Source organism: Levilactobacillus fuyuanensis, assembly GCF_003946395.1.
GTDB classification, from domain to species: domain Bacteria; phylum Bacillota; class Bacilli; order Lactobacillales; family Lactobacillaceae; genus Levilactobacillus; species Levilactobacillus fuyuanensis.
The window spans coordinates 1-43,999 of sequence record NZ_RHNZ01000021.1; the positions used below are offsets into that span (position 1 = coordinate 1).

Annotated in this window: 39 protein-coding genes, 1 other RNA gene and 1 pseudogene; 11 read left to right on the forward strand and 30 right to left on the reverse strand. The window is 51.4% G+C overall.

Features of this window, described 5'->3' with window-relative positions:
• Nucleotides 1-129 precede the first annotated feature (129 nt).
• The 3 genes from hpf to EKM73_RS10660 form a co-directional block, all read right to left on the reverse strand.
• Nucleotides 130-684 carry a ribosome hibernation-promoting factor, HPF/YfiA family gene (gene hpf, locus EKM73_RS10650; RefSeq protein ID WP_020088190.1) on the reverse strand — a complete coding sequence of 185 codons (555 nt, stop codon included), beginning with the start codon at nucleotides 682-684 and terminating at the stop codon, nucleotides 130-132.
• Between the two features lie 138 nt (nucleotides 685-822).
• The gene (locus tag EKM73_RS10655; protein WP_125701862.1) at nucleotides 823-1,500 is read right to left on the reverse strand and encodes a ComF family protein; all 678 of its coding nucleotides are present in this window, start codon (nucleotides 1,498-1,500) and stop codon (nucleotides 823-825) included.
• Nucleotides 1,497-2,813 (reverse strand): DEAD/DEAH box helicase, encoded by a 1,317-nt coding sequence (locus EKM73_RS10660; RefSeq protein WP_125701863.1) that lies wholly within the window; start codon nucleotides 2,811-2,813, stop codon nucleotides 1,497-1,499. The genes EKM73_RS10655 and EKM73_RS10660 overlap by 4 nt, the downstream gene beginning before the upstream one ends.
• A gap of 78 nt (nucleotides 2,814-2,891) precedes the next feature.
• Between EKM73_RS10660 and EKM73_RS10665 the strand changes: the two genes are divergently transcribed.
• On the forward strand, nucleotides 2,892-3,554 hold the full coding sequence (locus EKM73_RS10665; protein ID WP_125701864.1) for a YigZ family protein: 663 nt from the start codon (nucleotides 2,892-2,894) through the stop codon (nucleotides 3,552-3,554).
• 418 nt (nucleotides 3,555-3,972) lie between these two features.
• On the opposite strand, the gene EKM73_RS10675 is transcribed toward EKM73_RS10665, so the two are convergent.
• Nucleotides 3,973-5,067, reverse strand: coding sequence for a glycosyltransferase family 4 protein (locus EKM73_RS10675; protein WP_125701866.1), 1,095 nt, complete (start codon nucleotides 5,065-5,067; stop codon nucleotides 3,973-3,975).
• A 401-nt stretch (nucleotides 5,068-5,468) separates the two neighbouring features.
• Here EKM73_RS10675 and EKM73_RS10680 point away from each other — a divergent pair, with 401 nt between their 5' ends.
• From EKM73_RS10680 to lrgB, 4 genes and pseudogenes are all read left to right on the forward strand, one after another.
• Nucleotides 5,469-5,906, forward strand: a complete 438-nt coding sequence (locus EKM73_RS10680; RefSeq protein WP_125701867.1) for a CidA/LrgA family protein — start codon at nucleotides 5,469-5,471, stop codon at nucleotides 5,904-5,906.
• Nucleotides 5,907-6,190: 284 nt separating this feature from the next.
• Entirely contained in the window at nucleotides 6,191-6,997 is an 807-nt protein-coding gene (locus tag EKM73_RS10685; protein WP_125701868.1) for an LrgB family protein, read from the forward strand.
• Between the two features lie 326 nt (nucleotides 6,998-7,323).
• Nucleotides 7,324-7,706, forward strand: a pseudogene (locus tag EKM73_RS10690) (CidA/LrgA family protein).
• 81 nt (nucleotides 7,707-7,787) lie between these two features.
• On the forward strand, nucleotides 7,788-8,594 hold the full coding sequence (gene lrgB, locus EKM73_RS10695) for an antiholin-like protein LrgB (protein WP_125701869.1): 807 nt from the start codon (nucleotides 7,788-7,790) through the stop codon (nucleotides 8,592-8,594).
• Nucleotides 8,595-8,742: 148 nt separating this feature from the next.
• Here lrgB and EKM73_RS10700 read toward each other — a convergent pair whose 3' ends face one another.
• The gene (locus EKM73_RS10700; protein WP_125701870.1) at nucleotides 8,743-10,578 is read right to left on the reverse strand and encodes an APC family permease; all 1,836 of its coding nucleotides are present in this window, start codon (nucleotides 10,576-10,578) and stop codon (nucleotides 8,743-8,745) included.
• A gap of 599 nt (nucleotides 10,579-11,177) precedes the next feature.
• Here EKM73_RS10700 and EKM73_RS13010 point away from each other — a divergent pair.
• The gene (locus EKM73_RS13010; protein WP_125701871.1) at nucleotides 11,178-12,020 is read left to right on the forward strand and encodes a CatB-related O-acetyltransferase; all 843 of its coding nucleotides are present in this window, start codon (nucleotides 11,178-11,180) and stop codon (nucleotides 12,018-12,020) included.
• 206 nt (nucleotides 12,021-12,226) lie between these two features.
• Here EKM73_RS13010 and groL read toward each other — a convergent pair whose 3' ends face one another.
• From groL to EKM73_RS10725, 3 genes are all read right to left on the reverse strand, one after another.
• Entirely contained in the window at nucleotides 12,227-13,849 is a 1,623-nt protein-coding gene (gene groL, locus EKM73_RS10710) for a chaperonin GroEL (protein WP_125701872.1), read from the reverse strand.
• 68 nt (nucleotides 13,850-13,917) lie between these two features.
• On the reverse strand, nucleotides 13,918-14,202 hold the full coding sequence (gene groES / locus EKM73_RS10715) for a co-chaperone GroES (protein ID WP_125701873.1): 285 nt from the start codon (nucleotides 14,200-14,202) through the stop codon (nucleotides 13,918-13,920).
• A gap of 629 nt (nucleotides 14,203-14,831) precedes the next feature.
• Nucleotides 14,832-15,470 carry a redox-sensing transcriptional repressor Rex gene (locus tag EKM73_RS10725; protein WP_020088177.1) on the reverse strand — a complete coding sequence of 213 codons (639 nt, stop codon included), beginning with the start codon at nucleotides 15,468-15,470 and terminating at the stop codon, nucleotides 14,832-14,834.
• A gap of 372 nt (nucleotides 15,471-15,842) precedes the next feature.
• Between EKM73_RS10725 and EKM73_RS10730 the strand changes: the two genes are divergently transcribed.
• Complete coding sequence (locus EKM73_RS10730) at nucleotides 15,843-17,795, forward strand: ABC-F family ATP-binding cassette domain-containing protein (RefSeq protein ID WP_125701874.1); 1,953 nt, start codon at nucleotides 15,843-15,845, stop codon at nucleotides 17,793-17,795.
• 86 nt (nucleotides 17,796-17,881) lie between these two features.
• Here the strand turns inward: EKM73_RS10730 and EKM73_RS10735 are convergent, their stop codons facing one another.
• The 17 genes from EKM73_RS10735 to EKM73_RS10815 all read right to left on the reverse strand — a co-directional run bounded on the left by EKM73_RS10735 (nucleotide 17,882) and on the right by EKM73_RS10815 (nucleotide 31,080).
• Nucleotides 17,882-18,955: a winged helix DNA-binding domain-containing protein gene (locus EKM73_RS10735; RefSeq protein WP_164508919.1), complete on the reverse strand. Its 1,074-nt coding sequence runs from the start codon at nucleotides 18,953-18,955 to the stop codon at nucleotides 17,882-17,884.
• A 26-nt stretch (nucleotides 18,956-18,981) separates the two neighbouring features.
• Complete coding sequence (gene tsaD, locus EKM73_RS10740) at nucleotides 18,982-20,025, reverse strand: tRNA (adenosine(37)-N6)-threonylcarbamoyltransferase complex transferase subunit TsaD (protein WP_125701876.1); 1,044 nt, start codon at nucleotides 20,023-20,025, stop codon at nucleotides 18,982-18,984.
• Between the two features lie 586 nt (nucleotides 20,026-20,611).
• Entirely contained in the window at nucleotides 20,612-21,256 is a 645-nt protein-coding gene (rimI, locus tag EKM73_RS10745) for a ribosomal protein S18-alanine N-acetyltransferase (protein WP_125701877.1), read from the reverse strand.
• Complete coding sequence (gene tsaB, locus EKM73_RS10750) at nucleotides 21,240-21,962, reverse strand: tRNA (adenosine(37)-N6)-threonylcarbamoyltransferase complex dimerization subunit type 1 TsaB (protein ID WP_125701878.1); 723 nt, start codon at nucleotides 21,960-21,962, stop codon at nucleotides 21,240-21,242. The genes rimI and tsaB overlap by 17 nt, the downstream gene beginning before the upstream one ends.
• Before the next feature lie 268 nt (nucleotides 21,963-22,230).
• Complete coding sequence (locus EKM73_RS10755) at nucleotides 22,231-22,974, reverse strand: acyl-[acyl-carrier-protein] thioesterase (protein ID WP_125701879.1); 744 nt, start codon at nucleotides 22,972-22,974, stop codon at nucleotides 22,231-22,233.
• 5 nt (nucleotides 22,975-22,979) lie between these two features.
• A complete protein-coding gene (gene rsmI / locus EKM73_RS10760; protein WP_125701880.1) occupies nucleotides 22,980-23,861 on the reverse strand; it encodes a 16S rRNA (cytidine(1402)-2'-O)-methyltransferase in 882 nt (293 codons plus the stop codon).
• Nucleotides 23,862-23,877: 16 nt separating this feature from the next.
• A complete protein-coding gene (locus tag EKM73_RS10765; RefSeq protein WP_020088169.1) occupies nucleotides 23,878-24,216 on the reverse strand; it encodes a DNA replication initiation control protein YabA in 339 nt (112 codons plus the stop codon).
• A 26-nt stretch (nucleotides 24,217-24,242) separates the two neighbouring features.
• A complete protein-coding gene (gene holB / locus EKM73_RS10770; protein ID WP_125701881.1) occupies nucleotides 24,243-25,259 on the reverse strand; it encodes a DNA polymerase III subunit delta' in 1,017 nt (338 codons plus the stop codon).
• 9 nt (nucleotides 25,260-25,268) lie between these two features.
• A complete protein-coding gene (locus tag EKM73_RS10775; RefSeq protein WP_125701882.1) occupies nucleotides 25,269-25,598 on the reverse strand; it encodes a cyclic-di-AMP receptor in 330 nt (109 codons plus the stop codon).
• 25 nt (nucleotides 25,599-25,623) lie between these two features.
• The gene (gene tmk / locus EKM73_RS10780) at nucleotides 25,624-26,268 is read right to left on the reverse strand and encodes a dTMP kinase (RefSeq protein ID WP_125701883.1); all 645 of its coding nucleotides are present in this window, start codon (nucleotides 26,266-26,268) and stop codon (nucleotides 25,624-25,626) included.
• 246 nt (nucleotides 26,269-26,514) lie between these two features.
• Complete coding sequence (locus EKM73_RS10785; RefSeq protein ID WP_125701884.1) at nucleotides 26,515-26,766, reverse strand: YaaL family protein; 252 nt, start codon at nucleotides 26,764-26,766, stop codon at nucleotides 26,515-26,517.
• Nucleotides 26,767-26,777: 11 nt separating this feature from the next.
• Nucleotides 26,778-27,377 carry a recombination mediator RecR gene (gene recR / locus EKM73_RS10790; protein WP_057732958.1) on the reverse strand — a complete coding sequence of 200 codons (600 nt, stop codon included), beginning with the start codon at nucleotides 27,375-27,377 and terminating at the stop codon, nucleotides 26,778-26,780.
• A 20-nt stretch (nucleotides 27,378-27,397) separates the two neighbouring features.
• A complete protein-coding gene (locus EKM73_RS10795; protein WP_020088157.1) occupies nucleotides 27,398-27,715 on the reverse strand; it encodes a YbaB/EbfC family nucleoid-associated protein in 318 nt (105 codons plus the stop codon).
• A gap of 20 nt (nucleotides 27,716-27,735) precedes the next feature.
• Nucleotides 27,736-29,496: a DNA polymerase III subunit gamma/tau gene (gene dnaX / locus EKM73_RS10800; protein WP_125701885.1), complete on the reverse strand. Its 1,761-nt coding sequence runs from the start codon at nucleotides 29,494-29,496 to the stop codon at nucleotides 27,736-27,738.
• A 223-nt stretch (nucleotides 29,497-29,719) separates the two neighbouring features.
• Nucleotides 29,720-29,806: signal recognition particle sRNA small type (gene ffs, locus EKM73_RS10805), an RNA gene on the reverse strand.
• 113 nt (nucleotides 29,807-29,919) lie between these two features.
• Nucleotides 29,920-30,450 carry a nucleoside deaminase gene (locus tag EKM73_RS10810; protein ID WP_125701886.1) on the reverse strand — a complete coding sequence of 177 codons (531 nt, stop codon included), beginning with the start codon at nucleotides 30,448-30,450 and terminating at the stop codon, nucleotides 29,920-29,922.
• Between the two features lie 27 nt (nucleotides 30,451-30,477).
• A complete protein-coding gene (locus EKM73_RS10815; RefSeq protein ID WP_020088154.1) occupies nucleotides 30,478-31,080 on the reverse strand; it encodes a class I SAM-dependent methyltransferase in 603 nt (200 codons plus the stop codon).
• A gap of 199 nt (nucleotides 31,081-31,279) precedes the next feature.
• Between EKM73_RS10815 and nrdH the strand changes: the two genes are divergently transcribed.
• The 3 genes from nrdH (at nucleotide 31,280) to nrdF (ending at nucleotide 35,431) form a co-directional block, all read left to right on the forward strand.
• Entirely contained in the window at nucleotides 31,280-31,507 is a 228-nt protein-coding gene (gene nrdH / locus EKM73_RS10820) for a glutaredoxin-like protein NrdH (protein ID WP_020088153.1), read from the forward strand.
• 580 nt (nucleotides 31,508-32,087) lie between these two features.
• A complete protein-coding gene (nrdE, locus tag EKM73_RS10825; RefSeq protein ID WP_125701887.1) occupies nucleotides 32,088-34,253 on the forward strand; it encodes a class 1b ribonucleoside-diphosphate reductase subunit alpha in 2,166 nt (721 codons plus the stop codon).
• A 182-nt stretch (nucleotides 34,254-34,435) separates the two neighbouring features.
• Nucleotides 34,436-35,431: a class 1b ribonucleoside-diphosphate reductase subunit beta gene (gene nrdF, locus EKM73_RS10830; RefSeq protein WP_125701888.1), complete on the forward strand. Its 996-nt coding sequence runs from the start codon at nucleotides 34,436-34,438 to the stop codon at nucleotides 35,429-35,431.
• Nucleotides 35,432-35,808: 377 nt separating this feature from the next.
• Here the strand turns inward: nrdF and EKM73_RS10835 are convergent, their stop codons facing one another.
• Together EKM73_RS10835 and EKM73_RS10840 are read right to left on the reverse strand one after the other, a co-directional pair.
• Nucleotides 35,809-36,447 (reverse strand): Vat family streptogramin A O-acetyltransferase, encoded by a 639-nt coding sequence (locus EKM73_RS10835; protein WP_125701889.1) that lies wholly within the window; start codon nucleotides 36,445-36,447, stop codon nucleotides 35,809-35,811.
• Between the two features lie 106 nt (nucleotides 36,448-36,553).
• Nucleotides 36,554-37,456, reverse strand: coding sequence for a 3-hydroxyacyl-CoA dehydrogenase (locus tag EKM73_RS10840; RefSeq protein WP_125701890.1), 903 nt, complete (start codon nucleotides 37,454-37,456; stop codon nucleotides 36,554-36,556).
• 179 nt (nucleotides 37,457-37,635) lie between these two features.
• Between EKM73_RS10840 and EKM73_RS10845 the strand changes: the two genes are divergently transcribed.
• Nucleotides 37,636-38,214 (forward strand): LOG family protein, encoded by a 579-nt coding sequence (locus EKM73_RS10845; RefSeq protein WP_125701891.1) that lies wholly within the window; start codon nucleotides 37,636-37,638, stop codon nucleotides 38,212-38,214.
• Nucleotides 38,215-38,871: 657 nt separating this feature from the next.
• Here the strand turns inward: EKM73_RS10845 and mprF are convergent.
• From mprF to EKM73_RS10860, 3 genes are all read right to left on the reverse strand, one after another.
• Nucleotides 38,872-41,481, reverse strand: coding sequence for a bifunctional lysylphosphatidylglycerol flippase/synthetase MprF (gene mprF, locus EKM73_RS10850; protein WP_125701892.1), 2,610 nt, complete (start codon nucleotides 41,479-41,481; stop codon nucleotides 38,872-38,874).
• A 478-nt stretch (nucleotides 41,482-41,959) separates the two neighbouring features.
• Entirely contained in the window at nucleotides 41,960-43,339 is a 1,380-nt protein-coding gene (locus EKM73_RS10855) for a sensor histidine kinase (protein ID WP_164508920.1), read from the reverse strand.
• Nucleotides 43,340-43,346: 7 nt separating this feature from the next.
• A partial coding sequence (locus EKM73_RS10860; protein WP_225421387.1) for a response regulator transcription factor occupies nucleotides 43,347-43,999 on the reverse strand: 653 nt, incomplete at its 5' end.

Genomic DNA, 43,999 nt, shown 5'->3' on the forward strand with positions numbered 1-43,999 from the left:
TTTTGCTATCCGCCCGCATAGCGGGTGGGTTTTTGTTTCGCACGCTTTAGCGTGCTCAACTGGGCCTAAAGGCAATACTAAAAAGCACCGCACAAGGCGGTGCTTCATTAGTTTAGTTAACATTATTGGTTATTGGTCGTCGGCTTCGATCAAACCATAGCGGCCGTCGTTACGACGGTACACAATGCTAATGCCGTTCGTTTCAGCATCTTCGTAGATAAAGAAGTCGTGGCCTAACATGTCCATTTGCAGGACAGCCTCTTCATTATCCATTGGCTTCAACGAAACGCGCTTGGTCCGAACAACCTCTAACTCCTTACCTTCAGCTGGTTCTGGCTCCGCAGCTTCGGGTGCGAAATCAAGGTTCTTGTAACCTTTTTCCCGGGACTTACGGTTAACTTTGGTCTTGTACTTGCGAATTTGCCGTTCCAGCTTATCGGTAACCAAATCAACACTTGCATATAAGTCCGGAGAAGTTTCCTCTGCCCGTAATGTCAAGTATGGGAGTGGGATTGTTACTTCAACCTTCGCTGTCTTGTTTTGGTAGACCTTCAGGTTGACATGCGCAATTGCCTCAACTTTGTTGTCGAAATATTTCTCCAACTTGCTGATACGCTTTTCAACGTAATCCCGTATTGCGTCAGTAACTTCGATGTTTTCACCACGAATATTAAATGTGAGCATAAAACTTCTCTCCCTTCAACCAAGAAATACTTGGCTTGCTCAGCATTAGAAGGACCACTCTTCTAATATGCTTTGCTTACTATTATTATAATAGAAAGCCCTATCAGAAACAATTATTCTCACGAAATTTAATGGTGTTCAACGCGCTAAAGTCAAGCTAGTAACCGCTTTCGCGCCTCCTAAATAAATTTGGTTTGCTGCGTGCCGCAATGTTCTTCCTGTCGTATAGACGTCATCCAGTAGTAAAACCCGCCGATTTGCGATAATTTTGGCCGCAGCTGCGTCCAGCATAAACGGTTGTGGCGTGACCAATCGTTCCGCTCGGGTCTTAGCCGATTGTGGCTGAGATTTGTGATCTGCCTTAACCCGGAGCACCTGTTGGAAAGGCTGATCGCGTAGCCACCCCGTGACTTGATTAAAGCCTCGGGTCAACCACGTATGCTGATCCACCGGAATCGGCACTAGAACATCATAAGTCTGCCGCGCTAGTGCCCGATATAAGGGTGCCTGCAGCGCCTTCCGTAAGGCGTAATCCCCTTGAAATTTATACTGTTGCATGTAGGCCTTCATCCCCGCATCATACTGAAATAACGCATGGTTCGTCAGCGTTTCCGTCCCCCACCGTTCGCAGTCGTGACACCGAATGGTTGTAGCTTGCTGACGGCCACAAGCCGGGCAGTGGGCTCCGGTGATTGGTGTAAACCGTTCCTGACAGCTTGAGCAGAGCGCTGGTACCGGTAGCGGTCGCCAGCGCAACAAGTCCTGCAGGGTCACCGGCGGCTCAAATGTTCGGGTACACCAGACACATCTCGTCATGGTCGCCGTCCTCCCCGCTGCTTTCCCTGTCGATTGAGTCGCGTGATCATGGCCTGTGCCCGCCGAACGACTCGCGTCTGCGTTTGGACGTAGCAGGTCACCTCTCCGTCCGGGAAGTCTGCGCTCCGCCCCGCTCGACCGGCAATCTGAACCAATGCCGCCGTTGAGAAGACAGCATCGTCGCCGCCTAGAATCACCACAGCTATATTGGAAAAGGTTACCCCGCGTTCCAGAATTGTGGTGGTCACCAGATACGAAAGTTTTTGATCGCGTAACGCCTGAACTTTACCAGTCCGTTCTGGATCTGCGGCGTGAACACTGACCCCACCGCGGACACCCTGTTGGCCCAATTCAGCCATGATTTCGGGTAAGTCACGGACGTGCGGGACGAACAACAGAAAACGTTGCCCTTTTCCCAAATAAGCCAAGAGTTGTCGAATGAGTGGCCGCGGCAGTCGTCCTTTATGCAAGCGCTCTCGCCACCGCCACGCTAGTCTCACCCGCAACTGCGGTAAGAGATAGCCGTGGTAGCGCAAGGGTAAATAGGTCGTAACCAATGTCCGCTGGCGAATCTGTCGTTGCAACTTTTCTCCGGGCGTCGCCGTGAGGTAGAGGTGCTGCCCCTTAGACTTTTCGGCGCGCGTGATAGCCAGTTGGAGTAAGGGACTCGTGGCCAACGGAAAAGCATCGACCTCATCCACAATGATCCAATCGAAGGCCTGATCAAACCGCAACAACTGGTGCGTCGTACAGACTGTCAGCTGACTATATTGATAGGGCGCTGACTGCTCACCATACAGCAGACACTGACTGACCGCAGCAAACGCAGCCCGAATCCGGGGGGCCAGCTCCAAGCAAACGTCCACTCGTGGTGAGACCCACGCAATCCGCCAGCCCTGGGTCACCGCCCAGGCCAATGCCGGATAGACGATCTCGGTCTTTCCCGCGCCGGTCACAGCCCACAACAACTGATTTTGTCCCAGTTGTACGTGCTGGCGAATACTCTCGGCGGCCTGTTGCTGATCCGGACTCAGCTCCCCCGTCCAAGTCAGCGGCGACTCTGGCGGCGAGAAGCGATTTGGCTCCGGAATAGTGTATAATTTAGTCTGTGAGGTCACCCGCCCCAATTGCAGGCACTGGCGACAATACCACGCACCATTGGGCAACTGATCCGTGTCCGCTAACCACTGCTGGCACCGTTGACACTGGTAGTGTGCGCCAACTTGCTGAACAGCCGGCATTCCCATTCCTAACTGAGATGTTCCTGTTGCGGCTGATAAACGGCGACCAAAGTATTCTGATAAATCAATCATAGCGTTCCTCCCATCTGATGGTACAGGAACTAACTCCGTAAAAAGCGGCGAAATATTTTTCGAGAAAGGTGTTTTTTTATGGAAACTGACTATTTAACGATTCAAGCGACCGGTCAACATGATCTGGAAATCAAAAAATCCCGCTTTATTACCGACATTGCCCGGGTATCAACTGAAGACGAGGCCAAGGCCTTTCTCGCCACCGTCAGTGCGCGTGAACCCAAGGCCAATCATCATTGTTGGGCCTACGTCTTAGGCGAGCACGACGAGATTCAGCGAGAAAGCGACAACGGCGAGCCTTCAGGAACGGCCGGTGTTCCCATTTTGACGGTCTTGCAACGTAATCAGCTTCACAACGTGATTGCCGTCGTCACCCGTTACTTTGGTGGCATCAAGCTAGGCGCCGGTGGCCTGATTCGCGCCTACAGCAACGCCACATCAACGGCGATTGAAGCCGTTGGTGTGGTCAAACGTGTCCGTCAACGGGCCCTGACCCTGACGGTCGATTACGCCAACTATGATCGGCTGAGTCACTATTTAACCGAAGAAAAAATTACGACGCTAGACACCACCTACACGGACGCCGTAGCCGTCACGATTGCGGTAGACTTGGATAACGTCGACGCCACTCAGCAGGCCATTACAGACCTCCTCAGTAACCGGTTGACCGTAACCACCGGTGACATCGACTACCACGAAGTCCCCGCTGAGATCCACGCCAGCAGTCGCGAGTCAGACTGACTTTGTAAAATACGTCGGGTTTGTCTGCAACCTGAGATTCCGCCGCGACCGCAGCGAACCGCTTTTAAAAATTACGTTAATCCGAGCTGATGTTTAACGCGGTCACAAATTTGGCTCACGTCAGGACTAAACTAAATTGCGGCTAAAAAACTAGCTTAGCCGGAGGAAGCCAGGGATGGCGCCAGCCGTGACGACGGTGTTAGACCGGGCGCTTGATTTTTCCCGGCCTTATACCGTGGGACGTGTTTGGAAACTCGCACGAATTTCGCGAGGTTTCAAACCGAGCTGGAAGCCCGCTCTTCGGCTGCAAGCGGTCCCCACAGCGGCAGAATCCCTGGCAGCCGCAGGCGACTGATTTCATCCCAATCTAATGACATGAAAAAAGCAGCACACCAATTTAATGGCGTGCTGCTTTCGTTTAATCTGAATTTTTAGACGTTAACTGCTTCACGATACGCTTGATCCAATGCAATAACGGCTGGCGGTTCGACCCCACCAAGCCGATTGCCTCGACGAAGAGTTCCAAACCGATCAGAATGGCTATCGTCAAGAGAACCGAGCCCACAATCGTTGACAGCGGGTACAGCAATGAGATAAAAGAAAAAATCAGGGCAATACCGTAGATGACCAACACCGTTTGCCGGTGGGTCAATCCCAGTTGCATTAACCGATGGTGCAAATGGTGCTTATCGGCATGTGAGATCGGCTGCTTGTTTAAGATCCGCCGAATCATCGCGTACACGGTATCCGTGATGGGCACCCCCAAGATAATTACGGGGATAATCACGGAGATAAAGGTCACGTTCTTCAACCCATACAGTGAGAAACAAGCAATCATAAACCCAATGAATTGGGCCCCGGTATCCCCCAGATAAATCCGTGCTGGGAAGAAATTGTAAGGCAAGAACCCGACCATCGCAGCAACCAAAGCAAAGATCATGATGGCAACCCAAGTATTCGCTACGTTGAGGAAGAACAAGCCAATAATCCCGGTCGTCGTCAAAGCAATGATGGAAACCCCCGTTGCCAAGCCATCGAGCCCATCAATCAAGTTGATGGCGTTGACAATTGCCACGATCCACAGCAACGTGATGGGTAAGGCCAGCCAGCCAAAGTGCCAGACGCCAATAAACGGTAGCGTCAGGTAGCGCATTCGAACGCCCGCAATAAAGTAGACTTCCAGTGCAGCGGCTAATTGGAACATCACTTTCTGCCGTGGTTTTAATTCAAAAACATCATCAATCATACCACCCGCGATGATAATACATTCACCGCCGAACAGGCCCCACAACTGTTGCGTCGGCATTTGATCGCGCAAGAGAAACATGGTTGAAAAGGTAAACGCAATAAAGATTGCCAGGCCACCCAGTGTCGGCATTGGCACCTTGTTGACCCGTCGTTGATTCGGTTTATCCACCGCACCAATTTGAAACGCAAAGCGGCGTACAAACGGCGTTAGGACTGCGGAGATAATCATGGTAGCAAACAAGCTAACAATAATCTCAAATCTCATAAAGTGTCCTCTTTCTTTCCTACATATCTTTTGCTAATTATACAAATCTCGCAATTTAAACACAACCGCCATTTGCAGAATGTTCAGAAAAGTTAAGGTTTGCAGGAGTCCTCAACACTTTTCACAAGCACAACCATCCAAGACAGCACTTAGTTAGTTCAGCGAAAAACCAATGAAAACAAATGCCTACTGGATTCCGCTAATTATAAGTATATAAATATTCGGTAATCGCCGAAATGGCGGTGCTTACGCTTGTGTATTCGGAAGCTGCCCCATATAATGTGGTTAGTTCAAGAGCAATTAAGTTCTTATTGATATTTTTATAATTGGTGTCTAATTTCTTTGTGAAATTTCGGCAATTGTTGCTTGAATTTGGTGTTTCATTGAAAGGAGATTTTTCTATGGCTAGCCAAGATAAAGTTCCCCAAACGGAAACCACCGAAGAGAAGCCATCCCCTATTATTGTGCAGATGGCCATCTTCGCCGCAGTTTTGTTCGTCTCCAGTTTAATTTCACCTTTATTTCCGCCATCCTTCCCCGTACCAACACCGGTTATTGGCTTGATTATTCTCTACTTCCTACTAGCTTCACATATCGTCAAGCTACGAAACGTTGAAAAGTTTGGTGATTTCATGATCAGTCTGATTGCCTTTCTCTTCGTGCCATCCGGGATTCAACTGGCCGCCAGCCTCGACATTCTCAAGGCTCAGGGGATTCAAATTGTTAGCGTCGTCCTGATTGCAACGATTGTCATGCTGGTCGTTGTCGCCTACACCACAGCCGGTATGATTTGGATTCGTAAGCACGTCTTCCACCGCAGCGTTGACGTTAAATCCTAATAAAAGACCAACTATCTTCAGCACTTCGGTTCAATCTGTCAGTCCCCTCACGTTTAATTCTTCAAAAACATAAAGATTGAAAATTCCTAAGCCTATTTCAGCTTAGTCTGTGAATTCTGCCTGTCTTAAACCAACTCCGAATACAAGTTAATTCGCTGGCCAATAACTTACTCGGTACCTCATTTATCGATCTAATCAATGGTTAACAAACCTAGCCAGCGTTCTGGCAGCCACAGGCGAAAACTTTCAACCTTTAGCATAAAGCATAAAAGAGATGAGTGTCCATGATTATTCTTACAGCAGCACCGCACATGGCGGTCTGGGGCAAGTGGCTGGGCGATGCGCTTGGCACTAATGCAGCTGGCGCTCCTGCCGGCAATGCCGTCTTCGGGATTTTTCTGTCCCTGTTAGTTTATCTGATTGGTCAATGGCTCTTCAAAGTAGGCAAAGGCTTCTTCCTATTTCAACCCCTCTTTGTTGGGATGGTCCTCGGAATCTTTATCCTGTTTCTGATGGCCAAGGTCTTTGGGACCACTACCGCAGAATTCTACAAGTCAGCCTACAAACCGGGTGGAGACATTATCTTCTGGTTCCTGAATCCAGCAACGATTGCTTTTGCTATTCCACTGTATCGACGCAATGACATCGTTAAGCGTTTCTGGCTTGAAATCACCCTGTCCCTCATTATCGGCCTCGTGGTCTCGCTGTTCTTCATCTATGGTGCGGCCCGACTGCTAGGCTTGAACGATATCGGTATCGCCTCAATGCTACCTCAAGCGGCCACGACTGCGATTGCCATGCCAATTGCCGCGGCAACTGGTGGAAATGCAGCCATCACGGCCATGGCCTGTATCCTCAATGCCGTCATTATTTACGCACTGGGCGGTTGGCTGGTTAAGTTCTTCCGGCTCAACAACGATCCCATCGGTGCTGGCCTCGGTTTAGGAACCGCGGGCCACACTGTGGGTTCCGCCAAGGCTTTGCAACTGGGGTCCATTCAAGAGTCCATGGCGTCGATTGCCGTCGTCATTATTTCAATTGTGGTTGATATCGTCGTGCCACCTTTTGCCGCCTTTATGGGCTTAAAGTAACCCGATTTGAAAGAGCGTAGACCAATCTCTCACTCTTTTTTTGACCAAATTTCGTGATTTAGTAACGAATCCGATGGCTTGTGAAGAATAGTTATCTTGAAACCCTTTTTGAAACCTAGGCTGGCTACTTGCAGACATATGTTACTACACAAGCCGTGTCATACCGCAGATTGTCCTTGTGCATTCCGTTCAACTCCATATAATGATTACGAGCAATCGAGAACGGATTCACAGCTAGTTTCATCCTGCCTCTGCCAAGACCTTCTTTGTGAAATCTCTACAATCGTCGTATCACGCTTCATGCTTGAAAGGCAGTTTTATCTTGGCTGCGACTAACCACGCCATTGGAGACGGTCGAGGAACAGCTCACACCAATTCTGGGCCAGAAGAGTATCTTCGCTGTGATTCTATTCATAGCAAGTCTCATCTCACCCTGTTCCCAACGGCTCTGACCGTGCCTACGCCAGTAATTGACATCGTACTTCTCTATATCCTGCTGGCCACTCATATTCTAAAACGACGTAACGTTGAAAAATTCGCTGATTTTATAATCAGCCTGACTGCTTTTCTCTTCGTCCCTGACGGCGTCCAACTTGCCGCAAGCCTTGACATTCTAGGGGCCCAGGGACTCCAAATTACCGCGGTCGTGTTGATTGCCACCATCGTCAGGTTGGTGCTAGTCAGCTACACCGCCGTCGGGTTGATTTAGCATCGTCAGCACCTGCTCCACCGCGCAATAGCGGCCGAACAGGAGTCGACCCTTTAGTCCCTAAATTAAGAAGGTTATAAAATGATTATCTTAGCGGAAAACCCCAATTTAGCGTTGTGGGGCAAATGGCTCGGCGATGGTCTTGGCACCAACGCCGACGGCTCCACCGCTGGTAACGCCATCTTTGGTATCTTCTTGTCACTCGTCGTTTACTTAATCGGCCAATGGCTCTTCAAAATCAGCAAGGGCTTCTTCCTCTTCCAACCCCTATTTGTCGGGATGGTTTTAGGGATCTTCGTCCTCTTTCTTCTTGCCAAAACCTTTGGCACCACCACGGCCAACTTTTATCGGTCCGCCTACAAGCCTGGGGGAGACATCATCTTCTGGTTTCTGAATCCGGCAACGATTGCTTTTGCCGTCCCCCTCTATCGACGAAACGATATCGTCAAAAAGTATTGGCTCGAAATTATTTTGTCCCTGATCATTGGACTCAGCATCTCATTATTGGTGATTTACGAGGCCGCTAAGCTCATTGGTCTCGACAGGGTGGGAATTGCGTCAATGTTGCCTCAAGCTGCGACAACGGCCATTGCAATGCCCATCTCTAATGCCATCGGCGGTGTCGGTGCAGTCACCGCGACCGCCTGTATCCTGAACTCGGTCATCATCTACGCCCTGGGTGACTGGCTGGTCAAGTTCTTCCGGATCGACAAGGACCCAATTGGGGCTGGATTAGGGCTGGGGACCGCCGGACACACGGTCGGTTCGGCCAAGGCCGTTCAACTGGGTTCGATTCAAGGGTCCATGGCCTCGATTGCCGTCGTCATTATCTCAATCGTGGTTGACCTCTTGGTACCCCCATTTGCTTCCTTGGTTGGTTTACGATGAGTCAGCAACAAGCGTAACCCCCAACTCGCATCACTCTTCAAGAAAGATACGGTCCCCAATCGCCAATGATTGCGGGCCGTTTTTAATTTTCAAGTCAGTCACATCAAAAAGCCCCACAAAACCAAGTTGGCTTTGTGAGGCTAAGTCACTACTCTTTCAAGTGATAGTTATAAGTCGAAACAATGATATTTTCCCGTGAATTCAACGTCGTCCGTAAGCGCAACGCCGTTTGGTTATGCAGGATGTTCTGCCATGGATGTCGTGGCACGAACTGTGGCACTAAGACCGTCGTGGTGAAGTTCCGTTCAACCGCCCGTTTAGCGATCACGTCACAGAAACGCAACGTTGGCGTCGCAATGGATCGGTAGGACGAGTGAATATCCACGAAACGAATGTCTGGGAATTCTTCCTTGAACTCCTGAGCCGTCTTGTGTTCCTTCTCCGGATTCTCATCGAAGGACACATGCATCGCAATCACATAGTCCCCGATGGACCGGGCGTAGTTGATGGCACCAGCCGTCACCCGCGTAATGTTGCTGACCAGGACGATGACCGTTGCCCCGTCATACTCGTGCATATCCGCCTTCGTCTTTGCCGCTACCCGCAGTTGCCGAGCAACCCGCTTGTAATGCTGATGGATTCGGTTAAACAGCAAGAGTAACAGTGGCATGATGATCAGGTATGGCCAAACGTTGGCAAAGCGGATGAACAACAGAATCAGAACCAACGCCAATGAAATCAGCGCACCGATAAGGTTGATCAACGCTTTCCCCTGCCAGAAACCCTCACGCGTTCGGAACCAGTGAATAATCATCCCGGATTGTGACAGAACAAATGGCACGAAAACCCCGATTGCATACAGTGGAATCAGGAGCGTGGTTTGCCCATGGAAGATGAAGATCAGGACAATGGCCCCGACCGCCAGGGAAATGATCCCGTTGGAGTAGCCCAACCGGTCCCCCCGGTCCAAGTACGCGTGTGGTAAGAACTTATCTTTGGCCAGATTATAAGCCAGAATTGGGAATGCCGAGAAACCGGTATTGGCCGCAACGGCTAAAATCATTGCCGTAGATAATTGCAGAATATAGTAGATAGCCCCGTGACCGAACACGCCGCTCGCAATCTGCGAGAGGACCGTTTGGCCGGCTTGTGGTCGAACCCCCATGTAGTAACTGAGGAACGTGATACCACCAAAGAAGATGGCCAGAATCGTTGCCATAATGGCCAACGTCGCCGCCGCGTTATGACTCTTGGGCTTTTTGAAGTTTGGTACTGCGTTACTGAGTGCTTCCACCCCAGTCAGGGAAGAAGACCCGGACGAGAATGCCCGTAAGAATAGCAACAACGTCATGCCGGAGACGGACCCACCTAATTGCGCCGAAGCGTGGTAGGTGATGTTCCCCGTCACGATGTTGTAGAAGCCGACACCGATCATGATGAAAATCATCAGGATGAAGAAATAAACTGGACCCGTCAAGAATGCTGCAGACTCGCGCATCCCCCGCAGGTTTAACAGCATGATCCCAATCACAATCAGGATTGAAATTAACACCGAGTATGGCGACAGTGCTGGAATCGCCGAGGTAATGGCCTCGGTCCCAGATGTCGTTGAAACGGCCACGGTCAGCATATAATCGACCAACAGTGATCCCCCGGCAACTAACCCCGCCGACTGCCCCCAGTTTGTGCTGGCAACCACGTAGGCGCCACCACCGGATGGATAGGCATGAATGATCTGTTGGTAAGAAAGCGTGATCGCAAACAACAGAATTAAGACCAGCGCAGCAACCCACAATTGATACATCAGGGCGGCTGCGGATAAGGTGATTAAGACTGTGGTAATTTGCTCAGTACCATAAGCCACGGAGGATAACGCGTCAGATGACAGTAAGGCTAATGCCTTAAACTTGGTCAACGCTTGACCGCCTTCATCCATGGTCTTTAGGGGTTTACCAATTAAAACCCGCTTTAAATAACGCCACATGACTACTTACTCCTTATCTCCATAAATAATGAAAACGGGCCTACACCCGTCTTTTAAAGTCTCTATAATTGTTACGATTTCAAACGCAAACGTAATTCTACTACAACTAGCTCCACAATACCACTCTTGTTCAGCTTAGCAACTAAGAAAACTGCCAACGGTGTGGTCACATCAATTGACCGCCCATTCAGCATTGCCGATCAGCGGCAAAAGAAAACGCTTTACAGATTATTCTCTCCCCCGCGAAAATTCACCAACTTTAGTAGTGTCAACCATGTCTGACCACCCCATTCAAGACTCGCTAAATCTACGGCTATTTCCGCAAACGATACGAATAATTTAAGCCACCGTACAAACCAGCCTAAGATTTGGCTGCATTTGCACCACACATTTAGCCTCTATATCCAAACCTATTGTCAACTTGCAACCGCCGTTACGCACGAACTACGGCCCTCCCAGCATCATTGCAAGAGCAGCTATTCCCCGCAGAACGGCTTGATCTCATAACTTCCGCTTACCATCAATGGGAATTATTAAAGTACACGAATCAGTCTATAAGCATTTTATAGTATACTGAAGCGTAAGGGGGGAATTTGACGATGACAACGACAATCAATGGCGTCACCTTTTTTCAAGACAATCTAGTGGCAACCCGCTCACATAAGAATCAACTCTTACCCTACACAAGAGAGCTCGATCAGCTCCTAACGCAGCGAAATATCTACACTCAGCCACGTAGAGTCGCGCAGTCCCGGATTCCTTTTGGTCAAGTCGTTTGTGTGCCAACGGGGATTCAGGCCGAAGCCTACAGTATCTTTCTGACGGGACGACACTTCTTCAGTATGGGCGCCTTCAGCTCCGCTAACAGCGTCCTACCAGTAAACACCATTATTGGCCGCTACTCTTCAATTGCACATAACGTGAACCGGATGCAAGGGAGTCATCCGACCACGCGATTCACGACATCAATGCTAACGTACAGTCGTTCAGTAGATGCCTTCAACGACTACTTGGCAGATACCGCTAACACCTTCGAGCGCGTACCCAACCCCATTCCCAACGCCGGACCGATTGTCATCGGTAACGACGTCTGGATTGGCCAGGACGTGCGCTTCGCCCCCACTGGCATCACGGTGGGCGATGGTGCCGTGATTGCTGGTGGCGCCGTTGTCACTAAAGACGTTCCCCCCTATGCGGTGGTGGGCGGTGTTCCCGCGCGGATTCTCAAGTTTCGTTTTTCCAGTTACATCATTGAACAATTAATGAATTTGAAATGGTGGCAGTATGGCTTCGGTGATTTCCACGGTGTGGCACCCGACGATGATATCGAAGTCTTTATCGACAAAGTTGGCAATCTCGTAGCAGCTGGCGACCTTCAGCCCTTCACACCCCCGGTAACGACCTTTGCCGATTTTACCACCGCTAGCGAACTGACCACTTAACAGAGTGGGACAAAAGGCGGTTAGCTGGCGAGCATTAAGGCTGCTAACCGAATAATCCCGAACTTGGATTGTTTGGTTAGCAGTTTTAAGCGGAACCAGCTGCCTTTTGGCGCACGTTTCGGCCATGTAAGATTAGATAGCAAAAGAGCCTGGGACTTTATCCCAGGCTCTCTTTCTTTCACACTAGCAAGCTAGTGATTCAATTTTTACATCATGCCGCCCATACCTGGGTTAGCAGGAGCTGCTGGTGCTGGGTTGTCTTCTGGCTTGTCAGCCACAACGGCTTCAGTCGTTAACAACAGAGCAGAAACGGATGCAGCGTTTTGAAGTGCAGAACGGGTAACCTTGGTTGGGTCGGTGATACCAGCCTTAACCATGTCTTCGTAGTTGTTGTCGGCGGCGTTGTAACCAATGCCTTCCTTTTCACCCTTCAGGTGTTCAACAACAACGGAGCCTTCGACACCGGCGTTTTCAGCGATTTGACGAACTGGTTCTTCCAAAGCGCGGAGAACGATGTTAACACCCGTCAATTCGTCGCCTTCAGCTTCAACCTTGGCAACGTCCTTGATGACGTTGATCAAAGCAGTCCCACCACCAGCAACGAAGCCTTCTTCAACAGCGGCACGCGTTGCGTTCAAGGCATCTTCAATGCGGTATTTACGTTCCTTTAATTCAGTTTCAGTTGCGGCACCGACACGAACAACGGCAACCCCGCCGGCTAACTTAGCCAGACGTTCCTTCAACTTGTCACGGTCGAAGTCAGAAGTCGTTTCTTCGATTTGGCCCTTGATTTCAGCAACCCGGGCAGCGATTTGATCCTTGGCACCAGCACCTTCAACGACCGTGGTGTTGTCCTTGGTAACGTTGACCTTTTGTGCTTGACCCAATTGATCAATCGTCGTGTCCTTCAAGTTAAGACCTAAGTCATCGGTGATGACAGTCCCACCAGTCAGAACGGCGATATCTTGCAAGGTAGCTTTACGACGGTCACCAAAGCCAGGAGCCTTGACAGCAACGACGTTAAAGGTCCCACGCATCTTGTTCAAAACCAAGGTAGGTAAGGCTTCACCGGTAATGTCATCGGCAATGATCAAGAGTGAACGGCTTTGTTCAACAACGGATTGCAGTAATGGCAAAATGTCTTGAATGTTAGCGATCTTCTTGTCAGTGATCAAGATGTAAGGGTTGTCCAAATTAGCTTCCATCTTGTCGTTGTCGGTAACCATGTATTGTGACATGTAGCCACGGTCGAATTGCATTCCTTCGACAACGTCCAAGCTGGTATCAACACCACGGGATTCTTCAATGGTGATAACCCCATCGTTACCAACCTTTTCCATGGCATCGGCAATCAACTTACCAGTGTCTTGGCTAGCAGATGAAATCGATGCGATTTGGGCGATATCTTCCTTAGTCTTAACGTCATGGGACATCTTGTGTAACCCATCAACGGCAGCCTTCGTAGCCTTTTCAATCCCGCGACGGATACCAACAGGGTTAGCACCGGCAGTCACGTTCTTCATACCTTCGTTAACGATAGCTTGCGTCAAAACGGTGGCAGTGGTCGTCCCATCACCAGCGATGTCGTTGGTCTTGGAAGCAACTTCGGAAACCAACTTAGCACCCATGTTTTCGAAGTGATCTTCGAGTTCGATGGACTTAGCAATCGTCACACCATCATTGGTGATGGTTGGGTTGCCGTAGCTTTGTTCCAAAACAACGTTACGACCCTTAGGTCCAAGGGTTGTCTTAACCGTATCAGCTAACTTATCAACACCGGCAAGCATCTTGCTCCGGGCGTCTTCAGAAAATTTTAATTCTTTAGCCATTTTAAAAATTCACCTCATACTAAAATTTTTGAATTATCTTGGATAGTCTTCTTTAAGTGGAAACGGGATTAGTCGACGATTGCGACTAAGTCCTTTTCGTGTAAAACAAGGTAAGTCGTGTCTTGGTACTTAACTTCGGTACCGGAATACTTGTCGAACAACACCTTGTCGCCAACCTTAACAGCTGGGGCTACCTTTTCGCCATTGTCTAACACACGGCCATCACCGACAGCTACAACGTTTGCCGTTTGTGGCTTTTCTTGAGCATTACTTGCGAGCACAATGCCGCCAACCGTGGTTTCTTCTTCTTCTGGTTGATCCAAAATGACGCGGTCTCCTAATGGTTTTAACACTTGAATCCCTCCAATGAACTTACTTATTAGCACTGTTAGCACTTGACTAACATAAGTGCTAATCAACAATATCTAATATATGGTTTTTCCCTCTAAAAATCAAGGAATTTGACAAACAAATTCACCGATTCCGTCCCCCTACCATGCGCTATCCGGTGTGGCTGAGAGGCTTAGCGAATTTTAGATTTTCCAGATGGCAATTCATTTGGTCTAGACACTTTGTTCTTAAAATGTAAAACCATCCTAATTCTGTCTGAAATTAAATATTGATTTTGTCCAACTTTAATAGCATGTTCCGAATTCATAAAACCTCAGTCGACTTATGACCTATGGCAGTACCCCACTCAACTGGGGACTGCGATTGTTCTAAATTTACCTAAGTCGGAGGCTGCCAGGGATGGAGCCAACCGTGACGACGGCGTTAGGCCGGGTGCTCGCTTTCTCCCGGTCTTACGGCGTGGGACGTGTTTGGAAACTCGTGTGAACTTCGCGAGGTTTCGAACCGAGCCGGAAGCCCGTCCTTTGGCTGCAGGCGGTCCCCACAGTGGCGGAATCCCTGGCAGCCGCAGACGACAATATAGAAACAATAAAAAAATCGCAATCCCCAAATGGGGACTGCGATTCAACCATTAGCTTAAATTATTGTAGTGTTCCAAGAAGTAGATCAATGTTTGGAGCTCATTGGTCAAGTCCACGTTTTGAACGCGAACGCCCTTTGGCACGGTAATCCGCAGTGGTGTGAAGTTCAAGATACCTTTGACACCGCCAGACACGGCTTCATCGGTTACTTCTTGCGCCACCTGGGATGGGACGGTCAAGATGGCCACTTCAATCTGTTGTTCCTCCAACTGCGTCCGCAGATCCGTCATCGGATAGATGGGCACCCCACTTTGAATCGTGTTGGCAATCTCTTGCTTCACGTCAAAGGCGGCACTGATTCGCACGTTGCTGTCCTGATGGAAATTAAAGTTCAACAGGGCGTGACCCAAGTTACCAACCCCAATTAGAGCAACGCTAGTTAAGCGGTCCTGATTCAAAATCTTCTTAAAGAACTTAATCAAACTTTCAACGTCATACCCATAGCCCCGTTTACCGAGGGCCCCAAAGTATGAGAAGTCCCGACGAATTGTAGCGGAATCGACCTTAACGGCTTCGGACAATTCAGTCGAAGACACCCGGGTTTTGTCGGCGTCGAGTAAAATGTTAAGGTAACGGTAGTAGATGGGCAAGCGCTTGGCGGTCGCCCGGGGAATTTTTTGTTCTGTCAAAAACGAGACCTCCTAATCAAAGAAACTGGCTATCGTTCACAAGCGATAGCCTCATATTTAAATAATTGTCTGGATTGTGAAATCAACTTTCTTATAGATTATAGCATAACCGTTCATCTTGTGAAAGAATTTGCAAGTTTTTTTCACTATTTAAGCCACAATTTCGGTCTCCCTCGAGAATATGCTAAAATAGTGGGTATCAGTGTCCGCTATCTCCCCTGGTCATTAAGGCTACTTTTCCTCTGCCTATGGGAAACAGCGACGACTTGCCGCGACTTATTAGCGTTATTTAACGTCGTACCGGCCATCAATTTTCAACATCACTTTAATTCTAAAAACGAACACAAAACCACTAAAGGAGGTTGACTCACCGTGATTCTTTTACAAGTCCAACAAGTTACCCGGCGCTTCGGTGCCGCCGTCCTATTCGAAAACGTCAGTATGGATGTTCCCGAGCACGGGCGCGTGGCCCTCGTCGGCCGTAACGGTGCGGGGAAATCAACCCTATTAAAAATGATTGCTGGCGAAACCACCCCAGATGTCGGTCAAATTACAACCAAACGTGGCCTGACCCTGGGATACCAAGCTCAGAACGCTGGCCTCGCGTCAACCAAGACCGTCTGGAACGAAATGCTCAGTGTCTTTGCTAAACTCATTGCCATGGAAAACCGGATGCATGAGTTGGAACAGCAAATGAGCGACCCGACCGTGACCGCTGACCAAGAACAATTTGCACAGGTTTCGGCGAGTTACGATCAGCTTCAACAAGATTTCAGCGACCAAAATGGTTACGGCTACCAGGCCGAAATTCGCGGTGTGCTCCACGGATTTGAATTTGACGAAAGCTACTATGATAAGCCAATTAATGAACTTTCTGGTGGACAGCGAACGCAGTTGGCCCTGGCCAAATTGCTGTTAGAACGTCCCGACCTCTTAATCTTGGACGAACCCACCAACCACTTGGACGTTGAGACGTTGACCTGGTTGGAAGGTTACCTGCAAGGTTATCCCGGCGCCATTCTCGTCGTCTCCCATGACCGGTACTTCCTCGATCACGTGGTCAACGACGTCTACGACATGGCTCACGGTGGCCTCGACCACTACCCCGGTAATTACTCACACTACATTGCCGCCAAGGCGGAACGGTTGCGTTTAGCCTGGAAAGAATACGACAAGCAACAGGCCGAGATCGGTAAGCTGGAAGACTTCGTCAACAAAAACATCGTCCGGGCATCCACGACCAAACGGGCCCAGGCCCGCCGCAAACAATTGGAAAAGATGGACAAGATGGACCGACCAGAAGGTGACGAAAAGGCCGCTCGGTTCAGCTTCCATCCGAAACGCCAGAGTGGTAACGTCGTGCTAGACGTCGTCAACGGTGCTGTTGGGTACAATGGCCAGATTCTTGCGGCTCCCGTTACCCTAGACATCAAGAAACATCAGGCCGTCGCCATCGTTGGCCCCAACGGCATTGGTAAATCCACTCTGCTCAAGACGATTCTCGGTCGAATTCCAGCTATTCAGGGACAGATCATCTTCGGTACCGGTGTGGACACCGGCTACTACGATCAGGATCAGGCTACGTTGCATGACAAGAAGTCCGTGCTCCACGAGCTCTGGGACGACCATCCCACAACCCCCGAGGGCGATATCCGCTCCATTCTCGGTAGTTTTCTCTTCACCGGTAGCGATGTCGACAAGAGCGTTCACAGCCTGAGTGGTGGTGAGCGCGCACGTCTGCTACTGACGAAATTAGCTCTGCAACACGATAATTTTCTCATGCTTGACGAACCCACCAACCATTTGGATATCGACAGTCGCGAGGTCTTGGAGACCGCGTTAAATGAATTCGACGGAACTATTCTATTCGTTTCCCATGACCGGTATTTCATCAACCAAGTGGCGACTCAAGTCGTCGAGCTAAGCCCCGAAGGCACCACGCGCTATCTTGGAAATTATGATTACTATGTCTCTAAGAAAGCCGAGCAGGACGCGTATGCTGCTAAGGAAGCTGCCGAAGCTGAGGCAGCCCACCCTACGATCGATGTTCCCAAGCAGACGCAAGTTGACTACCAGGCACAAAAGGACCAGGCGAAAGCGAAACGTAAGCTGAGTCGTCAGGTCACCGCCCTGGAAGATCAAATGGGAGACTTGGAAAAGCAAAAGACCGCCGTTGAAACCGAAATGAGCAAGGAAGAAAACTTCAACGACGCTGGCAAGCTCGCCGACCTTCAGGAACAACTCACAGCCGTGACCACGCAACTCAGCGAGACTGAGGATGAATGGACGGAGAAGAGTCTGGAATTGGAAGAGTTTGACGATTAACCACCATAAATAAAGACGCGCCACAACAACTCACTTAATCGTGAATTGTTGTGGCGCGTTTTTGATTAGCTTTAAAAATTCTCGAATTAGACTTTTTCAGTAAAGCCCGCGTAGTCGAGTTCTAAGAACCGAGCCACTCGGTCGAAGCCCTCTTCTAATTGATTCTGGTCGAACGGTCCCCAGCTCTCGACTGCGAACGCAATCTGGCGCTGACTGATCTGTGTCGTCCATTTTCCCACCACAACCCCGTTCGCGATAATCGGTGCGCGGAGAATACCGTTCTTCGACCACAATTGTTGCCGGATCGGCTCTGGCACCAGCCAGGATTTATCCCGGTAACCCGTCATGGGTGAACTGAAACCGGCCGCGACCACGGTTAAGTGGGCCAATTGATCCGTAATCGCGGTGAGTTGGCCGGAAGAAATTGGGGCAATCGTCCAGAACTTTTCCTGTCCGACTGTCACTGGCGTCAATTCCGGTAGAACCGTTTGCCAAGCTGGCTTTACCTGACTGACCTTAATGCCGGACCATTTTACGAAATCAGCCATCGTTGCCGGTCCAAAACCTTGCAGGTACCGGCGAATCAATTCCGTCGTCGCCACCTGCTGATTCAGTAGCGTAGGTGTTGCTGGCGCCAGAAGCAGCCAGTCTTGACCGCTCGTGGTTGGTGCCATTTGCAGTTTACCCTGCGCCGTCAACACTTGCAAAACGGCGTAATCAAAGTTATGGGGCCGCTCAGCATACCAAGTAAAAGCTGCTTGCAAATGTGCGGTATATGCCGCCCGCGTCAAGCGCCCCGCCTGTTGCAAGAGCTGGTCAATTGCAGTGACGGCCGCACGTACATGCTCTTCGACACCCAAGAAATAAGCCTTGGGAAGTCGTTCATTCTGACGGGCCGACACGACCAACCGTAAGTCATCAGACGTCATTAAATGAATCGTCCACCGCTGGGCCCACGACCGGACGATACCTTGCTCCTGATAAAACTTCAAGAGTTGCGGCCGGGTAATCCCCGTTTGCAACGCCACGTTGAGCTCTGCTGCGCGCTGGTTTTGTGCCTGAATCCCAACAATATTAAAAAAGGACGCCGCCAATTCAGCGCTCGTCGTTAACAATCCCTGCTGATACAGGCGATAGGCCAACAATTCGGCTTGATTCATGGGACGTCCTCCTCTATTTATCATTATTATTTAACGGAATCTGCTGCCCAGTCGAATTCCAGACTAGGATCGGCGTTCAACGTTGCATCGGCAAAAACACCGTGTTGGTACGCCACGTAGGCAAAGGCCCCGATCATGGCGGCGTTATCGCCACACAACTTCAGTGGTGCTTTCACCAAGTGCGTCGTTGGGTTGCTCTGTAGATCGCGTTCTAAGCGTTCACGCAGGCCTTGGTTGGCGGCAACCCCACCGGCTAAGATCAGCTGATGGACGGGATAGTCGGCCAACGCGTGCTTGGTTTTTTCGGCCAACACGTCCACAACGGCTTGCTGGAAACTGGCAGAGAGATCCTGCTTGCTCAGCGTTTCGCCGATCTGGTCGGCATGGTGCGTCGTGTTGATGAAGGCACTCTTCAACCCACTGAAGCTAAAGTCAAAGTTGTCGTCTTTTTCCATGGCCCGTGGGAATTTAAACGTATCTTTCCCCTGATGCGCCCACTCGTCAACGGTCTTCCCGGCTGGGTAGTTAACGCCCATGACCCGGCCGACCTTGTCGTAGGCCTCACCGGCAGCGTCATCACGCGTCTCACCAATGATTTCAAATTGATTTTCGGCAGGCATGTAGACCAACTCGGTGTGACCACCGGAAACCAGCAAAGCTAGCGCTGGAAATTCGATGGGTTCCACGTAACGGGCCGCGTAGATGTGCCCCGCCATGTGGTTGACCGGAATCAGCGGCAAGTTGTGTGCAAAAGCCACCGTCTTGGCAGCCGTCACGCCAATCAACAGTGCACCGACTAATCCGGGACCGTACGTGACCGCAACGGCGTCCAAGTCCTCGTAACCTACTTTGGCCTCGTCCAAAGCGTCCTTGATGCACAGCGTCACTTCTTCAATGTGATGCCGACTGGCAACTTCGGGGACGACCCCGCCAAACCGTTGGTGACTCTTGATCTGGGTCGCCACGATGTTGGACAAGATTTTATGACCATCCTCGATAACCGCCACACTGGTCTCGTCACAACTCGATTCAAATGCTAAAATCAAATTTCGCTTTTCCGTTGGACTCACTCCTCTTCCTTCTCTTCGCACTGGGTTAAGATGGTGCTTGCGCCGCCTCCGGGATGGTGAAAATGGACCGGAACGCTGAGGGCGGACGTTGGAAGCCAAAGTACGGTCTTCCAACTTGTCTTTGAGCCGCTAAAAACCACGTCTCAAAGCCACCAGTTCTCTAAGCGGTGAATACCGCTTAGAGAACTCCCACAGCTGGGACCATTTTCACCATCCCTGCGGCTCACACTAGTTTAACCCTATGTTCTGTCGTCATTCTCCACTAGCGCCACCATTTTTCAACGGCTGACATCCGCTTAATCCACACTACCAAACCATAACTGTTTCTCACTTACCTACTATCTCTATTTTTAACTATCCAGTTCAACCACTAGCCAACATGGACCTCACCAAAACAAAAATAACCTGTTAGTTATCTTAACTTTGGTCGGTTCCACATTCCCGATTGGTCGTTCACTTAACGAATTCGGCTTCAATTCCGGGATTAACTATACCACGAAACAGTGAAAGTTCCTAAATGTTGCCAACCCCCACCGCACACAAAAAGCGGGTGGCCCGATGCCTAGCCCGCCTTGGTGTTGCGTTGTTAATTCTGTTCACGCGTTTGCGGTTCCGCGTTCTTATCCTGCGTATCGTCAGCGTCTGTCGTGGCTTCGTCCTCATTTTCATTGAGGTACAACACCATGTCAGCAGCATCTTCGTGGTCACCAAAGTAGTAGCCGCGTTTGATCCCGGTCTGTTCAAATTGCAGATCGCGGTACAGCCGTTGGGCACTCTTATTGGATACCCGGACTTCCAAGCTGACCGTCTTATAGTTCAGCTTGTGCGCCTTCTTGATCATGATGCCCAGCAGGAAACGACCGAGGCCCTTGCCTTGATACTCTGGCAAAACAGCGATATTCGTGATGTGGGCATCCCGATTGCGTTCATCAAAGGTACTTCCAATGAACGCCAGCAGCTTGTCATTCTTACGAATAACCAGGTACAACCGATCCTTATCCCGTCGGAGTTCGTTGGCGAAGGCCGTCGAGTCCCATGGGGCTTGACCTGCGTACACGGCCCGCTCGATTTCAATCATTTCTGGAATGTCGGTAAACAGGGCCTTGGCCACGAAATACGTGACGTCGTGAATTTCGACCCGATGATTTTTAACGTCCATGGTCTCCTCGCGTACGACTTCCCGCCGACTGCCAAATACATTTTTATACCAATTTTTAAATTTTTTCAACATACGATTCGGTATCCTCTTCTGGGTTCTTAGCACGCCATTCGGCTTCGGCTTGCGTCAAACGTAGGTAGTTCGGCACGAACCGATCAACATCACTCACGGGGGTCAACTTCTGCCCCAGCAGGCCAATCGTCGCCACTTGTGGCAAGTTCAACCACGGGCTGATGGCCGGCGTGGCAGCGGAAATCGTGGTGGCAATCAAGTCACTAAAGTTGGCGGCATCACCTAGGAACCATACGGGCTCACCGTACTTGTTGACTGCGGCCAGAAAGTCCGCAACGTCGGTATGCGTATCCGCAATCACTGCGGTTGGCACCCCATTCTTGATCCGGTACAACCCGGCAAAGGCATTTTGATTCCGCGCGTCGAAGATTGGGGCAACCAAGGCGCCTTCAACCGGCACATTGGCGGCCAGGGTCGCCAAGCTTGAGACGGCAACCATGTCGATATTCAACGTTGCGGCCAAGGTCTTAGCGGTCGTCACGGCGATTCGAATGCCCGTGTAAGAGCCAGGTCCCGCCGCAACCACGACGCGATCCAGATCGGTCGGCTTCAATTCTGCCATTGCCAAGAGCCGTTCAATCTCTGGCAACAGGTATTCCGCGTGTTTTTGATGAACCGTGACTGTAATGGCGGCCAGCACTGTGGCATCATCCAGGACAGCAACGCTGAGCGGACGGTTCGATGTATCAATTGCTAAAATCTTCATTTTGCTTGGGTTCCCCTTCATGTGTATGGTGACCACAGCCAATAGCGAAAATGGGAAAAGCGGCGGCTGGTGTTCCCGGCCCGCCGCTTCCCAATGACCGGTTACTTACTTTTTCTCGTGTACTATTCATATCAGTGTCTTATATTACCACAAAGACTGGCGCGGAACATCTTCTCTGCCTGTCTTTATCAAAATTAATCATTTTATCCCGAAAAGCTGACAGATTCATCCCAAACTTCAAGGGGCATCACCGTAATTCACTAGCTTTTTAACGCCGTGGTTGCCAATCAATGGTAGCTAAGACGGCGGTTGTCGCGCCAATTTTTACCGTGTGCTGCGTCGTCGCCGCATTGCTATGCGCAACCTCACTAGTCACTTGATGCCCATATTTCACTTCATTTTCGAAGCGAATCCGGACATCAACAGCCTGGTGCTGCCGCAGCCACTCGGCTGGCAGGGTATCCAACATCCAATCAAAGTAGTGCGCGTTATTCACGTGACCATTCTCATCGATGTCGAAGTACCGCACCGTATAGGGCTTAGCAACACTGGTGGCCGTTTCATCAACCTTTTCCGGCCGCAGTAACCGGGGCAACCGTTTGACCGGTTCGGTTCCGTATGGCACCATGATGGCCGCCGGAATCGTGGCAATCTTCCGGGTCGCGTAGCTCATGGTGACCCAGATGCCCTCGCCGTAAGCTAACTGCTTACCCTCAGTATCGAGCAACCAGTATTCCCGATAGGCAAAGTATTTATTGAAGGCCGTCGCCCGCGTCTTGAGGGTCACCTGATCCCCAATCTCAGGAAACCTATCGACTTGTAAGTGGTACTGCGTCACGACCCAACCAACACCTAAACTATGAATATAGTCCGTGGTTAATTTCAACGCGGCGTTCTGATCCTCGGAGACCAGGACGAACAGGTTGATCAGCATGGCAAGGGTCAAGTGGCCGGTGTCATCCGTTTCATAGTAGACGACCCGGTGCGGTTCACTGAATTCATTTTGGGCCACGCAGGTCACTCCTCATCTAAATGGTGGTAAGTTCGGTAAACATCTTGTTTCTTCAGGCCGCGGAGGTTCGCAACCTCTTTAATGGCCGCATTGGGCTTGTCACCGGCCGCAATCAAACGGTCGACCTGCGTCTCAATGGGTTCGCTGAGGTCAACGGCAGTGGTCGCCGTCGTCGTTGGGTGATCATTGCCCCCAACCAACACGACGAACTCGCCCCGAACCGTATCCGTGGCGGCCCATTCAGCCAGGTCGCTCAGGCTACCACGCAAGAATTCTTCGTAGCGCTTGGTGAGTTCCCGACACAGAACGGCGGGCCGGTCTTCGCCCATCCCCGCAGCCAGATTTGCCAGTGTCTTCCTCAGACGGTGTGGCGCCTCGTAAAAGATCAACGTTTCGGGCCGTTGCGCCAACTCATCGATTTCGGCACGCTGATCCTTGGGTTTGCGATCTAAGAAGCCGTAGAAATAAAACGGTTGTGGCGCTAGTCCTGAGGCAATCAACGCCGTCAGACCTGCATTGGCACCGGGTAACGGCACGACTGGAATGTGGGCTTCGATACAGGCATTGACCAGTTCGTGACCAGGGTCCGAAATGGAGGGCATCCCCGCGTCACTGACCTGCGCGATCTGCATGCCCTGCTGCAACTTTGCGATCAATTGGGGAATGCGTTCCTGCGTGTTGTGTTCGTGAAAACTGATTTGTTTGGTTTCAATTTCAAAGTGATTTAAGAGTTTCTGGGTGTTACGGGTATCTTCGGCGGCAATCAGATCGGCCGCCTTTAACGTCTTGACGGCACGAAAGGTCATGTCATCGAGATTGCCAATGGGTGTCGGCACCAGATATAAGTGACCGCTGTCTGCGGCTTGAAAACTACGTTGACGTTCCATGTGTGGTGCGGACCTCCTATTGATCACGATAGATAACTTCTAGACAAAAGGCACATTCCTCGTCCTGCTTGCGCCGCGTGCCATAGAACTCGCGGCAGACGTGAAAGCCTTCTTCATACAATTTTTCCAAGATCTGCCGCGACTTGGACAAGCCCTGCGGCGTCTCGGGGGCTTCTGGTAAGTCACGTTGAAGCTCCCGCAGAAGGTCCCGTAAGTGTTGGTTTTCGATTTCCAATTCGGCGTTCTGCTCGAACACCTGGGTCATCTCCGCCTGTAAGTCAGTGAATTGGGCGAGCACTTCTTGTATTTGGCCCTCGAGCTGCTTAAATTGATCGTATACTTCTTGTTTTTCCAAGTTGCCACCCCTCCAATGCTGACTGTTTAGCGCGGAATCTGCGCTAGGATCTGTAACGTTAAGGCTTCTAAGATGCCCTGAAAATTCATATTGCCGGCAAGCTGACTCCGGGTCTCCAGTGTCAGTGTCATAATGTTAACGAGCCGATCGATGCTGAGATGCTGGGCCATTTGCCGACTGACCTGTGCGACTTGTGGAAAGGCCAACTGGTCATCGGAGACGCTGGCGTTCTGCTGGCGTAAGACATCGTGCCAGACTTGCACAACCATATCCAGGATAGTGCCCTGCAGGTCGCGATTGCTCCCCAAGGGCACCAGCTCGGTCTGTACCCGGACAAAGGCGCGTTCATCGCCAGCACAGGCCGCACTGAACCACTGACCCACGCTCAGCTGAGCGGTCTTCAACCAGTCTTCAGCGGTTAACGCCTTAGCTGCCTGCACACTCTCCGTCAGGGTCGCCAGCAGGTAACGTTGGCTAGGTACGATGCCCGCAGCCGCTAGTGAATCGGCTAACGCGCCGGGCGCCACTCGCAAGAAGTCCACGACCTGCGTCCGCGACAGAATCGTGGGTAAGATCAGATTCTTATTCGCTGTCAGCAGCAGGGCCACGGTATTGCCCACCGGTTCCTCAATAAACTTCAGGAGGCTGTTAGCTGCCCCCGTCGTCATGCGATCGACCTGATCGACAATGAAGATTTTCTGATTGCCTTCAACGGCGCTCTTGGTAAATTCTGATTTGAGGTAACGGACCTGATCCACCTTGATTCGCTGACCGTCCGGCACCACTGAGACGACGTCGGGATGATCCCCGGCCTGAATCCGTTGGCACTCTGGGCAATGGCCACAGGGCAACCCGTTCTCGTCCACGTTGGGACAAAAGAGCCGCATGGCAATGACCGTCGCCAGCTGTTGCCGGCCGGTCCCGTCTGCCCCATTAAATAGGTAAGCGTGGGCCAACCGGTTATCGGTGATTAAATTCATAAAATGACTCAGCAACTGCGGCTGTAACCGTTGCGCCGTTGCCACGAGAGATTCTTCGGTCATGGGTGCCCCCTAAAATTGATGGAACTGGTCGACGGGCATCACAAAGACCGTGGCGCCCCCCACCTGAACTTCCACCGGATACGAGGACGTATTGTCTAACTGTGCATCCAGGTTAACGGGTGGCGTCATAAACTGCTGACGCGTGTGACTGGCCGCCTTGATCATTTCCAAGACTTCATCGACCCGGTCCTCTTCCACACCAATCATAAACGTGGTATTCCCAGACTTCAAGAAGCCCCCAGTGGTCGATAGCCGCGTTGCGCGAATGTTCTTATCGATAAATTCATTGCTGAGGCGATTTGCGTCTTTGTCCTGGACGATAGCGATTAATAATTTCATTGCTGTTCCTCCCTCAAATGCCGGTTTAGAAATAACGTGCTGCCGTTTGTTTGATCAATGCCAAGGCTTCCGCAACCACCTGATCGGGTGACTGGGTTGCATCGATTAATTTAATGCGTTCTGGATGAGCCTGTTGTAACCGTAAGTAAGCAGCTCGCACACGATCGTGAAAGGCTTCCTGCTCAACGTCTAGTCGATCGACTTGATCAGCCTGACGATGGATTTGAATCCGGCGCAGCCCCACTTCGGCGGGAACATCGAAATACACCGTCAAATCGGGCAATAACCCATCCGTGGCGAACGTATTCATCTGAGCCACGGCGTCCTCACCAATTTGGCGGCCCGCTCCCTGATAGGCAATGGAACTATCCACGTAGCGGTCACACAGAACCAACTGATCAGCGGCGAGCGCTGGTAGGATTGTCTGAGCAATGTGCTGTCGCCGAGCTGCGGCGTACAACAAGGCCTCCGTGCGATAGTCCATATCGGTATTCGCCCGATCCAAAATAATCGCCCGAATACTTTCTGAAATGGGATTGCCCCCCGGTTCACGCGTAATCGTTAACCGGTCCCCCAAAGTGGGCTGAATCTTAGCGGTAATAGCCGCGAGAGCGCTGGTCTTACCGGCGCCGTCGGGTCCTTCGAAGCTTATAAATGTTCCTGACAACATACTCGACCCCATTTTTGATTGAATACTTACATTGTACTTGAATTCAGAAATGATGTCTATTTGCATCGTTTGAATTTCACACTTTCATAATGGTTTATGCCAACTCAAGAATCACCCCGTAACACCCTGGTTATCCCTCTCAAACCATCCAACACCGATCGACAATAAAAAACTTCACCCTCACCCCAAGGGCAAGACTGAAGCTTCAACAGATGTTCCTTTTAAAGTGTTCCTAATTCGAATTACCTAGTCGCGGAAAATCGCCGCCGAAATGTGCTTGCCCTTCACTCGACGTAACCGAGCTTCCCGGTACAAGAACAGGTAGGTTTGCCGTGCCAAGGCGGTATTGGCCGTCATTTCGTTGTCGGCATCGGCAATGGCTTCTTCCGTTTGCTTCGCGTGGTCCCAACGATCCTTAGCGTCATCGATGGTCGCCAGTAGCTGTTCATCGTAGGCTGCCTTCAACCGGGGAAATTGGCGCTTCTTTCGTCCAAACATCAGTCGCCCTCCTACATCTCTGTCCGGCCTTCAACGGCCTTGAACAACGTCATTTCATCAGCGTATTCGATATCGCTCCCCACGGACAGGCCGTGAGCCAAACGCGTCACCTTAATGCCCGCCGGCTTGATCAGCCGTGACAGGTACATCGCCGTGGCTTCCCCCTCGGGAGTAGCGTTCGTGGCAATGATAACTTCCTTCATATCGGGATTCTTCTGCAAGCGGTTGATCAGACTGGTAATGTTCAAGTCCTCGGGCCCCTTGCCTTCGATTGGCGACATCACCCCGTGGAGGACGTGATACAAGCCGTGATATTCCTTCATTTTTTCCATGACCATGATATCCTTGGCCTGTTCGACCACCAAAACGTGGCTTTGATCCCGCGTCTTGTCGGCGCAGATGGCACAGGGATCACTCTCCGTGATGTTTCCACAGATCGAACAATAGTGCAGGTCCCGTTTAGCCGAGACCAGTGCCTTGGAAAACGCCGTGACATCGTCATCCGCCATATCAATGGTAAAGAATGCCAGCCGAGTCGCTGACTTTTGGCCGATGCCCGGTAGCTTCATATAGCTGTCGATCAACTGCGCAATGGGTTCTGGGTACTGCATGTCACAACGTCCTTTCTGCCTTACATACCAGGAATGTTCATCCCTTGGGTGTACTTGCCTAACGTTTGTTTCGTGGTCTCGTCAACCTTAGTCAGGGCATCGTTAACGGCTGCTAAGACCAGGTCGGCCAGCATGTCGGGGTCATCGGGATCGATGGCTTCTGGCTTGATTGCCAGGTCAGTCATCTTCCGGTCACCGGTAAACGTTGCCTGAACCATGTCGTCGGGTGACGTTCCGGTAAAGGATTGTGCATTCAAATTCGCTTGGTCCTCTTCCATCTTCTTTTGCATTTGACGCATTTGTTTCATCATGTTGCCCATATTTCCCATGTTCCGCATTGGTATCATCCTTTCAAAGTTTAATCTTGTTTAACATCCACAATGTCTTTGCCGAAGAGTTCTTCAGCTTTGGTCACGACCGGATTAGCCGCCGGCTTTTCCGGCTGTGCTTCTTCCTCGCCATTAGCCTGCAGTTCATCACGGTGTGCGGTCAGATAATTCTTCCGAATCACCGGCCACTCGTCCTTAGGGACAAAGACCACCGGTAGCGCTGACCCAATCATCCGGTCGAGCCCGTTCTCCAACGCATCGGTCAGCTCATGATCAGTCGTCGCCCGCTGATACAGGAACGAATAATCAAAAGCTACGATGACCCCGGAGTTGGCTGCTGCCACGGGCTGTGACACCTTCATGACTGCTCGCTGTGTCACGGTCAGGCTATTGAGCAAGTCGGGCCAGACCTCCTGAAGCTGATTGAGTTTCTCACGCGTCGCCGAACCCAGCACCGGATAGATCTTAGCCAGGTTGACTTCCTTGGTCGCCGGTGACTTGGCCACGCGTGGCTTCGCCTTGGCAGGTGCCGCAGCCGAGGCTGCAGGTGCCTGCTCGAGGTGTTTCACGGCCGACCGTAATTGATCGATCTCGTGCTGAAGCTCTGTCACGTCGGTACCACCCGCCGTTTGTGCGGGTGCCGGTGCCTCGGCATTTGGCGTGGCAGCTGGTGTCACGACGTTCGCTGGCGCTGCACCCTTTTGCCCGCCAATTTCAGCCAACTTAATGGTCAAAATTTCCAGGTAAACGTCGGGGTGCGTTGTGAAACGCATCTGTTGCTGAATGGCGTTGAGCTCGTTGATCATGGCGTACATGGTCTGTGCCGGCGTCTGTTTGGCCAGTGCCTGAAAGTCCTCGCTAACGCTCCCCATCTCGGCTTCCTCAACCATCTGTGGTGCCTGCTGATACAGCAACAGGTCCCGGGCATAGCTGATGATGTCCTCGGTAAACCGTTCGGCATCTTTACCAGCCTCTAAGACGGACTGTAAGCTCGCCAAGGCCGATTTGGTATCACCGGCCAGGACCTGTGAAATATAGGTCGCTAACAGCTCATGTGTGACGCTCCCGGTAACCAGTAGCGCATTGTCCAGTGTAATCTCATTGTCCCCGAATGACAGGGCTTGATCCAGGATACTCAGGGCATCCCGCATCCCGCCCTCGGCGGCCTTGGCAATCACCTTGATGGCCTGATCGTCGTAAGTGACATCCTTTTGCTTGAGGATGTAAATCATCCGTTCGTAACTATCATTAGCCGCGATGCGTTTGAAATCAAAGCGCTGTGTCCGTGAAATAATCGTGGCCGGAATCTTATGCGGTTCCGTCGTGGCCAGAATAAAGATCACGTTAGCCGGTGGTTCTTCCAACGTCTTCAGTAAGGCGTTGAAGGCCCCGGTCGACAGCATGTGGACTTCATCAATGATGTAGACCTTGTAGTCGGCCACGGTCGGCGCATACTTGACCTTGTCTCGAATATCTCGAATCTCTTCGACCCCGTTGTTGGAAGCCGCATCGATTTCGATAACGTCATTGAGCGTACCATTCGTGATGGCCTTGCACGTCTCACATTCATTGCAAGGTTCGCCGTCGACCTGATGGTGACAGTTGATTGCCTTGGCAAAAATCTTCGCGGCCGAGGTCTTCCCAGTGCCCCGCGGCCCGGCAAAGAGGTACGCGTGACTGATTTGATTCGTCGTAATGGCATTCTTCAGCGTACGCGTGATGACTTCTTGCCCAATCATGTCATCGAAACGCTGCGGGCGCCAGACCCGGTAGAGTGCTTGATAAGCCATGCAATCGGTTCCTTTCTTCAATAATTCTCAGATAAATTCGCTGTTCATAATTATAGCCTTTTTCCCTACCGTCTGTCACGGATTGTTGGGTTGGTTTTAGCGGAAATTAATGTTGATTTTTTAATCTAAGTGGCCCATTCCCCTAGCCATCCGGTTCTGCCAGATGAAATTTAAAGACAGAAAAGGAGCTGCGACAAACGTCACAGCTCCTGCTTAATTGCTCATAAACTTGAAGCACAAAGCGAAGCAAACTTAGTGCTGCTTCCTTCCGGACCTGACACAATTCGTAAGTCCGCCCTTGCTTCAAGGCCTTAACGGCAATAACTAGTGTATCATGATTCGCGAAGCCTGTCTAGCGGCTTGTCAAAATTGTCAGCGTTGCTCGGCTGAAACGCCACCGACCACCCGCTCCATGACAACCGACTAGTCCTGTGAATTCTGTGCCGCTGCTTTGGCCTTGCGGGCCTTTTTAGCCGCCTTCTGTCGCTTTCTGGCGGCCTTGAAGAATGCTACCATGCGTTCACCGGCATCCTTGGCCATCAGGCCCTCGTGAACCGTGACCGTGTGGTTGAGTCGCTCGTCCGTCAGCGTCTGATAGAGACTGTCGACGGCCCCGGCCTTGGGGTCCCGCGCGCCGTAATAGACTTCGGGAATCCGAGCGTTGATGATAGCCCCGCTACACATCAGGCAGGGCTCAATGCTCACGTAGAGCTGACAATTCTCGAGGCGCCAACTCTTGAGCGTGGCACATGCCTCCTCGATGGCCCGCACCTCGGCATGAAGTGTGGCATCGTTGGCGTGTTCTCTAAGGTTGTGCCCCCGACCAACGATCTTGCCCTCGTGGACGATAACCGCCCCGATCGGCACTTCGCCGATCAGTGCCGCTTGGTCAGCTTCAAACAGAGCTTCCTTCATATAGTGTCGTTGTAGAGGTGAATAGGAAGCGTCACGCATCGAACCCCTCCTTTCCAGTCAGTTAGGTTAATTCAGCGTACTTTCCAAAATATAATAGCCCTTATCTTTTTTGATAATTTCACAGTTGCCAAACGTCGCCTTCATATTCTTCTCGGCCGACGGTGCCCCCTGCTTCTTCTGGAGCACAACGGTCAACGTGCCCCCAGGTAAGAGGTGTTCCTTGGCGCCGGTCAACATGGCCGTTACGACCTGTTTGCCCGCACGAACGGGTGGGTTCGTTAGGATGGCAGCGTAACGCTCCGTGACGTGTTCATAAATATCTGACGTCTTGATTTCAACATTTTCAATCTGATTAGCCACGGCATTTTGCCGCGCCAGGTCTAACGCCAACTCGTTGACATCGACCATCGTCACCTGCCGTTCAGGCCACTTCTTAGCTAGGGCTAAGCCGATGGGACCGTATCCGGTACCCAAGTCCAACCAGGGACCAGCCGGCGTCTTATCGGCATTGAAAGCTGCTAATAAGGCCCGTGACCCATAGTCGACTCGGTTCTTGGAGAAGACCCCGTTGTCGGTGGTAAACAACAATTCGTTACCTAAGAGGGTAAACGGCCAATGGTGTTCCTCATGTAAAACGTCTGGATTTTGTGTATAATAGTGATTAGTCAAATTCTCCGCCACCTTTTAGGTCTATTCTACCTTAGTTTTTTGGCGGAAAACAAGAAAAATAAATTTAATCCGTTCAGCACTATATTTGGTAGTTATTGTATTGACCAACTACCAAATGTGGTGCTTTTTTTAATTGCTATTTTCAATATCTGGTGTACACTTAACTCGTTGATATTGAAATTTAAGGGATGTGGCAACAATGAAAGTAACAGTATACTCAAAGAACAACTGCATGCAATGCAAGATGACGAAGCGTTTTCTCAGCGAACACAACGTGGAATTCGAAGAACGGAATATTAATCAAAATCCAGAATATGTGTCTTACCTTAGAGACCACGGCTTCCAAGCCGTCCCAGTTGTTGAAGCACAAGGGCTCCCTGCTTTCTATGGCTTCCGGCCAGATCAATTGACCAAGATTGCGGGCTAATTGAAGTAAGCACAAACCCGTCTTGGCGACGTCGTGTTTGTTCACGGTGTCGCCATTTTTATATGATTTTTAACGGTTAACTAACTAATTGTTTGGCAAATATGAGTGATTCAGCTAGTCCTATATCATAGTGTCTGCAAAAATACTAATGATATAGGATCAGACAAGACGATTAGATAATTGCTGACGAACTACACAAGTGCCAGCCGCAGGGACGGTCAAAATAGGCTCAGCCGTGGAAGTTCTCTTAGTGGGTTCACCGCTTAGAGAACTGGTAGCTTTCTATACAAAATTACTCCGAGAGACGATTAGCAGCCTACTGCCGGGCTAACTGCTGACTTAGCCGGAGGTGGTCAGAGATGTAGCCGGCCGTGTCGATGGCTTTAGCTGACGTCCTTTGTCAGGTTAAGCCATGGGACGAGCTTGGAGACGTCTGAACTGTGACGGCTTCAAGTCGAGGTTCAAGACCGCTTCTCAGGCTTGGACCGGTCCCCACAGCAGGCGATATCTCTGGCAACTGCAGGCGACACCTGTTAGACCAAAAAGCAATGATTATGAAGAGAAGGAAGAGATGACGAGTATGAGTTTAAAGAATTTAGGCGACGTCACATACTACGACTTAAACAACGAGATCAACATCCCCGTCGATGGACAGATTCCGCTGAATAAGGATCAGGAAGCCTTACAGGCCTTCTTAACCGAAAACGTGATTCCCAACACCAAAAAGTTCGACACGCTCCGTGACCGGTTCGATTACCTTATCGCCGGAAACTACGTTGAACAACAGGTCATCGATCAATATCCATTTGACTTCGTCGAAGACCTCTACAGCTACCTGAAGGCCCAGGATTTCCACTTCAAGTCCTTCATGGCCGCCTACAAGTTCTACGCCCAATATGCACTGAAGACGGACGACAACGACTACTACTTAGAAAACTTCATCGACCGCGTGGCCATGAACGCCCTCGACTTTGCCGGTGGCGATCAACAACTGGCCCACGACCTCGCAGATGAAATCATCCACCAACGCTACCAACCCGCAACGCCTAGCTTCTTAAATGCTGGTCGGGCGCGGCGTGGTGAACTGGTCTCCTGCTTCTTAATTCAGTCCACCGATGACATGAATACCATCGGTCGGACCATCAACTCTGCGTTGCAACTGTCCCGTATCGGTGGTGGGGTCGGCATTAGCCTCTCCAATTTACGAGGGGCCGGTGATCCCATCAAGCATATCGACGGCGCCGCTTCCGGGGTTGTCCCCGTCATGAAGTTATTGGAAGACAGTTTCTCCTACTCTAATCAACTGGGTCAACGTCAAGGGGCCGGTGTGGTCTACCTAAGCGTATTCCATCCCGACATCATTGCCTTTTTGGGTGCAAAAAAAGAAAACGCCGATGAAAAGATTCGACTCAAGACGCTGTCACTCGGTATCACGGTGCCCGACAAATTCTACGAGCTCTGTGAACAGGACGCCGACATGTACCTGTTTAGCCCTTACGACGTGGAACGCATCTACGGCAAGCCGTTCTCCTACGTGGATATCACAACGGAATACGACAACATGGTCGCCAATCCCGACATTCGGAAGAAGAAACTAAAGGCACGTGAATTGGAAACCGAAATTGGCAAGCTCCAACAGGAATCCGGCTACCCTTACATCGTCAACATCGACACCGCCAACCGCGAAAGTCCCATCGATGGCCGCATCGTGATGAGCAACCTGTGTTCAGAAATCATGCAGGTTCAAACGCCATCCACGGTCAACAACAAGCAAGAATACATTCAAAAAGGGACCGACATCTCCTGCAACCTGGGGTCAACCAACATCGTTAACCTGATGACGTCCCCCGACTTCGGTCACTCCGTGGAAACCATGGTTCGTGCCCTGACATTTGTCACCGACCATTCCGATATCGACGTCGTCCCTTCGATTCAAAAGGGGAATCAACTCGCCCACACGATTGGTCTAGGTGCCATGGGGCTTCACAGCTACTTCGCCAAGAACCACATGATGTATGGGTCCAAGGACAGTATCGGTTTCACCAGTGTTTACTTCATGCTGCTGAACTACTGGACGCTCAAGGCCTCCAACGAGATTGCCAAGGAACGCCACGAGACTTTCCACAATTTCGAAAAGAGCACTTACGCTGACGGGAGCTACTTCGACCGTTACACGGAACAGGACTGGCGGCCAAAGGCGGAAAAGGTTCAAGCCTTATTTAAGGACGTCTGGTTACCTTCTCCTGAAGACTGGGTAGCGCTCAAGGCTGCCGTCATGCAAGACGGGTTGTACCACCAGAACCGGATGGCCGTTGCGCCTAATGGATCAATCTCCTACATCAACGACACCACGGCTAGCCTCCACCCGATCATCAACCGGATTGAGGAACGTCAGGAAAAGAAGATTGGGAAGATCTACTACCCAGCGCCTTACCTGGACAACGACACCATGCCCTACTACAAGTCCGCCTATGATACGGACATGCGGCGGGTCATCGACGTTTACGCTGCCGCTCAGAAGCACGTGGACCAAGGAATGAGTTTGACGTTATTCATGCGTTCAACGATCCCAGAAGGTCTGTACGAATGGAAGAACGGCCGGACCGACAAGATGACCACGCGGGACCTTAGCATCTTGCGGAACTACGCTTACCGTAAGGGCATCAAGTCCATCTACTACGTGCGGACGTTTACCGACGACAACAACGAAGTCGGTGCCAACCAATGTGAAAGCTGTGTTATTTAGCTAAAATTAATCAAAGCGGTGAATCCGCATGTTGCTCAGTCAGGGGGCTCCTCAGGGATTCTGTGCTTGGCAGCATTAGCGGAAATCATCGCTTTTTGATTCGCATTTTCACTATCTAAATGTGGTAAGCTTAGGCCAACACAAATGTTGGACCCCAGCAATATGAAAAAGGAGTGGCTGCAATGGCAAGAACTGAAAACTACAAGGCAATCAACTGGAACGCGGTTTCTGACGAGATCGACAAGGCAACTTGGGAAAAACTAACGGAACAATTCTGGCTGGATACACGGATCCCCGTTTCCAATGACTTGGACGACTGGCGGACGCTGGACACCGATCACCAGTGGGTCGTGGGCCACGTCTTTGGTGGACTGACCTTACTGGACACGCTGCAATCTCAAGATGGGATGGCCGCCCTGCGTCGGGATGTGCGGACTCCTCATGAAACAGCCGTGTTGAATAACATTCAATTCATGGAATCCGTTCACGCCAAGAGTTACTCCACGATTTTTTCCACACTGAATACGCCCGACGAAATCGATGAAATCTTCCAATGGAGCGACTCCGAAGAATTTCTGCAAAACAAGACCAAGCGGATCTTCGACCTGTATCATGACGACGAACATCCCCTGAAGAAAAAGATCTCCAGTGTCTTCCTGGAAACGTTCCTGTTCTACTCTGGTTTCTTTACCCCACTGTATTACCTGGGCCACAACAAGTTAGCCAACGTCGCCGAAATCATCAAGTTGATTCTGCGGGACGAATCCGTCCACGGCACCTACATTGGTTACAAGTTCCAACTCGGCATGAAGGAATTGACCGACAACGAACAACAACAAATGAAGGACTGGATGTACGACTTCCTTTACAAGTTATACGACAACGAAGAAAAGTACACCCACACCCTCTACGATCAAGTTGGCTGGACGGAACAAGTCTTGACCTTCATCCGTTACAACGCCAACAAAGCGCTGATGAACCTGGGCCAAGATCCCCTCTTCCCCGATACTGCCGAAGACGTGAACCCCGTCGTCATGAACGGGATCTCCACGTCGACTGCTAACCACGACTTCTTCTCCCAAGTGGGGAATGGTTACCTATTAGGTAACGTCGAAGCCATGAACGACAGCGACTACAACATCGGTGAACCGAAAGATCCTGACGATCCTAGCAAATAAAACAGATAGATAAAGAAGTCGCAAACGCTGAACCACTGGATGATGGTCCGCACGTTTGCGGCTTCTTTGCTTTTCGGTCATATGTGGAGGTGGATTGTGTCGCCTGCGGCTGATAGAATTCCGCCTGCTGTGGGGACCGGTCCAAGCCATAGAGCGGTCTTGGACCTCGACTTGAAGCCGTCACAGTTCAGACGTCTCCAAGCTCGTCCCATGACCTAACCTGACAAGAATCGTCAGCTAAGGTCATCGTCACGGCCGGCTACATCCTAGCCTCCTCCGGCTAAACCAGTCTTCAACCATCCTCATTGACCAAGCTGTGCCTAAATTCTCATACTATTACACACTTCACGCAGCTTAGCATCCCACAACAATTCCACTTACATCAGCTCTTCAATCTCCTCAACCGTTGGCGTTGCCCGTGTCAGTGCTGGGATATGGGTCGTGATCCAATCGATGTCCTGGTCCCACCACGCTAATTTTTCCAAAGCGGCAACCACAGCTGGCGCAAAGCGAGGACGAATCACGGCGGCAGGATTGCCACCAACAATCGTGTATGCGGCCACGTTCTTGGTCACGACGCTATTAGCCCCCACAATTGCCCCATCGCCAATCGTGACACCCGGCAACACCGTGACGTTTTGGCCCAGCCAGACATCGTTGCCGACCACGGTATCCCCTTTCAGTGGCAGGTCCGCGAGACGTGGTGTGAACGGCTGCCAGTCACCACCTAAGATATTAAAGGGGTAGGTCGACGCCCCCGTCATGGCATGATTAGCGCCGTTCATCACGAATTCAATGCCGCTTGCAATCGCACAGAATTTACCGATTACGAGCTTGTCACCTAGGAATTCATAGTGGTGCGTCACGTGTTGTTCAAAGTCCAGCGGTGCCACCGGATCATCGTAATAGGTATAGTCGCCCACTTCAATATTGGGGCGCTGAATCACGTTCTTTAGAAACACAACCTCTTTGATTTCTGGATTGGGGTAAATAGCATTCACATCGGGAACCGTCATAAAAAGACCTCCTCGTCTTCAATTACCCTCAGTGTACCGGGCACCGTAATGGAAAGCAACGACAACAAAAAATGGCCGCACCGTCATCGGTTGGCCATCGCTAATCCTATTTCCCCTGCACGAATCCTTTTCGTTGGAATGCCGGATGGGGATACTCATAAAATCCCGCACCTGTCTCCTGACCCAGCCGGTGATTGTCGATCAATTCGATCTTGATTCGGTGGGCCACCGTGACCAAGCCCTCGCGCCCTGGTTCGGCACTGGCCCCTAGCATCAGCTGATAGGCCGTCTGCAAGCCAATCTCGTCGAGTACTGCAAACGGTCCACGCATGGCGCCTGTCGCCATCATCCAGGTCCGGTCAATCGTCTCGAAGTCGGCTACGCCCTCGACCCATAGCATCAACGCCGTACTCAGGAAGGAATCCAGCATGGCATTTAAAATGTAGGCTGGATGTTCCTTTTGTAGTTGAATCGGCACCATCCCAATTCGCCGCACGAAGGCCACCACCTCCTGATAAACAACCGGGTCAGTCCCTGGATGGCCCATCACCTCGGCCAGGTGATTGACCCAGACGTGATTCGTGAAGTGTAGTGCCAAGAATTTTCCAGGTCGACCAGTGATCGCGGCGAATTGGCTGGGAACCATCGTCGACGTGCTGGTAGCGAAGATAGTTTCCTGCGGGGCGACCTTAGCCAACTGCGCGTAAAACTCATTCTTCACGCCCACCACCTCGGGGACGGTCTCAATCACTAGGTCGGCGTCTTCCACCGCCGTTTCCAAATCCGTGGCATAACGCAGGTGGTCATTAGTCGTCTTGATCACGGCCGGCGTTGCCTTGCGCTCCCGCATATAGGTCCGGTCCCACGTCGCCACCCGCCGTTTTGCCGCGGCACTCGCTGCCGGATTCACATCATAGATGGTCACGTACAGGCCACTGTAAGCAATTTGAAACGCAATCTGACTCCCCATCGTCCCACCACCAGCGATCACAACTTTTTCGATTGCCATTACCCCTCACCCTTTCTGATAATTCCCCAAGAAACTGCCACTTGCGAAAACTCTGCCAAATCTGGCCTAGGCCACCCGTCATTTTGCGGTATAATGGATTGTAAGTTACGCGCCAATACTGGTAAAAAATGATTGCGTCATCCGGCGCGCCACTGTCTAAATTCAGGGGGTCAATTTCTATGCCAAAAATCAAAAACGTCTGCGTCTTCTGCGGATCCAACCACGGTTATGATCCAGACTTTCTCAAACAAACGAACGCGCTCGGCCAATACCTCGCCGCTAACAACCATCCCGTTGTGTACGGTGGTGGGAAGGAAGGCCTGATGGGCGCTATTGCCAAGTCCACCATGGATGCCGGCGGTGAAGTCATTGGGATCATTCCAACCTTTTTAAGCGAAATGGGCTTGGCAGAAACCAACGTCACCACGTTGTTAGAGACTAGCACCATGGACGAGCGGAAGGACGAAATGCTTCGCCAATCCGACGCCTTCATCGTGCTCCCCGGCGGCTTTGGGACGTTTGAAGAATTCACGACCATGCTGTCATGGAGTCAGATCAACGTTCACCAAAAGCCAATTGCCCTCTTCAACATCAACCACTACTTCGACGAACTCGTCGCCATGATGCAAAAGTGCTGTGACCAAGGTTTCGCCCCTCAGGAAAACATGGACCTCTTCATCGATGCGGCTTCGATCGATGAAATCTTTGAAGGTTTCGCGACCTTCCATCACCAGTTGCCTTACAAATACACGAACTAGCCTTTAGCTGTTTTTTTGTTGAGACGGTTCCGCCTGCGGCTGCCAAGGATTACACCTGCTGTGGGGACGCTTCAGCCTGAGAAACGGGCTTCTCGCTCGATTTGAAGCCACGAAGACCACCTGTCTTCAAAGTCGCCCATGGCGTAGGCTAGCAAAGAACGCCAGCCAACGCCATTATCACGGCCGGTTCCATCCTTGGCCTCCTCCGGCTACGCTATCTCAAAGCCAAAACAACAACTAAATGACGTTGCCATTTTCAGTCTCGTCGGTAACAACTATACTTAACTTCAAGATGAATCTAACCGAACGGGCGCAAATGCTCGTTCTTTTTTTATGCTCTTTTGGTCTGAACAACATTGCCAACGAATCGGCCTAATTTCCACCGATGTCACATACCAACATTGCTCAACTCACGGATACCCCAAAGCCGTTATCGCGGGTAAAACCCAATCCAAGCCGGAGGCAGCCAGGGTGTAGCCGGCCGTGTCGATGACCTTAGCTGACGGTTCTCGTCAGGTTAGGTCATGGGACGAGCTTGGAGACGTCTGAACTTTGACGGCTTCAAGTCGAGGTCCAAGACCGCTTCTCAGGCTTGGACCGGTCCCCACAGCAGGCGGACTCCCTGGCTGCCGCAGGCGACTGGTTTTAACCAATCTGTTAACGGCGGTTCTGCCAGTTGATTTCGTCGGTCAACCAGCGATCCAGCCAATGTGGCACCAACCGCGTCTTCGGGCCCGTTGCTGGCCGATTAATCACTAGCATCAGCTGCAGCATCGTGAAGATCAGCGATGCCCGCCGCCGATACGCCAAGTATTTCGGCTGCCAAGTGGTCACGTACTTCTCCTTGTATGCCCGCAACCCCTGAAAGCTGTAGACACTGGACCCGTACTGATAGATCAGATGCGCCGCCCGTTCCTCAATAAAGCTAAAGTTGGACACGCCCACGTTGGCCAGCGGTGCCATCCCCAGATTAAAGGCGGTATACCCCTGGTCGCGACACAGTTCAAAGAGATAGACGAACAGTCCGTCCATGATGCCCGAGGGGGCCGCGTGGCTCTCACGCATCAAATCAATCGACGTCATCTTCCGGTCACCCGTTGGCATCAGATTGGCAAACGCCACAATTTCACCGTCAGCGTTTTTCATCACGGCAATCGGGGCTTCATTGAGGTAAGTGCGGTCAAAGAATCCCATGGAGAAGCCTTTTTCGGTCTGATCTCCCAACCACGAGTCCGAAATAGCCTGCAGTGTGCTAAAGTCTTCGTCACTGAACGGTGCCTGCTGAATTTCACAGGTATAGCCCTCGCGGCGAAACTTGTTGACCAGCGCCCGTTCCCCACGATGGGCCTTTCCCACCAGGTTAAACGTGGTCAGGTCGACGTGACCCTCTTCGCCTACCTTGATAAAGTCAAAGCCCATTTCGTGCAGACGTAGCGTCAGGGACTCACTGATTTCATAGAAGACGGGTCGCAACCCAGCCAAATCGGTGTCGTGCATAAATTGCTTGAGTGCCAGCGTTAATTTCTCCTGATTACCAATTGGTTCGCCCATGACCAAGAGCTTGTCAGCGCGCTGCCGAAACAGAATCAGCAGCTGGTCTTCGCCATCTTCTTGGTAAAAGTACAGGCGCTTGTCTCGCAGAAAGGCCAAGTGACTGACCTCGTTGCCACCAAACTGCCGAATCAAGGCCCGTACCCGCGGCCCATCGAAAGGCTGGTGCAACCACGCCTGCCGTGAATGCGCCAGGTAGCGGTAGATGCCCAAGAGAATCAGCAAGGCCACCAGTAAACCACCCAGTCCGTTCAGCCATACCTGCATCGACGGCACCAGCCAGCTCTGTGGTAGCCACGGCCGATGGTGCCCCTGGAACATGTACAAGCCCAACACGGTATACATCAGGAACGTCCCAACGTAGATACTGCCGTCGACCAGCAGGCCCCCCCAGGAATAGTGAAAGCCCTCGCGGTACAGCTCCGGCCGCGCAAAGATGAGACAGGCCAGTACCAAGCCCAGCAGAACTGCCAGCCCGCCAGGAAAGTTTTCCCGCCAGAGCGTGTTGCCAATTGCAATTGCCAAGACCAAGAGTGTCGGCCAAAAGACCCGTTTGACCCGGGCCCCAACACCGCGGGCCAACCCAATCAGCAGGAAAGCCACGATAATATTGGAGACCTGATCCAGGAAGTAAAACATATAGGGCACCAACCGAATATAGAGATGATTGGTTAAGACCACGTCTGGAATCGTCGCGTACAGGAGCATCATCACCCCTGAAAAATACATAAAGGTCGTCACAAACAGGTGCGCCCCCCGCCGTAACGCCGCGACCGGCAACCCATTTAAGAAACGATTGATCTTACGGCCGGCATCGTGGAAGAACAGGCCGACCCCCACGCCAAACGGGAAGAGGTAGTAGAACAGCCGATACAGCAACAGCCAACCGGCCGCGTCCGCTCTGCTGACACCCAGCATCCCCAGACCCAGGATCATGAAGACGTCAAAACTCCCTAAGCCACCGGGAATCATCGAGACGACCCCTGCGACCGAAGCCACCACAAACATGGGGAATACGGCGACCAAATTCAATGGTAAGTCCAGCGCCCAACCGATTAGAAGAAAGAAGAGTGCACAGCCGCCCCACTCCAGACTGGAACCAATAATCAGCCGTAGTTCACGCGTCCAGGTCAGGTCCTTAAAGAACTCACTGTCGTTAAATCGCGTGAAGAAGAACAGCCCCGGAAAGTACAGGCCACCGCCCAGGAGCCAGAACCAATACCCCTGATACGGCTGGCCCACATCAAACCCAAAGAGCAGGAGGAGCGCAACCCAACACGACAGAGACAGGCCGGCCAAGAGGAACAGGGCAATCTTTGAGATGGCATACACCACCTGCTTTTTCGTGGCCGACGCCGAGTAGAAGTTCGCCCGCAGACTCGCCCCGAGCAGGCCGCCCATTCCCATCAGATTGGTAAAGGTATTGGTCACCCACCCACTACGGATGATGTAACCGGTTGAAAATTTGCCGGGCAAGAATTCCACGATAGTGAAATCATAGATCAGCATTGGCAAGACCGCCACGAAACCGCCAACCAGAAGAAGGCCCAACGTTCCCCAACTCAACGATGCCAGAACCGATTGCACCTGTTGGCCACTGACCTCACGCGCGACTCGCCCGATTTCTCGGATAATAAAGAGCAGCACGGAAAACATAAAGAGCCCCTTGATCAACGTCATATGTTTTTGAATGCCCGACCATAGTCTTTTCCCCATCATAAATCCCCCCGTAGTTCTTCATTATCGCAATGGCCCGATTGAAACACAATCAAGGCAGAGTCGGAATCAGCCGTTAGGTTAGCTGACTTACTATACATCAAAGGAGCCGACGTCCCCACGCCTAGCTCCTTTCTGGTAGGCCTCTCGACGCTACCGCTATTCTGCTCATTGTTTTCCCCGTACTCCATTGACCAATCGCTCTATTACTAGTTAGATTCTAATTTTCGTAGTCGCATTCCCCAATGCGGCTTTCGCCTTGACTCGCACAAGCTGGTCCTCCCGGAAAGAACCGTATCCCCTCAAACGGTTGCGCCACGTCAGACGTTCAATTGTCGTCAACCGATCAACACGCAATGGTATCCCCTAAAACTTTTACCATTGCCCGTCGTCCAGTATCCCAGAAAAAATTCAACCACAACTGAATGTCTCAATCATAGCTGAACATCGGCGTTTTAAAAACTTACCCTAAAAGAAATTATTCTGAGATTTTCTCAGATTTGCCATCCACCCGGGGCAACGTCACCACGAACTGACTTCCGCGAGGAACGTTGTCCACGACAGTAATGGTCCCGTGATTCAGGCGCACCAGTTGTTCAACGATAGCCAGTCCTAATCCGGTGCCCGTGATTTCAGGCGTACGCGCCGAATCGGCCCGGTAGAAGCGCTCAAAGACATGCGGCTTATCCGCCGCACTGATCCCCATTCCCTCGTCCTTAACAGCAATAATATGCGTAGTCGCTGTCGTTGCCAAGTCAACCGTAATAGTCGACGTTGCTGGTGAGTATTTGGCGGCATTATCGAGCAAGGCCGTCAGCACCTGCTCCAGACTTTCCGCGGCCCCCAGGACCACGCTTGCCGACTGCGTGCCGGTTACCATAAGGGTCTGATGAAGTAATGGCCGTTCACGCGTCAACGCTGCGGCCACCACATCCTGCAAGTTAACCGGCACCAGCTTCAAGACGGCCCGATCAGCCCGTGACAGGGTCAGCAGGCTATCCACAAGATTCTTCATCCGGATCGACTCCTCACTAATGTAGGCCAACGATTGTGGGATAATCTCCGGATGGTCTGCGGCGCGGCGTTGGAGGAGTTGTACCTGCGTCAACACTGCAGCAATCGGTGTCCGCAGTTCATGGGCGGCGTTCGAGGTGAACTGCCGCTCCTGCGCGATGTGTGCATTGACCGTCTCCAAGAGCGCATTAAAACTCTCAGCCAGTTGATTGACCTCCACCGGTTGAGCCGGAACGGGCAAGGCAATCCGCCGCTCGCGCTGGTGAGCCTGTTCCTGAGCGGCCGTATTCAAGCTGGCCAGTGGCCGCGTGAGTTGCCGGGCGACCGACCGGACATAGTATCCGCCAATCAGAATCGTTGCTACCATGACCAACAGTACCACAGCAATGACCGACACCAAGGTCTCTACGATTGGCATCAGATTCAACCAGATTTCCAAGCGATTTCCGTGGTAATAACTTTTCCGATAGTAGGTTAGCCCGTAATCCGGCGTATAACCGATTGCCTTGGTGCCAAATACCTTGTGGGACTTGACATTCAAGAAGTCCCGGGTAAACGGCGAGTAATAGTATTTCACCGAGCTGCCACGAGGATTCGTCACCCGGACGTTGGTCTCAAAGGTATTGATGGCACTGTATCGCCGCCACCAGTGCCAGTCGGGCTGATCGCCGATTACTGAACGTTGCAGCCCCTTCATCAAGCGCGTGGCGGACTGCTGGGTCTGGCGAATCTGCTGGTAGCCGACCACCGTAATGATGGCAGTCCCCATAAGTAACGTTGTCAAAACGAGCAGCCGAATCACCCGCTTATGAATCTCTCCGGCCGTGGTCTGTGGTTTAGCCATTCTGCACTTACCCCACATATTCAGTAGAGAGGACGTAACCCACGCCACGAACCGTGTGAATCAAGTCGGTAACATTAACGTTTCCCGCCGCAAGCTTGTGCCGCAGATAGCGGATGTAGACATCGACAATGTTGGGTTGCCCTTCAAAATCCACGCCCCAGACCTGGTCCAACAGATCATCACGGGTCAGCGTCTCACCGGCATTCTTCATGAGGCAGAGTAACAGATCGTATTCACGTTGGGTCAATTGAATCAGCTCGCCACCATTTCTGACTTGGCGACTGCGTGTGTCGACCATTAGCTGACCCACGTGGAGTTGCTGCGTGGCTGGCGTCGTAACCTGACGATGTCGCAGAATCACCCGCACCCGGGCAAGCAACTCTTCCAAGTCAAACGGCTTCGTAATGTAGTCGTCTGCCCCAGTATCCAGCCCTGTGACCTTATCACTCACGTAGTCGCGCGCCGTCATCATGATGACTGGCAAGTCGTCGTTACGCCGAATCCGCCGCAACACCCCGAGCCCGTCCAGCTTGGGTAGCATCCAATCCAAAATGATCAGATCCAATTGGCCCCGATTATTTTCGGTTCTAAAATATCTGTTGTTGGTAATCAAACGAATTTGATTACTGGCAACGGATGTTTTTGTATAATCAAAGAATG

What these genes read in the sequence shown, in the direction of transcription:
- hpf (WP_020088190.1), bottom strand. Translation starts at nt 684, where the DNA reads ATGCTCACATTTAATATTCGTGGTGAAAACATCGAAGTTACTGACGCA.
- EKM73_RS10655 (WP_125701862.1), bottom strand. Translation starts at nt 1,500, where the DNA reads ATGACGAGATGTGTCTGGTGTACCCGAACATTTGAGCCGCCGGTGACC.
- EKM73_RS10660 (WP_125701863.1), bottom strand. Translation starts at nt 2,813, where the DNA reads ATGATTGATTTATCAGAATACTTTGGTCGCCGTTTATCAGCCGCAACA.
- EKM73_RS10665 (WP_125701864.1), top strand. Translation starts at nt 2,892, where the DNA reads ATGGAAACTGACTATTTAACGATTCAAGCGACCGGTCAACATGATCTG.
- EKM73_RS10675 (WP_125701866.1), bottom strand. Translation starts at nt 5,067, where the DNA reads ATGAGATTTGAGATTATTGTTAGCTTGTTTGCTACCATGATTATCTCC.
- EKM73_RS10680 (WP_125701867.1), top strand. Translation starts at nt 5,469, where the DNA reads ATGGCTAGCCAAGATAAAGTTCCCCAAACGGAAACCACCGAAGAGAAG.
- EKM73_RS10685 (WP_125701868.1), top strand. Translation starts at nt 6,191, where the DNA reads ATGATTATTCTTACAGCAGCACCGCACATGGCGGTCTGGGGCAAGTGG.
- lrgB (WP_125701869.1), top strand. Translation starts at nt 7,788, where the DNA reads ATGATTATCTTAGCGGAAAACCCCAATTTAGCGTTGTGGGGCAAATGG.
- EKM73_RS10700 (WP_125701870.1), bottom strand. Translation starts at nt 10,578, where the DNA reads ATGTGGCGTTATTTAAAGCGGGTTTTAATTGGTAAACCCCTAAAGACC.
- EKM73_RS13010 (WP_125701871.1), top strand. Translation starts at nt 11,178, where the DNA reads ATGACAACGACAATCAATGGCGTCACCTTTTTTCAAGACAATCTAGTG.
- groL (WP_125701872.1), bottom strand. Translation starts at nt 13,849, where the DNA reads ATGGCTAAAGAATTAAAATTTTCTGAAGACGCCCGGAGCAAGATGCTT.
- EKM73_RS10735 (WP_164508919.1), bottom strand. Translation starts at nt 18,955, where the DNA reads ATGAATCAAGCCGAATTGTTGGCCTATCGCCTGTATCAGCAGGGATTG.
- rimI (WP_125701877.1), bottom strand. Translation starts at nt 21,256, where the DNA reads ATGTTGAAAAAATTTAAAAATTGGTATAAAAATGTATTTGGCAGTCGG.
- tsaB (WP_125701878.1), bottom strand. Translation starts at nt 21,962, where the DNA reads ATGAAGATTTTAGCAATTGATACATCGAACCGTCCGCTCAGCGTTGCT.
- rsmI (WP_125701880.1), bottom strand. Translation starts at nt 23,861, where the DNA reads ATGGAACGTCAACGTAGTTTTCAAGCCGCAGACAGCGGTCACTTATAT.
- holB (WP_125701881.1), bottom strand. Translation starts at nt 25,259, where the DNA reads ATGACCGAAGAATCTCTCGTGGCAACGGCGCAACGGTTACAGCCGCAG.
- EKM73_RS10775 (WP_125701882.1), bottom strand. Translation starts at nt 25,598, where the DNA reads ATGAAATTATTAATCGCTATCGTCCAGGACAAAGACGCAAATCGCCTC.
- tmk (WP_125701883.1), bottom strand. Translation starts at nt 26,268, where the DNA reads ATGTTGTCAGGAACATTTATAAGCTTCGAAGGACCCGACGGCGCCGGT.
- EKM73_RS10785 (WP_125701884.1), bottom strand. Translation starts at nt 26,766, where the DNA reads ATGTTTGGACGAAAGAAGCGCCAATTTCCCCGGTTGAAGGCAGCCTAC.
- recR (WP_057732958.1), bottom strand. Translation starts at nt 27,377, where the DNA reads ATGCAGTACCCAGAACCCATTGCGCAGTTGATCGACAGCTATATGAAG.
- EKM73_RS10795 (WP_020088157.1), bottom strand. Translation starts at nt 27,715, where the DNA reads ATGCGGAACATGGGAAATATGGGCAACATGATGAAACAAATGCGTCAA.
- dnaX (WP_125701885.1), bottom strand. Translation starts at nt 29,496, where the DNA reads ATGGCTTATCAAGCACTCTACCGGGTCTGGCGCCCGCAGCGTTTCGAT.
- EKM73_RS10810 (WP_125701886.1), bottom strand. Translation starts at nt 30,450, where the DNA reads ATGCGTGACGCTTCCTATTCACCTCTACAACGACACTATATGAAGGAA.
- nrdH (WP_020088153.1), top strand. Translation starts at nt 31,280, where the DNA reads ATGAAAGTAACAGTATACTCAAAGAACAACTGCATGCAATGCAAGATG.
- nrdE (WP_125701887.1), top strand. Translation starts at nt 32,088, where the DNA reads ATGAGTTTAAAGAATTTAGGCGACGTCACATACTACGACTTAAACAAC.
- nrdF (WP_125701888.1), top strand. Translation starts at nt 34,436, where the DNA reads ATGGCAAGAACTGAAAACTACAAGGCAATCAACTGGAACGCGGTTTCT.
- EKM73_RS10835 (WP_125701889.1), bottom strand. Translation starts at nt 36,447, where the DNA reads ATGACGGTTCCCGATGTGAATGCTATTTACCCCAATCCAGAAATCAAA.
- EKM73_RS10840 (WP_125701890.1), bottom strand. Translation starts at nt 37,456, where the DNA reads ATGGCAATCGAAAAAGTTGTGATCGCTGGTGGTGGGACGATGGGGAGT.
- EKM73_RS10845 (WP_125701891.1), top strand. Translation starts at nt 37,636, where the DNA reads ATGCCAAAAATCAAAAACGTCTGCGTCTTCTGCGGATCCAACCACGGT.
- mprF (WP_125701892.1), bottom strand. Translation starts at nt 41,481, where the DNA reads ATGGGGAAAAGACTATGGTCGGGCATTCAAAAACATATGACGTTGATC.
- EKM73_RS10855 (WP_164508920.1), bottom strand. Translation starts at nt 43,339, where the DNA reads ATGGCTAAACCACAGACCACGGCCGGAGAGATTCATAAGCGGGTGATT.